Source organism: Lysobacter sp. Soil_N_23 (assembly GCF_057656135.1).
In genome coordinates this window covers 1-57,069 of sequence record NZ_JBDGKY010000019.1, presented here as the reverse complement: position 1 = coordinate 57,069, position 57,069 = coordinate 1, and the positions used below count along the sequence as shown (strand labels likewise).

General features: G+C 67.7%; 50 protein-coding genes and 1 tRNA gene (1 of these 51 only partly in view). 18 read left to right on the top strand and 33 right to left on the bottom strand.

The window, feature by feature from the left end:
- From mutS to AC3A3X_RS14050, 3 genes are all read left to right on the top strand, one after another.
- Positions 1-1,685, top strand: partial view of a DNA mismatch repair protein MutS gene (gene mutS, locus AC3A3X_RS14060; RefSeq protein WP_487583643.1) — the 3' portion only. 892 nt of this gene lie to the left of the window's left edge; 1,685 of the gene's 2,577 nt are visible here — the last part of the coding sequence; the start codon falls outside the window, past its left edge; the stop codon is at positions 1,683-1,685.
- Between the two features lie 202 nt (positions 1,686-1,887).
- The gene (locus tag AC3A3X_RS14055; RefSeq protein WP_487583642.1) at positions 1,888-3,393 is read left to right on the top strand and encodes a catalase; all 1,506 of its coding nucleotides are present in this window, start codon (positions 1,888-1,890) and stop codon (positions 3,391-3,393) included.
- A 231-nt stretch (positions 3,394-3,624) separates the two neighbouring features.
- Complete coding sequence (locus AC3A3X_RS14050; RefSeq protein ID WP_487583641.1) at positions 3,625-4,260, top strand: DUF937 domain-containing protein; 636 nt, start codon at positions 3,625-3,627, stop codon at positions 4,258-4,260.
- A gap of 73 nt (positions 4,261-4,333) precedes the next feature.
- Here the strand turns inward: AC3A3X_RS14050 and AC3A3X_RS14045 are convergent, their stop codons facing one another.
- Entirely contained in the window at positions 4,334-5,716 is a 1,383-nt protein-coding gene (locus AC3A3X_RS14045; RefSeq protein WP_487583640.1) for a DUF5692 family protein, read from the bottom strand.
- A gap of 328 nt (positions 5,717-6,044) precedes the next feature.
- Between AC3A3X_RS14045 and AC3A3X_RS14040 the strand changes: the two genes are divergently transcribed.
- Entirely contained in the window at positions 6,045-6,233 is a 189-nt protein-coding gene (locus tag AC3A3X_RS14040) for a hypothetical protein (protein WP_487583639.1), read from the top strand.
- 17 nt (positions 6,234-6,250) lie between these two features.
- On the opposite strand, the gene AC3A3X_RS14035 is transcribed toward AC3A3X_RS14040, so the two are convergent.
- Complete coding sequence (locus tag AC3A3X_RS14035) at positions 6,251-6,592, bottom strand: high-potential iron-sulfur protein (protein ID WP_487583638.1); 342 nt, start codon at positions 6,590-6,592, stop codon at positions 6,251-6,253.
- 104 nt (positions 6,593-6,696) lie between these two features.
- Between AC3A3X_RS14035 and AC3A3X_RS14030 the strand changes: the two genes are divergently transcribed.
- From AC3A3X_RS14030 to mtnC, 3 genes are all read left to right on the top strand, one after another.
- Positions 6,697-7,335, top strand: a complete 639-nt coding sequence (locus AC3A3X_RS14030; protein WP_487583637.1) for a methylthioribulose 1-phosphate dehydratase — start codon at positions 6,697-6,699, stop codon at positions 7,333-7,335.
- Positions 7,332-7,889, top strand: a complete 558-nt coding sequence (locus AC3A3X_RS14025) for a 1,2-dihydroxy-3-keto-5-methylthiopentene dioxygenase (RefSeq protein ID WP_487583636.1) — start codon at positions 7,332-7,334, stop codon at positions 7,887-7,889. Before AC3A3X_RS14030 ends, AC3A3X_RS14025 begins: the two co-directional genes overlap by 4 nt.
- A gap of 156 nt (positions 7,890-8,045) precedes the next feature.
- Complete coding sequence (gene mtnC / locus AC3A3X_RS14020; protein WP_487583635.1) at positions 8,046-8,744, top strand: acireductone synthase; 699 nt, start codon at positions 8,046-8,048, stop codon at positions 8,742-8,744.
- A gap of 220 nt (positions 8,745-8,964) precedes the next feature.
- Here the strand turns inward: mtnC and AC3A3X_RS14015 are convergent, their stop codons facing one another.
- The 11 genes from AC3A3X_RS14015 to AC3A3X_RS13965 form a co-directional block, all read right to left on the bottom strand.
- Complete coding sequence (locus AC3A3X_RS14015) at positions 8,965-9,549, bottom strand: YdeI/OmpD-associated family protein (RefSeq protein WP_487583634.1); 585 nt, start codon at positions 9,547-9,549, stop codon at positions 8,965-8,967.
- Positions 9,550-9,553: 4 nt separating this feature from the next.
- Positions 9,554-11,143, bottom strand: a complete 1,590-nt coding sequence (locus AC3A3X_RS14010) for a calcineurin-like phosphoesterase C-terminal domain-containing protein (RefSeq protein WP_487583633.1) — start codon at positions 11,141-11,143, stop codon at positions 9,554-9,556.
- A 194-nt stretch (positions 11,144-11,337) separates the two neighbouring features.
- Positions 11,338-11,967, bottom strand: coding sequence for a bifunctional phosphoribosyl-AMP cyclohydrolase/phosphoribosyl-ATP diphosphatase HisIE (hisIE, locus tag AC3A3X_RS14005; RefSeq protein ID WP_487583632.1), 630 nt, complete (start codon positions 11,965-11,967; stop codon positions 11,338-11,340).
- Complete coding sequence (gene hisF, locus AC3A3X_RS14000; RefSeq protein ID WP_487583631.1) at positions 11,957-12,733, bottom strand: imidazole glycerol phosphate synthase subunit HisF; 777 nt, start codon at positions 12,731-12,733, stop codon at positions 11,957-11,959. The genes hisIE and hisF overlap by 11 nt, the downstream gene beginning before the upstream one ends.
- A complete protein-coding gene (hisA, locus tag AC3A3X_RS13995; protein ID WP_487583661.1) occupies positions 12,727-13,473 on the bottom strand; it encodes a 1-(5-phosphoribosyl)-5-[(5-phosphoribosylamino)methylideneamino]imidazole-4-carboxamide isomerase in 747 nt (248 codons plus the stop codon). Before hisA ends, hisF begins: the two co-directional genes overlap by 7 nt.
- Positions 13,474-13,505: 32 nt before the next feature.
- Complete coding sequence (hisH, locus tag AC3A3X_RS13990) at positions 13,506-14,108, bottom strand: imidazole glycerol phosphate synthase subunit HisH (RefSeq protein WP_487583630.1); 603 nt, start codon at positions 14,106-14,108, stop codon at positions 13,506-13,508.
- A gap of 55 nt (positions 14,109-14,163) precedes the next feature.
- Entirely contained in the window at positions 14,164-15,243 is a 1,080-nt protein-coding gene (hisB, locus tag AC3A3X_RS13985; protein ID WP_487583629.1) for a bifunctional histidinol-phosphatase/imidazoleglycerol-phosphate dehydratase HisB, read from the bottom strand.
- On the bottom strand, positions 15,240-16,346 hold the full coding sequence (gene hisC / locus AC3A3X_RS13980) for a histidinol-phosphate transaminase (protein ID WP_487583628.1): 1,107 nt from the start codon (positions 16,344-16,346) through the stop codon (positions 15,240-15,242). The genes hisB and hisC overlap by 4 nt, the downstream gene beginning before the upstream one ends.
- Entirely contained in the window at positions 16,343-17,644 is a 1,302-nt protein-coding gene (hisD, locus tag AC3A3X_RS13975; RefSeq protein ID WP_487583660.1) for a histidinol dehydrogenase, read from the bottom strand. The genes hisC and hisD overlap by 4 nt, the downstream gene beginning before the upstream one ends.
- A gap of 23 nt (positions 17,645-17,667) precedes the next feature.
- A complete protein-coding gene (gene hisG / locus AC3A3X_RS13970) occupies positions 17,668-18,582 on the bottom strand; it encodes an ATP phosphoribosyltransferase (protein WP_487583627.1) in 915 nt (304 codons plus the stop codon).
- A gap of 14 nt (positions 18,583-18,596) precedes the next feature.
- Positions 18,597-18,962 carry a YerC/YecD family TrpR-related protein gene (locus AC3A3X_RS13965; protein ID WP_487583626.1) on the bottom strand — a complete coding sequence of 122 codons (366 nt, stop codon included), beginning with the start codon at positions 18,960-18,962 and terminating at the stop codon, positions 18,597-18,599.
- A 254-nt stretch (positions 18,963-19,216) separates the two neighbouring features.
- Here AC3A3X_RS13965 and AC3A3X_RS13960 point away from each other — a divergent pair, with 254 nt between their 5' ends.
- On the top strand, positions 19,217-21,061 hold the full coding sequence (locus tag AC3A3X_RS13960; RefSeq protein WP_487583625.1) for a sensor domain-containing diguanylate cyclase: 1,845 nt from the start codon (positions 19,217-19,219) through the stop codon (positions 21,059-21,061).
- 753 nt (positions 21,062-21,814) lie between these two features.
- On the opposite strand, the gene AC3A3X_RS13955 is transcribed toward AC3A3X_RS13960, so the two are convergent.
- Entirely contained in the window at positions 21,815-23,701 is a 1,887-nt protein-coding gene (locus AC3A3X_RS13955) for an HAL/PAL/TAL family ammonia-lyase (protein ID WP_487583624.1), read from the bottom strand.
- A gap of 120 nt (positions 23,702-23,821) precedes the next feature.
- On the bottom strand, positions 23,822-25,219 hold the full coding sequence (gene hisS, locus AC3A3X_RS13950; RefSeq protein ID WP_487583623.1) for a histidine--tRNA ligase: 1,398 nt from the start codon (positions 25,217-25,219) through the stop codon (positions 23,822-23,824).
- A 224-nt stretch (positions 25,220-25,443) separates the two neighbouring features.
- Between hisS and AC3A3X_RS13945 the strand changes: the two genes are divergently transcribed.
- Positions 25,444-25,520: transfer RNA gene (locus AC3A3X_RS13945), tRNA-Pro, on the top strand.
- Positions 25,521-25,549: 29 nt separating this feature from the next.
- A complete protein-coding gene (locus AC3A3X_RS13940) occupies positions 25,550-26,530 on the top strand; it encodes a D-hexose-6-phosphate mutarotase (RefSeq protein ID WP_487583622.1) in 981 nt (326 codons plus the stop codon).
- Between the two features lie 72 nt (positions 26,531-26,602).
- Here AC3A3X_RS13940 and AC3A3X_RS13935 read toward each other — a convergent pair whose 3' ends face one another.
- From AC3A3X_RS13935 to AC3A3X_RS13890, 10 genes are all read right to left on the bottom strand, one after another.
- Entirely contained in the window at positions 26,603-27,871 is a 1,269-nt protein-coding gene (locus AC3A3X_RS13935) for a glutamate-5-semialdehyde dehydrogenase (protein ID WP_487583621.1), read from the bottom strand.
- Entirely contained in the window at positions 27,868-29,067 is a 1,200-nt protein-coding gene (gene proB / locus AC3A3X_RS13930) for a glutamate 5-kinase (protein WP_487583620.1), read from the bottom strand. Before proB ends, AC3A3X_RS13935 begins: the two co-directional genes overlap by 4 nt.
- The gene (gene argH, locus AC3A3X_RS13925; RefSeq protein WP_487583619.1) at positions 29,064-30,353 is read right to left on the bottom strand and encodes an argininosuccinate lyase; all 1,290 of its coding nucleotides are present in this window, start codon (positions 30,351-30,353) and stop codon (positions 29,064-29,066) included. The genes proB and argH overlap by 4 nt, the downstream gene beginning before the upstream one ends.
- A 116-nt stretch (positions 30,354-30,469) precedes the next feature.
- A complete protein-coding gene (gene argC, locus AC3A3X_RS13920; RefSeq protein ID WP_487583618.1) occupies positions 30,470-31,417 on the bottom strand; it encodes an N-acetyl-gamma-glutamyl-phosphate reductase in 948 nt (315 codons plus the stop codon).
- Positions 31,410-32,030 carry a GNAT family N-acetyltransferase gene (locus tag AC3A3X_RS13915; protein WP_487583617.1) on the bottom strand — a complete coding sequence of 207 codons (621 nt, stop codon included), beginning with the start codon at positions 32,028-32,030 and terminating at the stop codon, positions 31,410-31,412. Before AC3A3X_RS13915 ends, argC begins: the two co-directional genes overlap by 8 nt.
- A gap of 9 nt (positions 32,031-32,039) precedes the next feature.
- Positions 32,040-33,362, bottom strand: a complete 1,323-nt coding sequence (locus tag AC3A3X_RS13910) for an acetylglutamate kinase (protein ID WP_487583616.1) — start codon at positions 33,360-33,362, stop codon at positions 32,040-32,042.
- 143 nt (positions 33,363-33,505) lie between these two features.
- Positions 33,506-34,594, bottom strand: coding sequence for an acetylornithine deacetylase (locus tag AC3A3X_RS13905; RefSeq protein WP_487583615.1), 1,089 nt, complete (start codon positions 34,592-34,594; stop codon positions 33,506-33,508).
- A gap of 58 nt (positions 34,595-34,652) precedes the next feature.
- The gene (locus AC3A3X_RS13900) at positions 34,653-35,846 is read right to left on the bottom strand and encodes an argininosuccinate synthase (RefSeq protein WP_487583614.1); all 1,194 of its coding nucleotides are present in this window, start codon (positions 35,844-35,846) and stop codon (positions 34,653-34,655) included.
- Between the two features lie 132 nt (positions 35,847-35,978).
- The gene (locus tag AC3A3X_RS13895) at positions 35,979-36,998 is read right to left on the bottom strand and encodes an N-acetylornithine carbamoyltransferase (protein WP_487583613.1); all 1,020 of its coding nucleotides are present in this window, start codon (positions 36,996-36,998) and stop codon (positions 35,979-35,981) included.
- A gap of 330 nt (positions 36,999-37,328) precedes the next feature.
- A complete protein-coding gene (locus tag AC3A3X_RS13890; RefSeq protein ID WP_487583612.1) occupies positions 37,329-37,748 on the bottom strand; it encodes a hypothetical protein in 420 nt (139 codons plus the stop codon).
- A 218-nt stretch (positions 37,749-37,966) separates the two neighbouring features.
- Here AC3A3X_RS13890 and cysS point away from each other — a divergent pair, with 218 nt between their 5' ends.
- From cysS to AC3A3X_RS13875, 3 genes are all read left to right on the top strand, one after another.
- Positions 37,967-39,340 carry a cysteine--tRNA ligase gene (gene cysS, locus AC3A3X_RS13885; RefSeq protein WP_487583611.1) on the top strand — a complete coding sequence of 458 codons (1,374 nt, stop codon included), beginning with the start codon at positions 37,967-37,969 and terminating at the stop codon, positions 39,338-39,340.
- 228 nt (positions 39,341-39,568) lie between these two features.
- Entirely contained in the window at positions 39,569-40,021 is a 453-nt protein-coding gene (locus AC3A3X_RS13880) for a SufE family protein (RefSeq protein ID WP_487583610.1), read from the top strand.
- Between the two features lie 54 nt (positions 40,022-40,075).
- Positions 40,076-41,341, top strand: coding sequence for an MFS transporter (locus AC3A3X_RS13875; protein ID WP_487583609.1), 1,266 nt, complete (start codon positions 40,076-40,078; stop codon positions 41,339-41,341).
- Between the two features lie 329 nt (positions 41,342-41,670).
- On the opposite strand, the gene dksA is transcribed toward AC3A3X_RS13875, so the two are convergent.
- Positions 41,671-42,801 carry an RNA polymerase-binding protein DksA gene (gene dksA / locus AC3A3X_RS13870; protein WP_487583608.1) on the bottom strand — a complete coding sequence of 377 codons (1,131 nt, stop codon included), beginning with the start codon at positions 42,799-42,801 and terminating at the stop codon, positions 41,671-41,673.
- Between the two features lie 306 nt (positions 42,802-43,107).
- Between dksA and yidD the strand changes: the two genes are divergently transcribed.
- The 3 genes from yidD to AC3A3X_RS13855 are packed head-to-tail and all read left to right on the top strand — an operon-like array spanning position 43,108 to position 45,532.
- Positions 43,108-43,329: a membrane protein insertion efficiency factor YidD gene (gene yidD / locus AC3A3X_RS13865; RefSeq protein ID WP_207527161.1), complete on the top strand. Its 222-nt coding sequence runs from the start codon at positions 43,108-43,110 to the stop codon at positions 43,327-43,329.
- A complete protein-coding gene (locus tag AC3A3X_RS13860; protein ID WP_487583607.1) occupies positions 43,317-44,660 on the top strand; it encodes a dihydroorotase in 1,344 nt (447 codons plus the stop codon). Before yidD ends, AC3A3X_RS13860 begins: the two co-directional genes overlap by 13 nt.
- Complete coding sequence (locus AC3A3X_RS13855; RefSeq protein WP_487583606.1) at positions 44,657-45,532, top strand: M23 family metallopeptidase; 876 nt, start codon at positions 44,657-44,659, stop codon at positions 45,530-45,532. Before AC3A3X_RS13860 ends, AC3A3X_RS13855 begins: the two co-directional genes overlap by 4 nt.
- A 120-nt stretch (positions 45,533-45,652) precedes the next feature.
- On the opposite strand, the gene AC3A3X_RS13850 is transcribed toward AC3A3X_RS13855, so the two are convergent.
- From AC3A3X_RS13850 to efp, 7 genes are all read right to left on the bottom strand, one after another.
- Entirely contained in the window at positions 45,653-47,284 is a 1,632-nt protein-coding gene (locus AC3A3X_RS13850; protein ID WP_487583659.1) for a diguanylate cyclase, read from the bottom strand.
- Between the two features lie 232 nt (positions 47,285-47,516).
- Positions 47,517-48,449, bottom strand: a complete 933-nt coding sequence (gene folE2, locus AC3A3X_RS13845; protein ID WP_487583605.1) for a GTP cyclohydrolase FolE2 — start codon at positions 48,447-48,449, stop codon at positions 47,517-47,519.
- A gap of 131 nt (positions 48,450-48,580) precedes the next feature.
- Positions 48,581-49,363 carry a phytoene/squalene synthase family protein gene (locus AC3A3X_RS13840; RefSeq protein WP_487583604.1) on the bottom strand — a complete coding sequence of 261 codons (783 nt, stop codon included), beginning with the start codon at positions 49,361-49,363 and terminating at the stop codon, positions 48,581-48,583.
- Positions 49,360-50,037: a phosphoglycolate phosphatase gene (locus AC3A3X_RS13835; protein ID WP_487583603.1), complete on the bottom strand. Its 678-nt coding sequence runs from the start codon at positions 50,035-50,037 to the stop codon at positions 49,360-49,362. The genes AC3A3X_RS13840 and AC3A3X_RS13835 overlap by 4 nt, the downstream gene beginning before the upstream one ends.
- A 3-nt stretch (positions 50,038-50,040) precedes the next feature.
- The gene (ubiG, locus tag AC3A3X_RS13830) at positions 50,041-50,760 is read right to left on the bottom strand and encodes a bifunctional 2-polyprenyl-6-hydroxyphenol methylase/3-demethylubiquinol 3-O-methyltransferase UbiG (RefSeq protein WP_487583602.1); all 720 of its coding nucleotides are present in this window, start codon (positions 50,758-50,760) and stop codon (positions 50,041-50,043) included.
- Positions 50,761-50,887: 127 nt separating this feature from the next.
- Positions 50,888-52,231, bottom strand: coding sequence for a TRZ/ATZ family hydrolase (locus AC3A3X_RS13825; RefSeq protein WP_487583601.1), 1,344 nt, complete (start codon positions 52,229-52,231; stop codon positions 50,888-50,890).
- A 325-nt stretch (positions 52,232-52,556) separates the two neighbouring features.
- Positions 52,557-53,123 carry an elongation factor P gene (gene efp, locus AC3A3X_RS13820; RefSeq protein ID WP_441814900.1) on the bottom strand — a complete coding sequence of 189 codons (567 nt, stop codon included), beginning with the start codon at positions 53,121-53,123 and terminating at the stop codon, positions 52,557-52,559.
- 123 nt (positions 53,124-53,246) lie between these two features.
- Between efp and epmB the strand changes: the two genes are divergently transcribed.
- Together epmB and AC3A3X_RS13810 are read left to right on the top strand one after the other, a co-directional pair.
- Positions 53,247-54,278 (top strand): EF-P beta-lysylation protein EpmB, encoded by a 1,032-nt coding sequence (epmB, locus tag AC3A3X_RS13815; RefSeq protein ID WP_487583600.1) that lies wholly within the window; start codon positions 53,247-53,249, stop codon positions 54,276-54,278.
- Positions 54,279-54,512: 234 nt separating this feature from the next.
- A complete protein-coding gene (locus tag AC3A3X_RS13810; protein ID WP_487583599.1) occupies positions 54,513-56,588 on the top strand; it encodes an EAL domain-containing response regulator in 2,076 nt (691 codons plus the stop codon).
- Positions 56,589-57,069: the final 481 nt, after the last annotated feature.

Here is a 57,069-nt window from a genome sequence, read left to right as displayed (position 1 = left end):
CCATCACGCCGATGGGCGGCCGCCTGTTGCGGCGCTGGCTGCATCGTCCGCTGCGTGAGCGCACGCCGCTGCGCCTGCGCCAGCAGGCCGTGGCGACACTGCTCGATTCGCGCGCCGGCGATGTCCTGCGCGAGCGTTTCCGCGCGCTCGGCGACCTCGAACGCATCCTCTCCCGCATCGCCCTGCGCAGCGCCCGCCCGCGCGATCTGTCGACGCTGCGCGACGGCCTGGGGATGCTGCCGGACGTCCGCGCCGAACTGGCCCCGCTGGATTCGCCGCACCTGGCCGCGCTGGCGGCGGAACTGGGCGAGCACGACGAGCACGCGCACCTGCTGCAGTCGGCGATCGTGACGCAGCCACCGGTGCTAGCCCGCGACGGCGGCGTGTTCGCCGAGGGCTACGACGCCGAGCTGGACGAACTGCGCACGCTGTCGACGCATGCCGACCAGTTCCTGATCGACCTCGAAGCACGCGAGCGCGCCAGCAGCGGCATCGCCACGCTCAAGGTCGGCTACAACCGCGTGCACGGTTACTACATCGAGATCAGCAAGGGCCAGGCCGACAAGGCGCCGACCCACTACACCCGCCGCCAGACCCTGACCGGCGCCGAGCGCTACATCACCGAAGAGCTCAAGCAGTTCGAGGACAAGGTACTGTCGGCGCGCGAGCGCTCGCTCAGTCGCGAGCGCCTGCTCTACGAACAGCTGCTCGACGTGCTGAACGAGCGACTGGAACCGCTCAAGCGCTGCGCCGGGGCGCTGGCCGAACTGGACGTTCTGTGCTGTTTCGCAGAACGCGCGCAGTCGCTCGACTGGATCGCACCGACCCTGGGTGACGAACCGGGGCTGCACATCGAGCGCGGCCGCCATCCCGTGGTCGAGGCCGTGCGCAGCGATCCGTTCGAGCCCAACGACCTGGTCCTGGGCGAAGACCGCCGCATGCTGGTCATCACCGGCCCGAACATGGGCGGTAAATCCACCTACATGCGTCAGAACGCGCTGATCGTGCTGCTCGCCCACACCGGCAGCTTCGTGCCTGCCTCGCGCGCGACCATCGGCCCGATCGACCGCATCCTCACCCGCATCGGCGCCGGCGATGACCTGGCGCGCGGGCAATCGACCTTCATGGTCGAGATGAGCGAGACCAGCTACATCCTCCACCACGCCACCGCGCAGTCGCTGGTACTGATGGACGAGATCGGACGCGGCACCTCGACCTACGACGGCCTGGCCCTGGCCGAGGCCTGCGCGCGGCACCTGGCGCACCACAATCGCGCCTACACGCTGTTCGCCACGCACTACTTCGAACTGACCACGCTGGCCGAGCCCGGCAGCGGCATCGCCAACGTCCACCTCGATGCGGTCGAGCACGGCGACCAGCTGGTGTTCATGCATGCGGTCAAGGATGGCCCGGCCGATCGCAGCTTCGGTCTGCAGGTGGCGGCGCTGGCCGGCCTGCCGAAGGCGGTCGTACAACAGGCGCGTGGACGACTGGCCGAACTGGAACAGCAAAGTCGCGACGCACCGATGCCCTCGCTGGCACCGGTCGCACTGGATGCACCGCAGCAGTTCGGCCTGTTCTCGCCCTCGTCGGCCGCACTCGATGCACTGGCATCACTGGAACCCGACGAGCTGACGCCGAAGCAGGCATTGGAAGCGCTGTACAGGCTCAAGTCGCTGTCCTGACCGCGCCGCGGGGCCGCGTCGTGTAGACGCGGCGTGAACGCCGGAACGTTTAAAACTGCCCGTAGCGACCGAGACGCGGACGACTGCGCGTCATGTGCTGACTGTCGATAGTCGCCCCCTATCGCGTCATTCGCCAGAAACGATTTTCATTGATCGTTACTCCTGCCTACCTTGTAGCCACACAGCCACGAAGGAACGCGTCATGAGCAACCCCTCCGACAAGCCCGAGAAGACCCCGCTGACCACCGCCTTTGGCGCACCGGTTGTCGACAACCAGAACAGCATGACTGCCGGCCCGCGCGGCCCGGTACTGATGCAGGACGTATGGCTGATCGAGAAGCTCGCCAACCTCAATCGCGAGATCATTCCCGAGCGCCGCATGCACGCCAAGGGCTCCGGCGCCTTCGGTACCTTCACCGTCACCGGCGACATCAGCAAGTACACGCGCGCGAAGATCTTCAGCGCCGTGGGCAAGAAGACCGAGATGTTCGCCCGCTTCACCACCGTGGCCGGCGAACGTGGCGCCGCCGACGCCGAGCGCGACATCCGCGGCTTCGCCCTGAAGTTCTATACCGAGGAAGGCAACTGGGACCTGGTCGGCAACAACACGCCGGTGTTCTTCGTGCGCGATCCGCGCAAGTTCCCCGACCTCAACAAGGCGGTCAAGCGCGACCCGAAGACCAATCTGCGCAGCGCGCGCAACAACTGGGACTTCTGGACCAGCCTGCCCGAGGCGCTGCACCAGGTCACCATCGTCATGAGCGACCGCGGCATTCCGGCCAGCTACCGCCACATGCACGGGTTCGGCTCGCACACCTACAGCTTCATCAATGCCGCCAACGAGCGCTGCTGGGTCAAGTTCCACTTCAAGACCCAGCAGGGCATCAAGAACCTGACCGATGCCGAAGCCGCGCTGCTCGTCGGCAGCGACCGCGAGAGCCACCAGCGTGACCTGTTCGATGCGATCGAACGCGGCGAGTTCCCGAAGTGGAAGCTGTATATCCAGGTCATGCCGGAATCGGATGCGGAGAAGGTGCCGTATCACCCCTTCGATCTGACCAAGGTCTGGCCGAAGAAGGACTACCCGCTGATCGAAGTGGGCGTGATGGAGCTCAACCGCAATCCGGAGAACTTCTTCGCCGACGTCGAGCAGAGCGCCTTCGCACCGAACAATCTGGTGCCTGGCATCAGCATCTCGCCGGACAAGATGCTGCAGGCGCGCCTGTTCGCCTACTCCGACGCGCAGCGCTACCGGCTCGGCGTCAACCACCACCAGATCCCGGTCAACGCCGCGCGTTGCCCCGTGCACAGCAACCACCGCGACGGCGCGATGCGCGTGGACGGCAACTACGGCGGCACCCTGCACTACGAGCCCAACAGCTACCAGCAGTGGCAGGAACAGCCCGAATATCGCGAGCCGCCGCTGAAGATCAACGGCAACGCCGACTTCTGGAATTTCCGCGAGGACGATGCCGACTACTACAAGCAGCCTGGCGACCTGTTCCGCCTGATGACCCGCGAACAGCAGCAGGTGTTGTTCGACAACACCGCGCGCGCCATGGGCGACGCGCCGGAGTTCATCAAGCTGCGCCACATCGGCAACTGCACGAAGGCCGACCCGGCCTACGGTGCCGGCGTGGCGAAAGCGCTGGGGCTGGAATCGGCGGCGGCCTCGCAGCGCAGCAACGAGCCGATGGAAGCGGGCTGAGGAACCACGCCATCCCCGTGAAGACGGATCCGGCGACATCACCGCGCAGAAGTCGCTGGGTTCCGGCCTTCGCGGGAATGACGGCCTGCCCCCCTCAACGTCATCCCCGCGAAGGCGGGGATCCAAGGACGTTGCGCTTGCCGCACCCACTGCACGCACCGAGAACAATTCATCACGGCCACTGAACGGCAAAACGCTAGCATCACAGTCCCCACCCAAAGGACTGCCGCAATGACCACTTCGTTGACCGATGATCTTCTCAACCAGCTGCAGGGACAGCCGCTGGCGCAGATCGGACAACAACTCGGCCTCTCACCGTCGCAGGCCAGCGGAGCAGTGTCCGCGGCCCTGCCGCTGCTGCTGGGTGCGCTCGGCCGCAATGCCGGGCAGCCGCAGGGTGCGCAGGCGCTGTACGGTGCGCTGGAACGCGATCACGCCAGCCTCGACCTCGGCAGCGTGCTCGGCTCGGTGATGGGCGGCGGAGGAGCCGGCGCAGGCGGCCAGATCCTCGGCCACATCTTCGGCGCCCGCCAGCAGGGCGCGGCGCAGGGCCTGGGTGCCGCGACCGGGCTGGGCAGCGGCCAGGCCGGCACGCTGCTGCAGGTGCTCGCCCCGATCGTGATGGCCTATCTCGCCAAGCAGGTGTTCTCCAGCGGCGGCAGCACGCTGGCGAGCCAGTTGCCGGCATCGCCGCAAGCGCTGGAACAGGCCCTGGGCCAGGAACAGCAGACGATCACCCAGCAGGGCGGCATCGGCGGCGGCCTGCTCGGCGCGGTGCTTGACCGCGATAACGATGGCGACACCGACTTCTCCGATCTGATCGGGCTGGCCGGCTCGATCATGGGCGGCAGCGAACCGCGGCGCTGATCGCCGCGTCGCACCTGCGCCTGGTTGAAGTCTGGCCGCATGTCGGCGGCCAGACTTCGTCGCACCACAATGGCTACCTGGCGGCGGACGTGGACACGTTCGCATCGTCCGCCTGCGCCTTGACGGGCGGATAGTCGGCCATCGCCGGGATCTTATCCAGGCCGACGTGGATCGAGTCGTACACGGCGTCGATGTGCTCGGCGTGGCGGTACTGGCCGAAGTTCAGCCACGCCGGTCCACGCTGGAACAACTTCCAGTTCCACACCAGCGCGCACAGCACCAGGTTGATCCCGAAGCTCGCGCTGGCGACGAGCAGCGCCGAGGTCTCGTTGATCGGAATCGGCACGAAGCCCTTCTCCATCACGAACACACTGAAGGTGAACAGGTACAGATAGAAGAACCCCAGCGTGGTGCCACGGGCAGCCACCCATACGCCGGGGATCCACAGCGCGATCAGCGTCGGCACCAGGTTCAGCGCCATGCTGTTGGAGGTGTACTCGTTGAAGTTGAGGTAGGAGAACGTCACGTTCCAGATGTCGTAGGCGATGATCCACAGCACGGCCTGGCCCGGCCACACCAGGTCGCGGACGTCGGTGCGGTTGGGCCCGATGGCGTTCCAGCGGGTGATTGCCAGGATGTTGAGGATGCCGGCTGCGCCGTTGAGCAGGTTGGGCATGTAGCCAGATTTGAAGTCGACTTCGACCGCCTCCAGGATGTTCACCGCCAGGATCGCGGCCACCAGGAAGCGCATCCACTTGTACTTGTGCAACGGTGTGTAGCGCACGAACCAGAAGAACCAGATCGACACCACCAGCGTGTAGAGCTTGACCCAGCGGAACACGGAGGTGACACCGGATTCGTTGATCCAGTAGAAGCTCATCACCACGATGCCCAGCCCGCACACGATCGGCGTGAACCACTTCCACTGGCGCCACATCATGAATGCCGCAGCGAGACCGGCGAAGATCAGCAACCAGTGGACATAGGGCCAGCCGATGCTGCGGTGGGTGAACGACAGGTTGTCGCCACCGCCCATGCCCGGAATGCTGGCAACCATGCGTCCGTCCGCGCCGAGCCTGAATGCCACGCCGTTGACCTGCGGTGCTTCAATCGCGCCGCGCAAGGTGACGACATCGCCGACCTGCGAGTAGGCGACCCGTTCGCGGGCGTAGTGCCCGGGCGTGACCCACAGCAGCTTCGCCGTGCTGTCCGCGCGGAACCGCAGCAGGTACCACGAGCTGGCGACCTTCTCGCCGTTTCTGCCGGCCCCCGTTGTGATGACGACCCATTCGCCGCCCATTCGTGAAATGGCGGGAGCCGGCGATGTCGCTTCCACGCCGATCCCGGGTACCTGGCCGATATCGACGCTGCGCCGCTCGCAGCCGGCCAGCAGCAACAGGGCCGACAGAACGAGCAGGCAGCCAGCGAGCGCGGAATTGAATCTTGTGGTTTGCATGTGGACCTCTGGTCACGGAGCGTTGCTCCAGGGAGGGTCCAGGTCCGGTGGTTCAGTCCTTGCGCAGCGCCACGATCGCGGCGGCGCGGCCCGATCATCGCCGGACGACTGGAGCCACCAGTGGAGCCGCTACGGCCCAAAGGCTCCATGAGAAATTTCTGAAATCCGAGACTCTTCGTGTGAGTCGACTGACACGTTTCGCGTGCCCCGACAGCAGGACCACAGGTCGACGCGCGACATATTCTCGAGCGAATTTGATCGAGCGCAGGAAAGCCGGCCCGCACGCTTGACACGCTGTCCAGGACTTCATCCACACGGACACAGTGTCATGATCCAGTTCACCGATGCCGACCTGATCGTTGGTGGCGACGTACGGGTAATCAACCCCCACCGCAATCAGTTCAACCAGATCGGCCAGGTCGTGGGCATCCATCCGGACACCACGCCAACCACCATCGAAGTGTGCTTCGACGGCGAGGCACACTTCTTCGAATGGTCGGATCTGGCACTGACCTGATCGATCAGCTGCGGCGTTCAGGCTTTCTTCGCCCAGGCCGAGCACCAGCCCTTCGCCGCGACGCTGTGCTGCGGGAACATCAGGCACGGGCCATGGGCCTGCCCGGGCGCCCCCTTGTAGAAGTTGCAGTTCGCGCAGTCGCTGCCCGGCTTGAATAACGGATGTTTCACAGCTGCCGCATTCGGGGTGTAGGCCAGGGCCTTGGCCTGCGGGTTGTCGAGCGGCAGCGGCGGAAGTGCGGCTGGCTGCGTGGCGGGCTTTGCGGCCTGCGCCAGCGCGGCCTGCGCGGTCAGGCTGGCCAGGACGAAAGCCGCGAAGCGGCCGAGGAATCCACGGCGTGAGGGATCGTGAGCGTTCATGGGCCACCTCCTCCGGCCCTCAGTATGCGCCAGTTGCCCCGGACCGGAACTTCCGCCTACCGCTGAAATACGGCGAGGCTCCCTGTTTCGCTACACTTTGCGCCATGAGCACCCCACTGCCCTACGACCCCCAGCGCCTGGCGCATTGCGCCGGGGAGATCATCGTCAACGTGCGCGAGCTGTCGGAGCTGGGCTGGACGCCTGCGACCAGCAGCAACTTCTCGCGCCGCATGGACGACCGGCACATCGCCATCACCGTCTCCGGACGCGACAAGGGCCGACTGACCGAGTCCGACATCATGGTCGTCGACCTCGACGGCAAGCCGGTCGCGACCAGCAACAAGTCCTCGGCCGAAACCCTGCTGCACACCCAGTTGTACAAGCGCTTCCCCGAAATCGGCTGCGTCCTGCACACGCATTCCAAGGTGCAGACGGTGGCTTCGCGCCTGTACTCCGGCCAGGGCCACGTGCACCTGGAGGGCTACGAGCTCTTGAAAGCCTTCAGCGGCAACACCACTCACGAGATGAGCGTCGAGCTGCCGGTACTGCCCAACAGCCAGGACATGCACACGCTGGCCGCCCAGGTCGACTGCCTGCTCGACCGCAAGGCGATGTGGGGTTACCTGATCGACGGCCATGGGCTGTATGCCTGGGGCAAGGACATGCCAGAGGCCCGACGCCACCTGGAAGCATTCGAATTCCTGCTCGGCTGCGAGCTTGAAATCAGGAGACTGCAGCGATGAGCCGCTTGCGCATTTTCAGCGAAACCGACACCACCACGCCGAGCCTGGCCACTACCGACCAGGCGCAGATCGCGCGCGAACTGCAGCGCATCGGCGTGGCCTTCGAGCAGTGGCAGGCCAGCGCGCCGGTCGCCCCGGGCGACGCGCCGGAAAAGATCATGGAGGCCTATCGCGCCGACATCGATCGCCTGGTCGGCGAGCGCGGCTTCAAGACCGTCGACGTGGTCAGCATCGCCCCGGACAATCCGCAGCGCGAGGTCATGCGCGCCAAGTTCCTCGACGAGCACTTCCACAAGGAAGACGAGGTGCGTTTCTTCGTCGCCGGCTCCGGACTGTTCACCCTGCATGTCGGCGAGCAGGTCTACGAGATCCGGTGCGAGCAGGGCGACCTGATCGCCGTGCCCGACAGCACCAGGCACTGGTTCGACATGGGTCCGGAGCCGAGCTTCATCGCGATCCGCTTCTTCACCGAGCCCGATGGCTGGGTCGGCCACTTCACCGGCACCGACATCGCCCAGCGCTTCCCGCGTTATGAGAAGGGGCAGGCGGGCTGAGGCGCAGCGCCTCCTGCCCGCCCCCCACGCCGTCATTCCCGCGCAGGCGGGAACCCAGTGTCGTTGCCTTCGGCGCGAACAACAAAGTCCCTGGGTCCCCGCCTTCGCGGGGATGACGGGCACACAGTTGGGCACACAACTGAAATCGGAACCGCCATGACCACCCGCGCCATCCTCACCGACATCGAGGGCACCACCAGCAGCATCTCCTTCGTCAAGGACGTGCTGTTCCCGTATGCCCGCCGTGCCCTGCCCCGCTTTGTCGTCGCGCGCGGCAAGGAGCCGGCGGTCCGCAAATGGCTCGATGCCGTCGCCACCGAGAATGGCGGCATGTGCGACGACGCCATGATCGTCGAGGTGCTGCAGGGATGGATCGACGAAGACCGCAAGCACACCGCGCTCAAGGCCCTGCAGGGCATGATCTGGGCCGACGGCTACAAGAGCGCCGATTTCACCGCGCACATCTACCCGGACGCCGCACCGGCACTGCGCGGCTGGCACGCTGACGGGCTGCCGCTGTTCGTGTACTCCTCGGGCAGCGTGCCGGCGCAGCGGCTGTTCTTTGGCCACAGCGACGCGGGCGACCTGACGGCGCTGTTCTCGGGCTGGTTCGACACCGAGATGGGCGGCAAGCGCGAGGCGCAGAGCTACCGCAACATCGTCGAGTCGATCGGCATCCCGGCTTGCGAGATCGTGTTCCTGTCCGACGTGGTCGAGGAGCTCGATGCCGCGCGCGAGGCCAGTCTGCAGACCGTGTTGATCGACCGTCGTGACGACTATCCGCAGCCGCGCCAGGGCGAGGCGGCGCACGGACATACGCGAGTCGAGCGCTTCGACCAGATCGAACTGGCCTGAGACCCCGTCATCCCGGCAAACGCCGGGCCCCAGGCCCGAAGCCCGTCCGCCTCATCACCGTCATCCCGGCGAAAGCCGGGATCCAGGCCCGTAGCCCGTCCGCCTCGTCACCGTCATCCCGGCGAAAGCCGGGATCCATGTTGACCTTCGGTTCGCCCGCAAGCACGGAGGCAACGAAAGGTGGGTCCCGGCTTTCGCCGGGACGACGTGGGCCGTAGCGCTAAGCGTGGATCTTCTCGCCCCTGGCCAGCATCTCGACGAACTTCGCAGCACGCGCAATGCGCGTTTCCGCCTTCTTCGCGGTATGCACGCGCCAGCAGAAGGCATAGCGGTTGGTACCGTCGAGTTGTTCGAAGAACCGGCGCGCCTTCGCGTTCTTCGCCAGCGCCGCCGCCAGCTCCGGCGGCACCTCCATGCCGCTGGCCGCGTGATACGCCGCCTGCCAGCGACCGTCGGCGCGTGCCGCCTCGACTTCGCGCAGTCCACCCGGCTGCATGCGCCCTTCGGCAATCAGCCGCTCGACCTTGCCGACGTTGATCTTCGACCACAGGCTCTTCGGCCGACGCGGCGTGAACCGCTGCAGGAAGTACTGGTCGTCGCAGGCGCGCTTGAGGCCGTCGATCCAACCGTGGCACAGCGCCACGTCGAGGGCCTCGGCATAGGTCACCGAGACCACGCCCTTGTCCTTCTTGGCGATCTTCAGCCACAGTCCGGGTGCGCTGGCGTGGGCCAGCAGCCACCTCTCCCAGGCCGCGGCATTGCCGAACAGCTGGATCGGCAAGTCGTTGGGCAGTGTCGCAACCATCGATCTACTCCTTGGCCTGGTCGAGACGGTAACTGGTCTGGTCGCTCAACTCGCCACGCCAGCGATCGAAGACCCGCACCTGGATCCGATGCTCGCCGGCGCCGACATCGGTCGGCAGGACACCGCGCCACAGGTGGGTCGAGGGCACGGCTTCCGGCGAACGGTCGTAACCACGCAACTGCTCGGCCTTGTCGTCGGCCAGGTTCTCCGCGGCCAGGGTCGGGTCCGGCTGCGACACGCGCCGCATCGGCTTCCACGCACCCTCGTCGATGCGGTACTCGACGCGGCTGTCGGCGTCGCCCATGAAGACGTTGGCATAGACGCCGTTGGCAGCCCACGCCCCCAGTCGCAGCACCTTCGGCGCGTAGAGCGCCATCGCGCGGTCGGCCGGCGCGCGCGCGACCTGGTAGCGCAGCGAGTACTCGCCGTCCGGCTTGAAGGTCAGCCAGGCGTAGCCGTTGGGCGTGCCGTCGCTCATGGTGGTGTCGGGAATGCCCTGCGCGTCCTTGACGCCCGACCAGAACGCGCCGCAGGTCGCGCCGACGTTGTACTCGTGCAGCGGCTGCGCACCGTGCCAGCCGGTCGCGGCATCGTGGCGGTAGTGGCGCTGGTTGTGCGTGTGCGCGCTCAGCAGCAGCACCTGGCTGTGGTCCTTGAGCATCGCGAACAGGCGATCGCGGTCGACGCGACGGAAGCTCTCCACGCCCGGATACGGCTCGAAGAACGGGATGTGCACCGAGATCACCACCCGCCGGTCCTTCGGCAACGTCGCCAGGTAGGCCTGCAGGAACGCGAACTGATCCTCGCGCAGTCCGCCGATGTAGGCAGGTTGCTGGCCCGGCAGGTAGACCACGTCGTCAAGCACGATGAAGCTCGCCTGCGGCTCTTCCCAGGCGTAGCTGTCGGGGCCGAACACGTTGCGGAACGACAGCAATGCGTCCTCGTCGCGGCCGGCATCGAAATCGAGGTCGTGATTGCCGGGCACATGCATCCACGGGACGCCGAGCTGCGAGGTGACACGGTTCAGCGCCGGGTACAGGCTGAGGTCGTCGTTGACGATGTCGCCCAGGCTCAGACCCAACCGCACGTCGTGCCTGCCGACCAGGGGAGCGACGATGTCGCGCTCGTAGTAGCCGACATCGGCCAGGCTCTTGGGCTGCGGATCACCGAACACCAGCATCTTCAGGTCTCCACCGACCCGGGGCTGCTTGCGCAAGGCGAAATCCAGCTCGGTCGCAGTGGTGGCAGGAATGCCGCCGTATCGCAGTTGCGGCGAACCGGCCGGGAAAACGTGATGCCAGAACAGCGGCAATCCGTTCGCGCCCGTGGCAGTGGCGTAGCCGGGAGGCTTGATCACGAACACCGTGCTGCCGTCGAGCGCAGGCAGCCGATAGCGACCCTGTGCATCGGTGACGGCCAGGTAACGGCCGTTGGACACCTTGATACCGGAGATCCCCCGCTCGGAGGCGTCGCGACGCTGGTTGCCGTTGCTGTCCTGGTAGACCGTGCCGGAGACCGGTGCCGGTTGCGCCTGTGCATGCGCCGCGGAGTTGAACATCAGGCACAGGGCAATGAGCAGATGGAATCGCGGCATGTGTCGGTACCGATGAAGCCTTGGGCTGAGGTGGCCATTTTGCCGCAAGCGCCGCCGGACCGCTCCAGCGTCGCGTAGGAGCGAGCTTGCTCGCGATCAGGCCTGTCGATGCCCCTTGCGCACGGTGGGTTTGCAGCGCCTGATCGCGAGCAAGCTCGCTCCTACATGGCCGCGAGGGAGCGGCGCCTGCGCTGTCAGGCGCGGTGGCGCGTTCTCAATAGCGCCTCCACTTCGCGCAGCCCCAGGCCGCGCGCGCGCAGCAGCACCATCAGGTGGTACAGCAGGTCGGCCGCTTCGCCGACCAGCTCCTCGTCCGGCTGCGCCACCGCCGCCAGCGCCGTTTCCACGCCCTCCTCGCCGACCTTCTGGGCGATGCGACGCATGCCGCCCTCGAACAACGAGGTGGTGTAGCTGCCGGCGGGACGCTCGCGCTCACGCGTGGCGATCAGCGCATCGAGTTCGCCCAGGAACGATACATACGCCGGCGCCTGCGGAAAGCAGCTCGTTCGGCCGAGGTGGCAAGTCGGGCCCAGCGGGTGCGCCAGCACCAGAAGGGTGTCGGCATCGCAGTCGGCCTCCACCGCCACCAGTTCAAGGAAATGGCCGGAGCTTTCGCCCTTGGTCCACAGACGATGACGGCTGCGGCTGAAGAAGGTCACATGGCCGCTGTCGAGCGTGGCCTTCAAGGCGTCGCGATCCATGTAGCCGAGCATCAGCACCGCCAGCGTGTCGGCGTCCTGCACCACCGCCGGCAGCAGGCCGCCCTGCTTGTCCCAGGCCAGCCCATCGAACGGGGCCGTGAGTGTGCTGGCTTCAACCGACATCGCGCACCTCGATGCCCTGCCCGCGCAGGTGCCGTTTGAGTTCGGGGATGGGAACCGCGCCGGAATGGAACACGCTGGCCGCCAGCGCCGCGTCGACGTCGGCCTGGCGAAACACTTCGGCGAAATGGGCGATCGTGCCGGCACCGCCGGAGGCTACCAGCGGCACCTGGCAGCGCTGGCGCACCGCCTGCAGCTGCTCGATGTCGTAGCCCTCGCGCACGCCATCGCTGCCCATGCAATTGAGCACGATCTCGCCGGCGCCGCGCTGCTGCGCTTCGTCGACCCAGTCGAGCGTGCGCTGCGGCAGTGCCCGCGTGCGCGACGGGTCGCCGCTGTACTGGCGCACCCGCCACTGTCCATCCTCGTCACGCAGGCTGTCGATGCCCACGACCACGCATTGCTGGCCGAAGGCGTCGGCGATCTCGCCGATCAGCTGCGGACGCTCCAGCGCCGGGGTATTGATCGAAACCTTGTCGGCACCGGCATGGAGCACAACGCGTGCGTCCTCGACCGAACGGATGCCGCCGGCGACGCAGAACGGGATGTCGATCTCGCGTGCCACGCGCTCGACCCAGGCGCGATCGACGCTGCGACCTTCGGGGCTGGCGGTGATGTCGTAGAAGACCAGTTCGTCGGCGCCTTCGTCGCGGTAGCGTAGCGCCAGCGCGACGATGTCGCCCATGTCGACATGATCGCGGAAGCGCACGCCCTTGACGACGCGGCCATCGCGGACGTCCAGGCAGGGAACGATGCGCCGGCTCAACATTGGCGTACCCTGTCGAGCGCTTCGTCGAGGGCGAAGCGCCCCTCGATCAACGCCTTGCCGAGCACCGCGCCGCTGCAGCCGGCGGCACGTGCGGCGAGGATGTCGGCGATGTCGCGGATGCCGCCCGATGCCTGCACGTAGAGCTCCGGTGCGAGCCTGACGATCAGCCGGTACAGGTCGAGGTTGGGGCCGCCGAGCGTGCCGTCGCGGGATATGTCGGTGCACAGCAGGTGCCGCACGCCGCCTTCGGCGAACCGCCGCACCAGCGTCTGCAGACTTGCCGAGCTGCTTTCGGTCCAGCCCGATACCGGCAACTGCCAGTCGCCGTTGCCGTCCTGACGCGCGTCGAGGGCGATGGTGATGCGCTCGGGCCCGAAGCGCTCGACCCAGCCCAGCACCCGCTCAGGTTCACGCACGGCGAGCGAGCCGACTACGACGCGGTCGGCGCCAGCTTCCAGGATGGCGGCCACATCCTCTTCGCCGCGCACGCCGCCGCCGGTCTGCACGCGCAGCCAGCTCGTGCGTGCCAGCACGCGCAGCAGCGGAAGCAAGGTGTAACCGCCGTGGCGGGCGGCATCCAGATCGACCAGGTGCAGCCAGCGCGCACCCTGCCGTGCGTGACGCATCGCCATTTCGACCGGCGGTTCCTCATAGCGGGTCTCGCGGTCGTAGTCGCCCTGGCGCAGTCGCACCATGCGGCCGTCGCGCACGTCGATGGCGGGGTACAGATCGAATTCCATGCCGGGCACCGGCGACAGCAATGGATCGGCGCTCATGCCGCCTCCATCGCCAGGAAGTTCGCCAGCAGCCGCTGGCCCACGGCTGCCGATCGCTCCGGGTGGAACTGCGCGCCGAAGCAGTTGCCGCGACCGGCCACCGCCGTGAATGCAGTGCCGTGTTCGCTGCTGGCCAGGGTCTCCCCGCTCAGCGGCGCCGTATAGCCGTGCACGAAATAGGCGTGCGCCCCGGCATCGATGCCATCGAGCAGCCCTGTCGCCTGCGACGGCTGCAACTGGTTCCAACCCATGTGCGGCACGCGTACTCCCGGTGCGGATGTCATGCGGACGATGCGGCCTGGCAACAACCCGAGGCATTCGACGTCGCCCTCCTCGGAGGACTCGTACAGCAGCTGCATGCCCAGGCAGATCCCGAGCAGCGGCTGCCGTAGCCGACGGATCGGCTCGACCAGCCCGAGCTCGCGCAGCCGCGCCATCGCCGGCGGCGCCGCGCCGACCCCGGGCAGGATCACGCGTTGCGCGGCCGTGATGGTGTCGGCGTCGGCACTGAGTACCGCGCGCGCTCCCAACCTCTCAAGCGCGTAACGCACCGAGCCGATGTTCCCCCCACCCCAGTCGATGAGTACGACCTGCGTCACTTGCGTTGCGCTCCGTTGTATTCCACTGCAATCACATTCATTCCTTGCCCGGGGCCTACAGGCTGCCCTTGGTGCTGGGCAGCTCATTGCCTTCGCGCCGGATCGCCTGGCGCAGCGAACGCGCGACCGCCTTGAAGCAGGCTTCGACCTTGTGATGGTCGTTGTCACCCCGCACGCGCAGGTTGAGATTCAGACCGGCACCCTCGCACAGGGAGCGGAAGAAGTGCGGCACCAGTTCGGTCGGCAGGCCGCCCACGCACTCGCGGCTGAACGCGCCGTCGAAAACGAAGTACGGGCGCCCGGAGAAATCCAGCGCGGCGCTGGCCAGGCTTTCGTCCATGGGCAGGGTGAAGCCGTAGCGGCCGATGCCGCGCTTGTCGCCGAGCGCCTCACGCAGCGCCTGGCCGAGCGCCAGCGCACTGTCCTCGACGGTGTGGTGCTCGTCGATGTGCAGGTCGCCGTCGCAACGCAGCTCCAGGGCAAAACCACCGTGCTTGCCGATCTGCTCGAGCATGTGGTCGAAGAAGCCCAGTCCGGTGCTGACCACCGGCTCGGCGCCACGATCGAGGTCCAGGCCGACTTCGATCCGGGTCTCGCGGGTCGTGCGGTTGACGCGCGCGGTACGTGGCGCATCGGCCAGGGCATGGGCAATGCCGCTCCAGTCCCATTCGCCGCCGAACTGCGCGGTGCGCAACTGGAACGCGCGGATGCCGAGATTGCGGGCAAACGCGTTGTCGGTCTCGCGGTCGCCGACCATCGCCGAGCGCGTCCAGTCGATGGTGCGGTCCTGCAGGAACGGCAGCGCCAGGCCGATCCCGGGCTTGCGCGTGGGTGCGTTGTCGGCCGGCAGGCTGGTGTCGATCAGCACGTCGCGGAAGGCGATTCCCTGGCTTTCGAACACCTGCATCATCAAGCCGTGCGGGCCATCGAAGTCCGCGCGCGGGAACGACGCGCTGCCGAGGCCGTCCTGGTTGGTGACCATCACGAACTGGTAGCCTGCATCGCGCAGGCGCAGCATCGCCGGGATCACGCCGGCGACGAAGCGCAGCTTGTCGAAGCGATCGATCTGGAAGTCGGACGGCTCTTCGATCAGGGTGCCGTCGCGGTCCACGAACAGGATGGGCGTGGCACTCATCGCAGGCCCTCGCTGAGCACCGCCAGCACCTGCCGGTTCTGTTCGGGTGTTCCCAGGCTGATGCGCAGCGCGTCGGCGAGCCCCGGCGCGGATCGCATGTCGCGGACCACCACACCGGCCGCCAGCAGGGCGTCGAACGCCGCCTGGGCATCGTCGAAGCGCGCGAGCACGAAGTTGGCGCGCGAGTCGTAGGCGCGGCGCACACCCGGCAAGGCGGCCAACGCCGAGCCCAGTTGTTCGCGCTCGCCGCGCACGGTGTCGATGTGCTCGCCGGTGACCGATCGCACCTGCGGTGCCAGTGCCTGCAATGCCTGCGCAGTGCAGGCGGCCGGCAATGGATACGGCGCCTGGCAGCGCCGCAGCAATTCGATCAGATCAGCATCGGCGATCACGCTGCCGATGCGCGCCGCAGCCAGTGCGTGTGCCTTGGACAGGGTCCGCAGCACGACCACGTTGCGCTGCGCCGGCAACAGGCTGATCGCCGAGGGGGCATCGGCAAACTCGACGTAGGCCTCGTCGACGACGACCAGCGCCTGGCCATCGAGGTCGCGCGCCAGTCGCGCAATGTCATCGAGCGGCAGCAGCGCTCCGGTCGGGTTGCCGGGCGAACACAGGAACACGAGCTTGACGCCATCACGCCGCACTGCCGCAGCGATCGCCGCGAAGTCGCACTGCCAGCCCCGTGCATCCTCCACCAGCGGCACGTCGACCACGCGCGTGCCGTGCAGACGCGCACTGACCGCGTACATGCCGAACGTGGGCGTGGTGACTAGCACCGCATCTTCGCCCGGCCGGCACACCGCCCGCACCAGCAGGTCGATGCCTTCGTCGCTGCCGCGCCCCGCCAGCAGCTGTTCGGGGGCACAGCCATACAGCCCGGCCAATGCTTCGCGCAACACCTGGGGTTGCGGATCCGGATATCGGCGCAGCGTTCCGTCGCCATCTGCGTCATTGCGCCACGGCGATTCGTTGGCATTGAGCCAGACGCTGCCCTGCAGGCGCTGGCTGCGCGCCGACTGATAACCGGCAAAGCCGCGCAGGTCTTCGCGCACCAGCAACAGCGGGCTGCTGGCGATGCTCAACGCATCGGCGGCCGCGCTCATGCCGCCACCGCCTGCAGGCGCAGCGCAACGGCCTGGAGGTGCGCGTCGAGCCCTTCGGCGCGCGCCAGCTCGACCGCGCAAGGACCGATCGCTTCGATCCCCTGCGGCTGCACTTCCTGCACGGTGATGGCGATCTGGAAACTGGCGACATTGAGGCCGCCGCTGAAGCGCGCCGCGCCACTGGTCGGCAACACGTGATTGGTGCCGCTGCAGTAGTCGCCCAGCGCCTCCGGTGCCCAGTCGCCGAGGAATACCGAGCCGGCTGCCTGCACCTGTGGCAGCCAGCGCCGCGCTTCGCGCACGGCCAGGATCAGGTGCTCGGGTGCGTATTGGTTGCTGACCTGCAGCGCCTGGTCGATCGTTTCGACCCGGATCGCGCACGAAGCCTCGAGCGCCTGGAGGGCGATGGCAATACGTGGCAAGGTTTCGACTTGCCGGGACAGTTCAATGGCGACCGCGTCGAGCAGTTCATCGCTGTCGCTGAGGAGCACCACCTGCGAATCCGGACCATGCTCGGCCTGCGACAGCAGGTCGGCGGCAACGAAGGCGGCATTGGCGCCGCCATCGGCGATCACCAGCACCTCCGAGGGGCCGGCCGGCATGTCGATGGCCGGGCCGTCCTGGCTCATCGCGACCTGGCGCTTGGCCTCGGTGACATAGGCGTTGCCGGGGCCGAAGAGCTTGTCGCAACGCGACACGCTGCCGGTTCCGAAGGCCATCGCGGCGATCGCCTGCGCGCCACCGACCTTGAAGATGCGATCGATGCCGCAACGCTGCGCCGCGTACAGCACCGCAGGGTCGGCACTGCCGTCCCGGCGTGGCGGTGTGCACAGCACCACCTCGGGGCATCCCGCCAGCTGTGCCGGCACGCCCAGCATCAACGCGGTCGACGGCAATGGCGCCGAGCCGGCCGGCACGTACAGGCCGACGCGACGGATGGGACGCAGCACGCGCTCGCAACGCACGCCCGGTGCGGTGTCGATGGCGTAGGCGCTGCTCATGCCCGCCTCGTGGAACAGCGCGATGCGCGCGGCCGCTTCGTCGATGGCCTGGCGCAATGCCGCAGGCAGGCAATCGACCGCCGCACGCAGTTCGTCGGCACCAACACGCAAGTCGCCCAATTCGACCCCATCGAAGCGGAGCGCGAAAGCGCGCAGAGCGGCATCGCCGTTGTCGCGGACCTCGTCGATGATCGCGGCGACGGCGGTGGTGGTCACGGCCGACGTGCGTTGAGCGGGGCGTCGAAGCAACTGCGCACGCTCGGCTGCATCGAGACGGTTCCAGTCGGCGCGGCGCATCAGCGGACCGGTGGCGATGGCGCTCATGCCAGCATGCCCTCCACCGGCAGCACCATCAGCCCGCGCGCCCCGGCACGCTTGAGTTCCTCCAGCCGCTGCCAGGTGACAGCGCCGTGGCACAGCGCCTGCAGTGCCAGGTCGTCGCCGTCGTCCAGGCGCATCACGGTCGGCGCCTCGGCATCCGGCAGCAGCGGCAGCAGGCTGGGCAGCAGGTTTCGCGGCGCCTGGAACATCAGCAGCTTGCTGTGGTGGATGCGCAGCGCACCATCGAGGCGTCGAAGCAGCAGGTCGGCGAGTTCGCCGCGGACCGGGTCGAACTCCGCCGACGGACCGGCCAGCACCGCTTCACTTTCCAGCAGTGTCATCACCGGCTTGAGCTGGTTGGCCAACAGCGTTGCGCCGCTGGAAACGAGGTCGCAGATCGCCTCCGCCTGTCCCAGGCGCGGGGCGATCTCCACCGAGCCCGACAGCAGCACGACGTCGGCGGCAATGCCCTGCGCTTCCAGCCAGCGCGAGAGCAGCGCCGGGTAGCTGGTGGCGATGCGCTTGCCGGTCAACTGCTCCGGTCCCTGCCAGTCCCAGGCATCGGGCACCGCCAGCGCCAGCCGGCAGCTGCCGAAGCCCAGCGCCCGCCACTCACGGAATGCCGATGGCTGGCCATTTCCGGAGCGGCCGCCGTCCTGCTCGAGCAGGACATTGCGACCGACGATGCCCAGGTCGCAGACGCCGTCGGCGATCAGCCCCGGAATGTCGTCGTCGCGCACCAGCAGCAGGTCGATCGGCAGGCTTTCGCCATAGCAGAACAGGCGATCGCGGCTCTCGCGCCAGCTCAGGCCGCACGAGGCCAGCAGCGCGCGCGCCGGCTCGGCCAGGCGGCCGGACTTCTGGATGGCGATGCGCAGGCGATCGCGCACCGGGGTGTTGGCTGGGGGACTCATGGACTGGAACTCGACTAGTCGCTGCTGCGGGCGGACGCCGGCCCGGTCTCGCCGGTCTCGGAAGTTTTTTTGTCGGCTTCGCCGACTTGGCGCTGGTAGGCGATGGCGTAGCCGCCGGCGCCGCGTTCGAGGCTGCGGGCCACGCGCCCGATGGTGGTGACGCTGACCTGGGTGCGGTCGTGGATCTCGCGATAGGGGACGTTGTCGATCAGCAGCGGCACCACCCGCCAGCGGTCGGTCATCGCCTCCAGCTCGGCCGGCGTGCACAGGTCCTCGAGGAAGGCCCGGACCTCCTGCGAACTCCGCAGCGCCAGCAGCGCCGAGGCAAGCCCGGCGAGGTCGTCGTCACCGCGATCGGGTTCTGGAGGGCGTCGCTTCATGGCTTTGTACTAATGTATTAACGTGCTAATACATTAATCTGTCATACTGACCCCTGTCAACCAGGCCTCGCCCGTGGCCCGACCCTCGTCGGAGGCCTGTTCACGGCATTCACGCCGTTTGCCTTTTGATACGGATATAGCTGCCATCCGGCCCCGAGGGGACGGATGGCGCAATCGATTGCAGCGCGCATAAGCTGCGCGCACGCCACCCCGTTGCCTCCGCGACGGGACCGGCGACCGGGCAAGGGGGAAACATGGGACGTGGCTCGAGGTGTTCGTGGTGGCTCTGGCTGACAGGCCTGTGCCTGCTTCTGGCTGCGCCAGCACAGGCCGCAATTACCGCTCAAGCGACCCTGCAACTGGGTGCCGACATCCAACAAGCGTCGCTGTCGCCCTATCTGGGCTACTACCACGACGTCGACGCCCGCGACGATGTCGACGCCGCCGCAACGCACCTGGCACAGGGCAAGTTCGCGCCATTGCCGGGCGGCCGCAGCGCGTTTGGTTTCCGCCCCGGCGCCTTCTGGTTCCACACGCGCATCGTCAACAACGGCAATCCCGAACAACGCTGGCTGCTGGTGCAGAGTTACGCGCTCAGCGACAGCATCGACGTGTACGCGCGCTATCCCGACGGGCACACCACGTTCCAGGCCGGTGGCGACCACCTGCCCTTCAGCGCGCGCAGCGTCCGCTACCGGCACCCGAACTTCTGGCTGAACCTGCCGCCCGGCCAGCCTGTCGACGTGTTCGTGCGCGTGCGCAGCGAAAGTTCGATGCAGGTGCCGCTCGACCTCTACACCACGGTCGCATTCGCCGAACTCTCGCGGGATTCGCAGCTGGTGATCGGGCTGTACTACGGCATCCTGCTGGCGCTGTTCTTCTACAACCTGGCGCTGTGGCTGAGCCTGCGCGATGCCAGCTACTTCTGGTACCTGTTCCACCTGTCGGCGTTCGGGCTGGTGCTGTTCACGCTCAACGGCTTCGGCTTCGAGTACCTGTGGCCGCAATCGTCATGGCTCAGCGACCGGATGGTGCCGTTGTCGATCTGCCTGGCGCAGATCGGCATGCAGCAGTTCGCCCGCATCTTCCTCGGCCTGCGCGGGCGCTGGCGCATCGGTGACCGGATCGGCCTGGGCCTGATCAGCTTCTTCGCCCTGCTCGGCATCGCATCGACGTGGTTGCCGTACCACATCTCCACGCCGATCGCGTCGGCGGCGGTGCTGGTCAGCATCGCCTGGATCGCGGTGGTGTCGATCGCGATCGTGCGCCGCGGCTATGCGCCGGCGCAGTTGTTCCTGCTGGCGTGGGCGATGTTCCTGCTCGGCACCGGCCTGTTCGTCGCCATCGCCTTCGGCATGATGCCCAAGACCTTCATCACCGAATACGGCGTGCAGATCGGCTCGGCGCTGGAGATGCTGCTGCTGTCGATCGCGCTGGGCCACCGCTATGCGGCGTTGCGCAACGAGAACGAGCGCATCGTCCGCGAGGCCAGGGACCAGCTCGAACACAAGGTCGAGCAGCGCACCGTCGAGTTGCGAAGTGCGCTGGGGCAACTCGAGGACGCGCATGCGCGGTTGCGCGAGAGCAGCCAGCGCGACGCCCTGACCGGTCTGCACAACCGCAGTCATTTCCGCGACCGTTTCGAGGCGTTGCTGCGGCAGACGCGCGAGCATCGTCGACCGCTGTCACTGCTGATGATCGACCTGGACAACTTCAAGCTGATAAACGATCAGCATGGCCATCTGATCGGCGACGATTGCCTGCGTTGGGCTGCGCGGACGCTCGGCCATGGGTTGCGCCCGCATCACGATGCACTGCTGGCACGATTCGGCGGCGAGGAGTTCGTGATCGTGCTGCCGGGTCTGAACCTGTCGGCCGCGAAGCAGGTCGCCGAGGACCTGCGCCAGCATCTGCGCGACCAGCCGTTCCACAGCGACGACAGCCATATCACCGTCACCGCCAGCATCGGCGTGCATGCGATCGAGACGGTCTCCTTCGGCGGCATCGACCCGCTGCTGCAACTGGCCGACCAGGCGCTGTACCGGGCCAAGGCGGACGGGCGCGACTGCGTGCGGACGTCACAGGTGGAGACGGTCTAGGCCTGTCGTCCCAAACACCACTGTCGTCCCGAACGAAGTGAGGGACCTGCTGGTGCTGGTGCGTATTGGGCTTGCGTCTGCGGAATGGCGCCGTCCGCCGGGCCGGGGATTGCTCCGCCCCTTCGTCGGACATCCTGTCCGAAGGCGGGGCGTGGGCCATCCATGGCCCACTGCTGCGCAATCCCCGGCCCGGCGGACGACGCTTCGGTGCTTTGTTGCACGGTCTTCGGCGGCCCTCACCCCAACCCCTCTCCCGCAAGCGGGAGAGGGGCTTTATGTCGTCATCCCCGAAGGCGGGGACCCAGCGTCGTTGCTTTCATGACCGTCATTCCCGCGTAGGCGGGAACCCATGGACGTTGCTTCGCAAACAAGCGTCAGCAACATCGGCGTACGCACCCAAGCGGGTTTGAAACCACGTGATCCTTTCGCGGGCGTCCGGGACCGAGCTCCCGACCGAGCGAGGGCACGGACACCGCCCCCTAACGGCACAGCCCGAGTCCCGCCCTTGCTGCCATGTCATGCGGGCAGCGCATGGAGCCAATACGCGAAGTCAATGAAACAACTGCAGCGTCGGGAAGGAGGGGGTGGGGTGTATTGCGCGAACAATCACGGAGCGAAGCGGAGGTTCGCGGAATACACCCCACCTCCTCCCCCCGCTGACCACGAACGCAAAAGAGAACGGAAGGCATACCGCCCCGTTTGACCTCACCCCAACCCCTCTCCCGCAAGCGGGAGAGGGGCTCTGCAAGGCCTTCAGGCGCGTGCGGCCGCCAGCACGGTGCCTTCCTTCACCAGCCGCACGGCGGTGGCGACTTCACCGTCCATGGCGCGGTCGCGATCCAGGAACGGAATCGCCGCGCGGATCGCCGCATGCGCCGCAGCGACTGCGCGTCCGGGGTGGAACTCCTCGGCCGCAGCCAGTTCGGCGCGCAAGCCCTCGACTTCGGCCAGGAAGGCCTCGTATTCGGGACTGTCGACCGCCGGTGCGCCCTGCACCTTCGCCGCCAGTGCGCGCGCGTCGGCACGATCGGCCAGGTCGCGCGCGGCGTTGATCATGTCGCGGCGCAGGTCCAGTGCCTGCGCGGCGGTGTAGAGCTCCAGCGCCAGCACCTTGCCCAGGTCGTCGGCCATCGCCAGCACGTGGCGCGCCTCGTTGGCGCCCATCGAGACGTGGTCTTCGGCATTGGCGCTGGTCGGGATCGAATAGACCGATGCCGGGTGCGCGCGGCTGGCCAGGTCGTTGACGATGGCCGCGGCGGTGTACTGCACGATCATGTGGCCGGACTCGGTCGAGTCCTCGTTGCCGATCAGGAAGCCCGGCAGGCCGTCGTTGGTTGCCGGATCGACCAGCTTGTTGAGGCGGCGCTCGGAAATGCTCGCCAGCACCGGGATGGCGGCTTTGACGTAACTCATCGCCAGCGCCAGCGGCATGCCGTGGAAATGGCCGGCGGAAATCACCTGCTGCTCGACGAACTCGGCCTTGGCATCGGGGAACACGATCGGATTGTCGGTCAGCGCATTGAGCTCGACCTCGAGCACGCGCGCGGCCTGGGCGACGGCGTCGCGCACGGCGCCGTGCACCTGCGGGATGCAGCGCAACGAATAGCTGTCCTGCGGCTGGTGCTTCTTGCCACCACGGAACGGGCGGAAGCGCAGGTAGAACTTCTCGCGACCGTGGCGCTGGCTGAACGGTACCCAGTCCCAGCCGATGTCGAAACGCAGCGCCTGCGATTCCGGCGTGTCCCAACTGCGCGGCTGCCAGGCGCGGAACTTCGGCACCAGGTGGTACGGGATGTCGGCCAGCGTGGAGCCGCCGAGCAGGTCGCGCAGGTGGGCGGCGCTGTGCACCTGGCCCGGGTGCGGACGCAGCGCGTGCACTTCCTCGGCGAACGCGCCAAGGCGGCCGGCGAAGGCATCGATGGTCATCGCGGCGGCGAGGTCGGCGGTGTCGAGCAGATCCTCAAGCTGCGCCAGCGCGAGCACGCCACAGGCGAGCATCTGCGCGGTGCCATTGTTCAACGCCAGGCCTTCCTTGTACGACAGCGTCACCGGCGACAGGCCGGCGCGCTTGAGCGCTTCGCCACCCGGGACGCGCTCGCCTTCGAAGAAGGCTTCGCCACCGCCGAGCAGCACGATCGCCAGGTGCGACAGCGGTGCCAGGTCGCCGCTGGCGCCAACCGAACCCAGCTGCGGCACCACCGGCACGATGCCGGCGTTGAGCATCGCAGTCAGTGCCTGCAGGGTCTCGACGCGGATGCCGGAGTGGCCGCGCATCAGCGTATTGATGCGGATGCACAGCATCGCGCGGACGATCTCCGGCGCGAACGCTTCACCGACGCAGACGGCGTGGGTGACGATGAGGTTGCGCTGCAGTTCCTCGTGCAGGGTGATGTCCGAGCGCGCGGCGCCAGGCAATTCGTCGCGCAGGTGGTGATTGCCGAGCAGGCGGTCGGCATTGCTGCCGAAGCCGGTCGACACACCGTAGATGGGTTCCTCGCGGCGGACCTGTTCGGCCAGGAACTCGGCCGCGCGCGCCACCGCCGGCAGTTGCTCCGGCGCCAGCTGCACGTGCGCGCCGTAGGCCACGTCCACCAGCTGCGCGCGGGTCAGCGAGCGGCCATCGAGTCGGATCGGTTTCATCGTTTCACCTTGCAGCTGACTGCCACCTGCGCCGGCCTCGCGTCTTCGCGCGCCGGCGTCCCCTGTCCTGAACGACACGGGCGGACCTGATCGTCCACCCGGCCTGCGCTTGCCTTGGCCCTAGCGGCCGGCGAGTGCGCGGTACTGTTCCAGCTCCACGCGCAGCGTGCTCGCCAGTTCCTCCAGCGGCACTTCGAACTGCTCCTCGCGCAGCAGGTCCTTGACCGCGACCACGCCGCGCGCCTTCTCGTCGTCACCGGCAAGGGCGACGAAGCGGATGCCGGCGCGCGAGGCGTACTGGAACTGCTTGCCGATCTTGCGCGCTTCCATCTGCACTTCGGTGTTGATGCCGGCCGCACGCAGGCGACGGGCGATCTCCAGCGCATCGGTCAGCGACTGGCCGTCCATCAACGCGACCATCGCCTGCACGGTGCTGCCGGAGGCGTTGCCGAGCAGGCCGGCTTCGCGCAGCTGCCAGAACAGGCGGGTCAGGCCGATCGAGATGCCCACGCCGGGCAGCTTCGACTTGGTGTAGTGGCTGGCGAGGTTCTCGTAGCGGCCGCCCGAGCAGATCGAGCCGATCTGCGGGTAGTCGTTGAGCGTGGTCTCGTAGACCGTGCCGGTGTAGTAATCGAGGCCGCGCGCGATCGAGAAGTTCAGCGCGTAGGCGCTTTCCGGCACGCCCAGGGCGCGCACGAGCTCCAGCACCTCGCGCAGTTCGGCGACGCCTTCGCGCAGCGCGTCGTTGCCCTCGCCCAGCGCGTCGAGCTTGGCCAGCGCATCGGCGTGCGACGTCGAGCGCACCTTGACGAACTCGAGGATGCGCGCGACCGCTTCGGCGGACAGATCGAAGCCTTCACCGGTCAGGGTCTCGCGGACATGATCCTCGCCGCGCTTGTCGAGTTTGTCGACCTCGCGCAGCACCAGCGCCTGCAGCTCGCCGTCGGCGATGCCCTGGGCCTCGAAGAAGCCGCGCATCAGCTTGCGGTTGTTGAGCTGGATGGTGAAGGCGCCGATATCGAGCTCGGAGAACACGGCGTGGATCACCGCCGGCAGTTCGGCGTCGAATCGCACGCTGAGCGCGTCCTTGCCGATCACGTCGATGTCGCATTGGTAGAACTCGCGGAAGCGGCCGCGCTGGGCGCGCTCGCCGCGATAGACGCGCTGCATCTGGTAGCGGCGGAACGGGAACGCCAGCTCGTGCTCGTGCTCGGCGACGTAGCGCGCCAGCGGCACGGTCAGGTCGAAGCGCAGTGCCAGCTCGGGCATGCCCTCGCCGGCCGCACCCTCGGAGGCCTTGCCCAGCGCGCCGGTCGACTGGACGAAGTACACCTGCCGCTCGGTCTCGCCACCGGACTTGGTCAGCAGCACTTCCGACAGTTCCATGACCGGCGTTTCCACCGGCAGGAAGCCGAATCGTTCGAAATTGCGGCGGATCGTGTCCAGCATGCGCTGGAAGGCGATCTGGTCAGGGGGCAGCAGCTCCATGACCCCGGGCGGGGTGCGCGGCTTGATCAAGCAAGGCTCCAGTGACGACAGGCCGCGGACGCGGCCCGGTACCGTACAGGCTTGGCGGGCACGCGGTGGATTCGCGGTGTAGAGGGGGAATTCGCCAACAGTTTAGCCGTTGCGACCGCTTTTCCCCCAACGGCCACCCACGGATTGGCATCGGATTGAAGGAATTTGCATCCAACCCCTTGCCTCGACCCCGGCCAACTGACTAGAATTTGCGGCTCAGCAGTCGGGGTGTAGCTCAGCCTGGTAGAGCGCTACGTTCGGGACGTAGAAGTCGCAGGTTCAAATCCTGTCTCCCCGACCAACTCCGCATCATGATGTGTGCACCATGATGTGAAGCACGCTGAAAAGACGAACGCCGGCCCTGCCGGCGTTTTTCGTTTGCGCCGTCCATGGCGGTCGAATCGAGCATGTTGCGGCCGGCGGCGCCGCGCCGCGATGATGCCGGGTCGCTTTTGCATTGATGGCCCGATGGATCTCTCCTGCACACCTTTCCAGCGCGATGGCAGCGCCTGCCTGCGCCTGGACGCCGCTGACGGCGCCGTCGCCGAGATCAGCCTGCATGGCGCCCACGTGCTGTCCTGGCAGCCGTCGGCCGGCCGCGAGTGCCTCTACCTGAGCCCGCGCGCCAGTTTTGCCGATGGTTCGGCCATCCGCGGCGGCATCCCCGTGATCTTCCCGCAGTTCGGCGGGCGCGGGTCGATGGTCAAGCATGGCTTCGCGCGGCTGCTCGATTGGCGCTACGTGGGGATCGAGGCCGACGCCGGGGCACCGGGGGCCGTGCTGGAGCTCGTCGACAACGCGGACACCCGGCGCCTGTGGCCAGCAAGTTTCCGCGCGCGGCTGCATGTGGCGCTGGCCCCTGCCGCGCTGACGGTGCGGCTCGCGATCCGCAACCAGGGCGAGGCGCCCTTCAGCTTCACTGCGGCGCTGCACACGTATCTGCGCGTGAACGACCTGGACGCGACGACGCTGCGGGGGCTGGAAGCAGCCGGTTTCGAAGACTCGCGCGATGGCCGCTCCAGCGCGGCCGAAGGAGAACCGGTGCGTTTCCAGTCCGAGGTCGACCGGCTCTATCCCGATTGCGCCCACGCCCTGCTGCTTGCGCAGGGCGATGATGCGATGCGCATCAGCGCAGATGGCTTCCGTGACACGGTCGTGTGGAATCCCGGCGCGGCGCTGGCGGAGGTGATCGCCGACCTTGGCGTCGGTGAGCACCGGCACTTTGTATGCGTCGAGTCGGGCACGATCGCAGCACCGGTGACGTTGGCGCCAGGCGAAGAATGGAGCGGCACGCAACGCCTGCAGGCGTAGGAGCGAGCTTGCTCGCGATCGCCTTCGGGCAGGCCTGATCGCGAGCAAGCTCGCTCCTACATGAGGCTGGCGTCAAGGGTTGCGCGATTCCTCGTGCCGTACCTGCCCTTCCCCGCGCACCACGAAGCGTTCGATGGTCAGCGACTCCGCGCCCATCGGCCCATAGGCATGCAGGCGCGTGGTCGAGATGCCGATCTCGGCGCCAAGACCCAGCTGGCCGCCATCGTTGAAGCGCGACGAGGCGTTGACCATCACCGCCGAGCTGCGCGTGCCGTGCACGAACGCCTCGGCCGCCGCGGCATCGTCGGTGGCGATTACTTCGGTATGGTCCGAGCCGTAACGGGCGATGTGCGCCAACGCATCGTCGATGCCGTCGACAACCCGCACCGTCAGGATCAGGTCCAGGTACTCGGCGGCATAGTCGGCGTCCTCGGCCTGCCCCACCTGGTCGGAGAACGCGCGCGTGCGTTCGCAGCCGCGAACCTCGACCTGGCGCGCCGCCAGCCGTTCCAACGCCGCGGGCAGGAATGCCGTGGCGATATCGCGATGGACCAGCAACGTCTCCAGCGCATTGCACACGCCGGGGCGCGAGGCCTTGCCGTCGACCAGCAGGTCCAGCGCCTTGCCGACGTCAGCGGCACGGTCGACGTAGAGATGACATACGCCCTTGTAGTGCTTGATCACCGGTACGCGGGCGTGCTCGGCGACGAAGCGGATCAGGCTCTCGCCGCCGCGCGGGATGGCAAGATCGATCAGGTCCGACAGCTGCAGCAGCTCCATCACATGCTCGCGCGCAGGATCGGCCACCAGCGACACGGCCGCTTCCGGCAGGCCCTCCTCGCGCAGCGCCTGGTGCAGGCAGGCGGCGATCGCGGCATTGCTGGCGCGCGCCTCCGAACCGCCGCGCAGCAGCACCGCATTGCCGGCCTTCAGGCACAGCGCCGCGGCATCGGCGGTCACGTTGGGGCGGGCTTCGTAGATCATGGCGATCAACCCCAGCGGCACGCGCTGGCGCTCGATCACGATACCGTTTGGGCGGACCTCGCTGCGTGTCACCTGCCCCAGCGGATCGGCTTGCGCGGCCACTTCCCGAACGCCCGCAGCCATCGCCGCGATGCGCGCCTCATCCAGCTTCAGCCGGTCGAGCAGCGCCGCGCCGAGGCCGGCGGCGCGACCGCGCTCCATGTCCTCGGCGTTGGCCGCCAGCAACGCCGCACCGTGATGCTCCAGCAACCGCGCCATGCGCTCGATCAGTCGCCGGCGTGCTTCGCCATCCAGCGCCGCCAGCACCAGGGATGCTTCGCGCGCGCGCTCGGCGAGGTTGCGTACGTAACCGCTCATGCCTTCACCTCGGGGTCGCTGACCAGCAGCACCAGATCGTCGCGATGAATCACCGATTCGCCATAACGGAAGCCGAGCACGGCCTCGATGTCGTTGCTGTGCCTGCGCGCGATCCGGCCGATTTCCATTGCGCTGTACTGGGCCAGGCCACGCGCGAACGGCTCTGCGCCTGCCGTGGTGGACACCACTTCGATCACGTCGCCGCGGCGAAAGTCCCCTTCGACTCCGGCCACGCCGCCGGGCAGCAGCGAGGCGCCCTGGCGATGCAGCGCCGCGACCGCGCCGTCGTCGACCAGCAGCCGCCCCGACGAAGGCGCATGCCGCAGCCATTGCTTGCGTGCGCGCAAGCGGTCGCCCTGTGCGAGCACCAGCGTGCCGTGCAACTGGCCCTCACCCAGGGCCCGTACCACCGCATCGTCGCGACCGCAGAACAGTGCCGTGGGAATGCCGGCCGCGGTCGCCTTGGCCGCCGCTTCCAGCTTGGTGCGCATGCCGCCGGTGCCGAGCTTGCCGGCACCGCCGCTGGCGGCCAGTAGCAGTTCGGGCGTGATCCGCTCGACGCGGTTGATTGCGCGCGCAGTGGGGTCGCGCTGCGGGTGGGCGCTGTAGAGCCCACCGATGTCGGTGGCGATCAGCAGCAGGTCGGCATCGACCAGTGAGGCCACGGCCGCGGCAAGGTTGTCGTTGTCGCCGAGCTTGAGTTCGTCGACGGCGACGGCATCGTTCTCGTTGATGATCGGCAGCGCGCCCAGCCGCAACAGCTCGCGCAGCGTGGCACGGGCATTGAGGTAACGCCGGCGGTTGCGCAGGTCGTCGTGGGTCAGCAGGACCTGGGCCACAGGCCGGTCCGACAACTGCTGCCAGAAGCCCATCAGCGATGCCTGGCCGAGCGAGGCCAGGGCCTGCCGCAACACCAGGCTGTCGCCACCGGTATCGATGCGCCCGCGCCCGGCGGCCACCGCGCCGGACGATACCAGCACCACTTGGCGCTGCTGCGCGCGGGCCTGCGCGATGAAGCGCGCCAGGCCAGCGGCGTAGCGCGGATCGAGCCCTTGATGTACTGCCGCGTCAGGTTGATCGGCGAAGCCCGCCAGCAGGCTGCTGCCGACCTTGAGTACGGCGCGCTGCCACCGTGGCAGCGGTTGTGCCTGGAAGTCCCGGACAGCGGTGTCGGCGGTACTTCCAGGCGTGCTCATCGCAATGCTTCCAGTCGGCTTCGCAGCTCGCCCAGCCGCAGTTGGGGACCCGCGCCGGGCGACACCCGCGCCGCCAGGCTCGCCTCGGGATCGCCCTGCTCCCAGCGCGCCGGATCGGCGGCCTGCTTGTAAGCCTCGCGGAACGGCAGGCCCTGCCGCGCCAGATCGACGGCCAGGTCGGTGGCGTACATCGAAGGATCGAGCGCCTCGCGCATGCGCTCGGTCTTCCATTCCAGGTTGCGCAGCAGGTCGGGCAACAGTTCCAGTGCACCCAGGCCGCGGCCGAAGGCGTGGAAGATCGCACCCTTGGAAAACTGCAGGTCGCGGTGGTAACCCGAAGGCAGCGACAACAGCTGTTCGATCTCGGTACGCGCGGCGGCGGCAGCCGAATAGCTCGCCCGCATCAGCTCGATGACGTCGGGGTTGCGCTTGTTGGGCATGATCGAACTGCCGGTGGTGTACTGCGACGGCAGCGCAACGAAGCCAAACTCGGCACTGGTGAACAGGCTCAGGTCCCAGGCCAGGCGGCGCAGGTCGAGCAGCGCCGAGGACAGCGCCTCGATCGCGGCCATCTCGAACTTGCCGCGCGAGATCTGCGCGTAGGTTGCCGCGACCTGCATGCGACCGAAGCCAAGCGCGGCCGTGGTGTGGTCACGCGCCAGTGGCAGGTTGACACCGTAGCCGGCCGCGCTGCCGAGCGGATTGGCATCCACCCACTGCAGCGTCTGCATGGTGCGCTGCGCGTTGTCGATGAAGCCCTCGGCCCAGGCCGCCCACCACATGCCCAGCGACGACACCATGGCGCGCTGCAGGTGGGTGTAGCCCGGCAGCGGCACGCCCTGCTCGGCCTCGGCGCGGGCGAGCGCCACTTCGGCGCTTTCCCGGCAGGTCGCCGCCACGCGCGCCAGGCGGTCCTTCAGCCACAGGCGCGTGGCCACCAGGATCTGGTCGTTGCGGCTGCGGCCGGTGTGGATCTTCTTGCCGGCATCGCCGAGGCGTTCGACCAGGCGGGACTCGATCGCCGAATGGCAGTCTTCGAAGCGCTCGTCGAGGATGAAGCGGCCAGCGCGGAAGTCCTCGGCCAGTGCTTCCAGCTCGCGCTTCAGCCCGGCAAGTTCATCCGTATCGAGGATGCCGATCTGCTGCAGGCCTTCGGCGTGCGCGCGACTGGCCTGGATATCGAACAGGAAGAACTCACGATCCAGGATCACGTCCTCGCCGGCGAGGAACTGCTGGATGCGCGCGTCGACCTTGACGCCGGGTTTTTGCCACAACAGATCGGACATCGTCGAGTTCCTTGGTAGGTACCGCTTACCGCTTACGTAGGAGCGAGCTTGCTCGCGACCTGGCCTTGCCGCGAAGGTGACGTCTGGTCGCGAGCAAGCTCGCTCCTACAGCTTCATTACCGGTGCGGGATGCCGGTCATCTCGTCCAGGTCAAAGGCCAGGTTGAGATTCTGCAACGCCTGCGTCGCCGCGCCCTTGAGCAGGTTGTCCTCGGTGGCGACCACCACCAGGCGCCTGCCATCGGGTGTCAGGGTGAAACCGCCGAGTTCGACGTGGTGGCGCCCGGCGATCGCGCTGACCCAGGGGGCCTCCTCGCCGACCTCGACCAGCGGTTCGCCGGCATAGCGGTCAACATACCGCGACACCACCTCGTCGCGTGCGAAGGGCCTGGCCAGCGGCAGGTTGGCGGTGATGGTCAGGCCGCGGAAGTGCGGCGCCACGTGCGGCAGGAACTGCACCTCGTGGCCGAGCTGGCGCGTGACTTCGCGCTCGTGCACGTGGTTGGTCAGCGCATACGGCATCAGGTTGTCGCGCAGCTTGTCGGGGTCGTTCTTGTCCGACGGCGACGTTCCGGCGCCGGAATAGCCCGAAACGCCGAAGCACTGCACCGGACCTGCCAGTGCGTCGAGCATCGGCGCGACCGCCAGTTGCATCGCCGTGGCGTAGCAGCCGGGATTGCTGATGCGGCGCTGGCCGCTGTACTGCGCGCGGGTCAGTTCCGGCAGGCCGTAGTACCAGCCGTCGTCGAAACGGTAATCGGCGGACAGATCGACGATAACCGGGTCGGCGCCCACCACATCGAACGCGGCCACGCAGGCCGCGGCCTTGCCGTTGGGCAGCGCCAGCACCACCGCGTCGGCGCCCAGCGCCGGCAGCTCTTCGTGCGAGGGCGAGTTGTAGCGAAGCTCGCCCTGGTATTCGGCAATGTGGTCCGCGACGCGCTGCCCGGCCAGCTCGCGCGAGGACACGAACGCAAGCTCGAAATCCGGGTGCGCGGCGATCAGGCGGATGAGTTCGGCGCCGACGTAACCGCGCGCGCCGACGATGCCAACGGACTTAGTCACGCCCGGATGCTCCATGGTTGTGCAACCTGTGAATCAAATTTTGCTTCACCGCCTGCCATTCCGATTCGATGATCGAGAAGGCCACGGTGTCGCGCACGCTGCCGTCGGCGTGGCGCTTGTGGCTGCGCAGCACGCCGTCCTGCTTGGCGCCGAGGCGGGCGATGGCGGCGCGCGAGGCGAGGTTGAACCAGCTGGTCTCGAAGCCGACGCAGATGCTGCCCATGGCCTCGAAGGCATGGCCGAGCAGGAGCAGCTTGGCCTCGGTGTTGAGACCGGTGCGCTGCACCTTCGCGGCGTACCAGGTGTAGCCGATCTGCACGCGCGGAACGGATTGATCGAGGTCGTAATAGCGGGTGCTGCCGACGATGTCGCCGCCGGCGTTGCGCACCACGAACGGCATGGCCTTGCCCTGCGCCTGCATGTCCAGCGCAGCCGAAACGTACGACTCGACCTGCTCCGGCGCCGGCACGTTGGTGTACCACAGGCGCGACAGCTCGCCGCCGCCAAGTGCGGCGCGCAGGCCGTCGCCGTGCGCCATCTGCAGCGGCTCCAGCGTGACGTGCTGGCCGCGCAGAGTCGGGGTGGTGCTCCAGTTGGCTGTCGCTTCGGCCATTGCAGCAACTCAGTCCTTCAACGTCGCCGTCCGCCCCGAGCAGTGCTCGACGCAGCGCTCGATCTCGCCGAACCCGTCCATGCCGTACCAGAACACCTTCCACTTCTCCTGCTTGTAGCAGCCGTCGGACTCGGCGTAGTAGAACGGGTTGACCGGATTGCCGTGGCGCGAACGCCAGAACAGGCGCGGATTCTGCTCGCGCATTACATGCCATACCGCGCGACCGAGGCCTTCGCCCTGCGCCTCGTCGAGCACGGCGAACTTGTCGAGGTAGATGCCGGCGTCTTCCTGCGTGAGGATCACCGCGGCGCGGTAGTTCTCGCTGACGTAGGCGCGATGCAGCGTGGTCCGCTCGAAGTAGTCCGGCATCAGGCGACGGCCGAACGCCGACTCGATCAGGCCGCGCAGGCGCTCCAGGTCGAGCTCGTCCCAGCCGGTGACCTGCAGCACGCGTTCGCCACGGCGAACCAGCGTGCCCGAACCCTTGTGGGTGAACAGTTCCTTGGCCAGCTCCGCCGGCTTGGTGATCGACACCGACGAGGTCAGCGGCAGCTTGTCGAGCAGGTCCTTGATCTGTTCGATCTTGACCCGCATGCCGCCGTTGATCCACGGCTGCGACATCAGGTGCTCGTACTCGGTCGACAGGTTGATCGAGTCGATGACCTTGCCGGCGTCGTCGAGCAGGCCGCCGGTGCCGGTCAGGAACACGATCTTGTACGGCTGCAGCTTCTGCACCAGCTCGTTGGCGGCGAAGTCGGCGTTGACGTTGAGGATCTGGCCGCCGGCGGTCTCGCCGAGGCTGGCGATGACCGGGATCGAGCCGGCACGCAGGCTGGCCTCGATCGGCGCCAGGTTGACGCGCTTGACCTCGCCGACCAGGCCGTAGGTATCGCGGTCCAGGTACTCGGACTCGAACACGCCGGAAACAATCGAGGTCGCCCGCGCGTCGAATGCCTGCAGCGCCTCGACCAGCTTGAGGTTCTGCGACTGGAACACGCGCCGCACGATTGCCAGTGCCTCCGGCGAGGTCACGCGCAGGCCGTTGACGGTCTGCTTGACGATGCCGGCAGCGGCCATCTCGTCGTCGAGCTGCGGGCCGGCGCCATGGATCACGATCGGGGTCAGGCCGACGTCCTGCAGGAAGGCCAGCGAGGACGTCAGCGCTTCCAGGTCGTCGCGCAGCACGGCGCCGCCGACCTTGACCACGGCGAAGCGCTTGGCATCGAGCTGGGAGAAACGCTTGAGGTACTGCGAGATCTCCTTCGCGCTGGCCATGCTCGAAAGCAGGCGCACGATGGTCTGGCGCGTTTGAATGTCGCGGGTGTCGTTCATCTTTAAACGTTCTATATGCCTTTAATACATCGGCTTCGGGTCGACGGGCACCGCTTCGCGATGCCCTCAGGGTCTAGCGCCACATCCCCGCCTCACCGCTTCGCGGCGAGGCCGCCCCCTTGACTCAAGGGGGCTCCAACAGCTCATGTCGTTTCGAGGATGCGGATGATGGAGTCCGTGTAGCGCTGCAACTGCTCCAGCGCCACCCATTCGTCGGCGGTGTGGGCCTGGGCGATGTCGCCCGGGCCATAGACAAGTGCGGTCATGCCGGCGTTGGAGAACAGCGAGGCCTCGGTCCAGAAGTCGACCGCATTGCCGATCGGCAGCTGCAACGCGTCGGCCAGGTCGCGTGCCTCCAGCCGGCGCTGCTCGGCATCGGCGACGTCTCCCGACGGCAACGACGGACCGCGGAAGGTCTCCTCATAGCGTTCGATCGCACCGGCTTCGACCAGCGTGCCGAAGCGCTCGTGCAGCCCGTCGATCGACATCGACGGCAGCGGACGGAAGCCGAAGCGCAGCTCCGCGCTGGGCGCGATCATGTTGGCCTTGATCCCGCCCTCGACGCGACCGATGTTGAAGCGCAGCCCGGTCAGGCCACCGAAGCGCTGGTGCGCCTCGCTCTCGACGTAGTCCAGCGCGTGCCCGCCCCAGCGGATGGCCTGGTGCAAGGCACTGGCCTGCATCGCATTCGCACCCGACGCGTGGCCGGCAACACCGCGGAAGCGCAGCAGCACCGAGCTGATGCCGCGATGGGCAAGTACCGCCTCGCACTGCGTCGGCTCGGCAACGACCACCTCGTTGAACCCGTGCAGGCCGCCCAGGAACGCGGCAATGCAGCGCGCGTCGTTGGCCTCTTCATCGGTGGAGAACAGGAACGCGGCATCGCCCTGCGTCACCGAGGCGGCAGTCACCAGACCGGCCGCGGCGCCCTTGATGTCGCAGGCGCCCAGTCCGATCGCGCGGTCGGCAGTGACGCGTAGCTTGTGCGGGTCGGCGCTCCACGCTTCCGACGACGGCACCGTGTCCAGGTGCACGTTGAACAGCCGCGTGGGATTGCCGCGCACGGCCAGCATCGACACCGCGCCGTCGCCGTGATCGGTGACCTCGATGCGGAAACCGGTCAGCTGCGAACGCAGGTAATCGAAGATGCCGCCGGTGCCGATGTCCCGCGGTGGATTGCGGGTGTCGTACGACACCAGGGCTTCGAGGTGCTTGAGGGTTTTTGCGAGCATGGCCTGTTCTTGGTGGAGGTGTTCCCCCTCTCCCGCCAGCGGGAGAGGGGCTTGCAGATTACTTGCGGTTGATTTCAGCCCACAGCGTGCTGCTCATGCCGAACAGCTTGATGAAGCCCTCGGCCTCGGCCACGCCCCAGTCCGCCGCCTGCGCATAGGTCGCGCCCTTGGCATTGAGGATGTGCTTCGACTCGATCGCCACCGCGCTGACCAGGCCACCCTGCGTTTCCAGTACGACGTCGCCGTTGACGGTCGACTGGCTCGATTGCAGGAAAGCCTCCAGGTCGGACTTGAGCGGATCGTGGAAGAAGCCTTCGTACACCAGCTCCACCCACTTGCGCGCCACGTCCGGCTTGAAACGGTTCTGCTGCTTGCTCAGCACCGCCTCTTCCAGCGCGCGGTGCGCGGTCAGCAGCGCGGTCAGGCCCGGCGCCTCGAAAATGATGCGGCCCTTCAGGCCGATGGTGGTGTCGCCGGTGTACAGGCCACGGCCCACGCCGTACTGCGCGAACAGCCCATTGAGCTTGGCCAGCATTTTGTGGCCTTCCATCTTCTCGCCGTCGAGCGCGACCGCTTCGCCGTTGACGAAGCTGACCTTCACCCGCAGCGGCTGTGCCGGCCACTCGCTGCGCGGCTTGCACCAGCCCACTGCGCCTTCGCCCGGCGCCTGCCAGCGATCGATCTCGCCGCCGGACATGGTCAGGCCGAGCAGGTTCTCGTTGATGGTGTAGGCCTTCTGCTTGGCGCGCACGCCGAAGCCGCGCTCCTCCAGGTACTTCTGCTCGTAGGCGCGGACCTCGGTGTGCTCCTTCTGGATCTCGCGGATCGGCGCCACGATCTCGTAGTCGCCCAGCGCTTTCACCGCCAGGTCGAAACGCACCTGGTCGTTGCCCATGCCGGTGCAGCCGTGCGCGATCGCCTTGGTGCCCAGCTCCTCGCAGCGCTTGAGCGCGGCTTCGACGATCAGGTAGCGATCGGAGACCAGCAGCGGGTACTGGCCCTGGTAGCCCTCGCCGGCCCAGACGAACGGCTTGACGAAGCCTTCCCAGATCGCCGGGCCGCCGTCGACGGTGACGTGCGAGGCGACGCCCAATTCGGTCGCACGTTCTTCGATGAAGGCGCGCTCCTCGGCATCGACGCCGCCGGTGTCGGCGAACACGGTGTGCACGTTCCAGCCGCGCTCCTTCAGGTAGGGCACGCAGAAGCTGGTGTCGAGGCCGCCGGAGAAGGCGAGGACGATGTCTTTGCTCATGTTCTTGTCTCGTTGGTGATCTGCCCCCTCCCCCGCTTGCGGGGGAGGGTTGGGGTGGGGGCAACGGGGCGTGGCAGCGTCGGGCTGCCCTCACCCCAACCCCTCTCCCGCATGCGGGAGAGGGGCTTGGTGCTATCGGCCGATGAGCGCCGCCATGATCGCCTTCTGCACGTGCAGGCGGTTCTCGGCCTCGTCGATGGCGATGCACTGCGGCGAGTCCATCACCGCATCGGTGGCCTTCACGTTGCGGCGCAGCGGCAGGCAGTGGCTGAAGACGCCGTTGTTGGTCAGCGCCATCTTCGCCTCGTCGACGATGAAGTGCTGGTACTGGTCGCGAATGGGCTTTTCCGGGCCCCAGTTGCCGAAAAACGGCAACGCGCCCCAGCTCTTGGCGTAGACCACGTCGGCGCCGCTGTAGGCGCTTTCGATGTCATGGCTGATGGCGAGCGACCCGCCGCTCTCGGCGACGTTCTGCGCGGCCCAGTCCATGTAGCGCGGGTCGAGGATGTAGTCCGGCGTCGGGCACAGCAGGGTCACATCCATGCCCATGCGCGTGGCGATCGTCAGCGCCGAATTGGCCACCGCCGTGTTGAGCGGCTTGGGGTGGTAGGTCCAGGTCAGCACGTACTTCTTGCCGCGCAGGTCGGTGGTGCCGAAGTGCTCCTGCAGCGCGAGGATGTGCGCCAGCTCCTGGCACGGATGGGTGATCGTCTCCATGTTGATCACCGGCACCGGCGAGTACTTGGCGAAGCTCTTGAGGACGATGTCCTCGCGGTCGTACTGCCAGTCGACGAACTTCGGGAACGCGCGCACGCCGATCAGGTCGACGTAGCGGCCCAACACCTTGGCCACTTCGGCGATGTGCTCCTCGGTATCGCCGTCCATGACCGTGCCGAGGTTGAACTCGATCGGCCACGCGTCCTTGCCCGGCTGCAGTACCACGGCATGGCCGCCGAGCTGGAACGCGCCCAGCTCGAAGCTGGTGCGGGTGCGCATCGACGGATTGAAGAACACCAGGGCGATCGACTTGCCCTTGAGCTGCTCGCCGGCCTTGCTGCGCTTGAACGCGGCGGCCTGCGCCAGCAGCGCGTCGAGGTCGGCACGCGACCAGTCCTGGGTGTTGAGGAAGTGCCTGTTGCCAAGAGCGGTCATCGAGTGCGGTTCCGGTGATCGTATGGGGAGGAAGGTGGGATGCTGCGCGGGCCCTGAAGCAAACCCTGAAAGCAAAAAAGCCCAGCGCGTAGGCTGGGCTTTTCGTGTGTCACTTCGTCTGTTGCAAGACGCGCTAGTGACCGTTACCCAGCTGGATGGCAGGTATGCGGTCGGCGAGCGCGCGAGGTCATCCCCGCCGCCATGTAGGCGGAGGTCAGGACGTCGGCGTCGGCGTAGTGGGCGTTCATTGAGGCGCGCATGCTCGCATGCACCCGCTGCGGGTGCAAGCATCGGGGCCCGGGCTGTGCCCGACCCTGCCCCGATTGGCGCTCAGCGCTCGCCAGCGGGCGCCACGACCGGCGTCACCGACACCCGGATGCGCAGGCGGTTGCCCGGATCCTCGGGAAGGCGCGAGCGGAACTTGGCGCCCTTGTAGGTGTAATCGACGTCGTAGGCGATCGGCCGGCGGTACTCGCGCTCGACCGTGACCGGCTTGCACTTGTCCTGCTGCTCTTTCTCTTCGCGGGTCAGTGCTTCCTTGACCGCACCGACCACCCGCGACAGGCGCGAGTCGCTTTCGCACTTCTGCTCGACCGTGTTGGCCTTGAGCGTCTGGTAGACCGGCGTCACCCGCAACACCTGGGCGTAGTCGAAGCGGACGTTCTCGGCCTGGATGACCGTGTTCTGCGCCCTCGCCTCCGTGCCGGGCCAGGCAGCCAGCACCAGTCCCAGCAGGACAGTCCAGGTCATGGCAGCAGGAAGCGGAACTGGACGGTCCATCACACTCGCGGAGTCATAATTGTTTAGAAATTGTAAGCGCAGACCGGGGGCGAGGTCTGAACCCCGCCTTTAGACTACCGGCCGGAACAGCAAGGTGGACCACTCGGCCATCGAAGCCCGGACGCCTGGCACGGAGCAGGCACCCTCGATCAGCCGCTAGAATGACCGCAACTCCGGCGGTAACCCCCATGAGCCTGCAACTTTTCAACAGCCTGACGCGACGGGTCGAGCCGTTCGTGCCCCTCGACCCCACCCGCCCGACCATGTACGTGTGCGGGCCCACGGTCTACAACTTCGTTCACATCGGCAATGCCCGCGGCCCGGTCGTCTTCGGGGTGCTGGCCGAGTTGCTGCGCCGCCGATTCGGCGCGCTGGCCTACGCCCGCAACATCACCGACGTCGACGACAAGATCAACAACGCCGCCCGCGAGCAGGGTGTGCCGATCTCGGCGATCACCAGCCGGTTCGCCGCTGCCTACCGCGAGGACATGGCCGCGCTGGGCGTGAAGGCACCGGACCTGGAGCCGGAAGCCACCGCCCACATCGGCCAGATCATCGCCATGATCGAGCGCCTGATCGAGGTCGGCCATGCCTATGCCGCCGAAGGCCATGCGCTGTTCTCGGTCGCCAGCTACCCCGATTACGGCAAGCTTTCGCGCCGCGACCCGGAAGAGATGCTCGCCGGCGCCCGCGTCGACGTCGCCCCCTACAAGCGCGACCCGGGCGACTTCGTGTTGTGGAAGCCGTCCACCGATGACCTCCCCGGCTGGGACTCGCCCTGGGGCCGTGGTCGTCCGGGCTGGCACATCGAGTGCTCGGCGATGGCCGCCGCCCACCTGGGCGAGACCATCGACATCCACGCCGGCGGCGTCGACCTGCAGTTCCCGCACCACGAGAACGAGATCGCCCAGAGCGAGTGCGCGCACGGCGGCAGGATCTTCGCCCGTCATTGGCTGCACAACGGCATGCTCAACTTCGGCGGCGCCAAGATGGCCAAGTCGGTGGGCAACATCCAGCGCGTGCACGACCTCGTCCGCGAATACCCGCCGGAAGCCCTGCGCCTGGCGCTGCTCTCGGCCCACTACCGGCAGCCGCTGGAGTGGTCGGATGCGTTGATCGAGCAGAGCGTGCGCACGCTCGACCGGCTTTACGGCACTTTGCGTGATCTGGCCGATTGCACGGTGGCAACGCCGCTGGCGATCCCGGCCGGTATCGAGGCCGCACTCGACGACGACCTCAACACCCCGCAGGTGCTGGCCGAGATCGCCCGCATTGCCGGCGATGCGCGCAAGGCCGAGTCGGCAGACGAACGCGCCCGCCTCAAGGGCGAACTGCTCGGCGCCGGTCTCGGCCTGGGACTGCTGCAGCAGGACCCGGCGCAGTGGTTCTCGCGCGGCGCCGGCAACGAGGACGACGGCCGCATCCAGGCGTTGATCGACGAGCGCATCGCGGCCAAGAAGGCGCGCGATTTCGCCCGTGCCGACGCCATCCGCGACCAGCTCGCGGGCGAAGGGGTCCTGCTGGAGGACACGGCGCAGGGCGTGCGCTGGAAGCGGGCCTAGACGCCCCTGCTTCAGTCATTCCCGCCCTGAATCCGTCATCCCCGCGAAGGCGGGGACCCAGCGACTTTGAGGCTTTGTCGGGGCGGGTAGCTGCAAGACACTGGGTTCCCGCCTTCGCGGGAATGACGATCTCTACTTCGCTGACGATCTCTACTTCGCAGGCGATCTCTACTTGGCAGACGATCTCTTCGCACGGCCAGCGCCAGCAAGAGCGTAAAATTCCCCGTAATGAACGCCATTGCCGCCCCCGCCAGCCCCTTCCCGATCGAAGCCTCGCCCACGCAGGCGCAGGAAGCGATCCGCGACGAGTTCGCCTTCTTCGGCGACTGGTCCGAGCGCTACCAGTACCTGATCGACCTGGGCCGCAAGTTGCCCGACCTGCCGGGCGACTGGAAAACCGAGGAGCATCGCCTGCACGGTTGCCAGTCGATGGTATGGATTGTCGCCGAGGGCGACGCCGATCGCCTCGACTTCCATGCCATCAGCGACTCGGCCATCGTCTCGGGCCTGATCTACCTGGCCCTGCGCGTGTACTCCGGTCGCAGCGCCGCCGAGATCGCCGCCACCGATGCCGACTACATCGCCGACATCGGGCTTGCCAAGCACCTCTCGCCCACGCGCAGCAACGGCCTGACCGCGCTGCTCGGCTTCATCCGCGACCAGGCACGGTCGCGGCTGTGATCGCCTGTCGTCCCGAGCGCCGCGAGGGACCTGCCGCGGCACGGTTGATGCGCAATGACGGCTGACGCCGACGCCCTACCCGTCGCGGGCGTCTCGGAGTTGCTGCACAACCGCGGCTTCACCGGCCTGCTCACCTATCGCCTGCTGGCGATGCTATCCTACCAGATCGTCGCGGTGACGGTCGGCTGGCACGTCTACGAACTCACGCGCGATGCTTTTGCCCTGGGCCTGATCGGCCTGGCCGAGGTGATTCCGTATTTCTGTTTCGCCCTGTTCGCCGGCTACGCGGTCGACCACCTGCCGCGACGCAAGCTCGGCATGGCCGCCTGCCTGGGGTTGCTGGTCACGACGCTGACGCTGGCCGCCGTCGCCGCCGGCGTGCTTCCGGCCGGCATCTCCGGTTTCGGCACGCTCACGATCTATGCGGCCATCGCCGTCAACGGCGTGGTTCGCGCGTTCCTGGCACCGGTCTACATGTCGCTGTTCGCGCGCGTGCTCAAGCGTGAGCAGTTCGCGCGCGGCGCCGGTGTCAGCAGCGTGGTGATGCAGACGGGCCTGGTGATGGGCCCGGCCATGGGTGGCCTGCTGGTCGCCTGGGGTGGCAAGACTTCGGCCTATCTCGTCGCCGCCGGTTTTGCGCTCGCAGCAGCGATCGCCGTGATTGCCGTGCGCGTGACCGAGCCGCCGATGCCGGCAGAACGCGCGCCGGTGTTCAAGAGCATCGGCGAGGGCCTGCGCTTCGTCTTCAAGACCCAGGTCGTTCTCGGCGCGCAGGCGCTGGACATGTTCTCGGTGCTGTTTGGCGGGGCGGTGGCGCTGCTGCCGGCGTTCATCAACGAAATCCTTCACTACGGGCCGGAGGCGCTGGGCTTGTTGCGCGCGTCGCCGGCGGCCGGTGCGGTGCTGGTGGGCATCTATCTGGCTCGACGACCGCTGCAACGCCATGCCGGTCGTGTGCTGCTGGTGGCGGTGGCCGGTTTCGGCTTGTGCATCATCGGTTTCGCGCTGTCGCGCCATCTGTGGCTGTCGGCGTTGATGCTCATGCTGTCGGGCATGTGCGATGGCGTGTCGGTGGTGGTGCGTTCGACCATCCTGCAATTGGCCACGCCCGATCACATGCGTGGCCGGGTGTCGTCGATCAACGGCATCTTCATCGGTTCGTCGAACGAGTTGGGCGCGTTCGAATCCGGCGTGGCCGCACGCTTGCTCGGGCTGGTGCCTTCGGTGATCTTCGGCGGTTGCATGACGCTGGCGGTGGTCGGCATGACGGCGAAACTGGCGCCGAAGCTGCGCCGCCTCGATCTGCGCGACCTGCACTGAGCTCAACGTCCATGGGTCCCCGCCCTTCGCGGGGATGACGGTCTTCCAATGACGGTGGAAGCCCCTCTCCCGTTTACGGGAGAGGGGTTGGGGTGAGGGCAAACGAGCGAAAGTCGCTGGGTCCCCGCCTTCGCGGGGATGACGGGTTCCAGAGTTTTTCTCGTTTTCCGGCGCCACCGAAGACCATGCAACGAATCCCCGGCCCGGCGGACGACGCCGTTTCGAAGCAAAGGCGACGTCAAGATGGATCCCGGCGTTCGCCGGGATGACGTTGATAGCAAAAAAGCCCCGCCGAAGCGGGGCTTTTTCGTCAGGTCGATGAGCCAGGCTCAGTCGCCCATCTGCTTCTGCATGTGCTCCCAGCGCTCCTGCGCATCGATCGTGCGCTCGGCGGTGAGGCGCGCCTCCAGGCGCTCCAGGCCGATTTCCTCGCCGGTGTCGACGCAGTAACCGTAGTCGCCGGAATCAACACGCTTGAGCGTGCTGTCGATCTTGCTGATCAGCTTCCGGTAACGATCGCGGGTGCGCAGCTCCAGCGAGTTCTCGGTCTCACGCGTGGCGCGCTCGGCCTCATCGCCGACATCGCGGACTTCGTCCTTGAGGTTCTCGATGGTCTGCTTGGACTCCTCGACCAGATCCGTGCGCCAACGCAACAGGCGCTGACGGAAATACTCGAGCTGGAGCGGATTCATGTACTCCTCGTCGATCGCCGGGCGATAGCCCGTCGGGACGATGGGGCGTCCGCTGGATTCATCGGTGGTGTACGGCACGACCTTGACCTTGCCTTTCGGCGCGGGGGCCTGCGGCTTGGCGACGACGGCGACGGCTACCTTGCCGGTCGGACGTGGAGCGGTTTTGGTCGCTGGGATACTGGCGGCCGCCGCTTTCGCAGGCGCCTTGTTGGATGCGGATTGCGTCACTGGATTCTTGGCAACTTGAGGCTTGCTTACGGCCGGTTCCACCGATGCAGACTTGATGGCCGGACGCGGTGCGGGTTTCTTGACGACGACGGGCTTGCTCTCCGGCTTGGCGGCGGGCTTGCCCTCGTTACGGGGGAGGGCCTTGCTCGGCGCGGGCTTGGCCAGTGCGGCCTGCTTCGCGGGAGCTTGCTTTACTACTGCCGTCTTGACGGCTGCCGGCTTGGCGGCCGGCTTCACGGGCGTCGCCTTCCTGGCGACCGGCTTCTTGGCCGGTACCGCCTTCCTGGCGACGGGTTTCTTGGCCACGGCCGCCTTCTTGACCGGCGCCTTCTTGGCGACCACGGCCTTCTTGGCGACAGGCTTTTTGGCCGGAGCCGCCTTTTTGGCGACCGGCTTCTTGCTGGCGACCTTCTTGGCGGCCGGCTTCTTGGCGACCGCCTTCTTCGCTGCGGGTTTGCTGGACACGGCCTTCTTCGCGGCCGGCTTGACGGTCTTCTTGACGGCCTTGGCGGCCTTCTTCGCGGTTTTTTTCACTGCCACGAGCGACTTGTCCTTCTGTTCCCCTGAGGACCTCCGAACCGGGGTTCGAAGGCTGAATTAAGGCCAGCGTGCATAGGCCACAGCATGCCCGACTTTGCATCACGGCGTACAAGTGCCGGAATGCCGGTGCGGAGCCATACATCGTGCCGGTTCCGCACGGTTCAAGCGAGCCTGTGCGGATCGTTCGAACCTGAAGCCTTGTGACGGGAAAGCGCGCTGTTATACCCTGCCCCGGCACCTGCGGCAACCGCACATTCAAGTGCTTGACCGCATTAAGGAATCGTGATCGACCGCCTCCTCATCGCCATGCTCCGCGGCTACAAGCGCTGGATCAGTCCACTGCTTGGGCCGCGTTGTCGTTTCCATCCCACCTGCTCGGAATACGCCATGCAGGCGGTCGCCCGTTTTGGCGCCCTCAAGGGCAGCTGGCTGGCCGTCCGGCGGATCCTGCGCTGCCATCCCCTGCACCCCGGCGGGCACGATCCGGTGCCTGAGCCCCTCCACGGAAAGCACACATGTCGACACTGATCGTCAACGCCCGCCTGGTCAACGAAGGTCGCGAATTCGACGGCGACCTGCGCATCGAAGCCGGCCGCATCGCCCAGATCGGTAGCGGACTGTCCGCCCGCGACGGCGAAACGGTGGTCGACGCCGGCGGACGCCGCCTGCTGCCTGGCATGATCGATGACCAGGTGCACTTCCGCGAGCCGGGCCTGGAGTACAAGGCCGACATCGCGACCGAGTCGGCCGCGGCCGTGGCCGGCGGCCTGACCTCCTTCATGGACATGCCCAACACCAACCCGCCCACGCTCGATGCGGCGGCGCTGGAGAACAAGTACCAGCGCGCCACCGGCCGCGCATGGGGCAACTTCGGCTTCTACATGGGCGCCAGCAACGACAACCTCGCCGCGATCCAGTCGCTGGACCCGCGCACCGCACCGGGCATCAAGGTGTTCATGGGCGCCTCCACCGGCAACATGCTGGTCGACAACCCGGACATCCTCGACGGCATCTTCCGCGACGCGCCGACGCCGATCATCACGCACTGCGAAGACACGCCGATGATCGACGCCGAAATGGCCCGCTACAAGGCCAAGTACGGCGACGACATCCCCGCGGCCTGCCATCCCGACATCCGCTCGCGCGAAGCGTGCATCAAGTCGACGCAACTGGCGCTGTCGCTGGCGAAGAAGCACAACTCGCGCCTGCACGTGCTGCACATCAGCACCGCAGACGAACTGGCGCTGTTCGAGCGTGGTCCGCTGCTGCGCGGCGACGGCACTCGCAAGCGGATCACCGCCGAGACCTGCGTCCATTTCCTGCGCTTCGACCGCGCCGATTACGAACGCCTGGGCAATTTGATCAAGTGCAACCCGGCGATCAAGGACGCCGGCGACCGCGAAGCGCTGATCCAGGCGTTGGCCAACGATGTCATCGACGTGCTCGCCACCGACCATGCTCCGCACACGCTGGAGGAGAAGGCGCGCCCCTACGCCTCCGCGCCGAGCGGCCTGCCGCTGGTGCAGTACGCGCTCAATGCCGCGCTGGAACTGGTCCACGAGGGCCGCCTGAGCACCGCCCAGGTCGTGCAGAAGTTCGCCCACGCGCCGGCGCAGCTGTTCGACGTCCAGGGCCGCGGCTTCCTGCGCGAAGGCTACGCCGCCGACCTGGTGCTGATCGACGACACGCCGTTCACGGTGCAGCGCGAGGACGTGCTGTCGAAGTGCGGCTGGTCGCCGTTCGAGGGCACCACCTTCCATTCGCGCATCGCCTCGACCTGGGTCAATGGCGAGCTGGCCTGGGACGGCCGGCGCCTGATCGGCACGCCGCAGGGCCAGCGCCTGGCCTTCGATCGATGAGATTGCGCATCGCGGCGGTGCTGGCGCTTCAGTTCCTGGCGCTGTCCGGTGCGGCGATGGCGCAGCAGGCGACTTCATCGCAAACCCAGGATCAGCGGTTCCATGCCGCGTTCCTTCCGACCAGCGTGCCGCAGGGTTCGCTGGTGATCGGCCTCGCCGCGCCCGACGCCATCGTCGAGTACGACGGTCGGCGACTGCGCGTTTCGCACGATGGCACCTTCGCGTTCGGTGTCGGCCGAGATGCCAAGGGTCCGCTCACGGTGAAGATCACCGATGGCAACGGCGACACGGCGGTCAACACCATCGCCGTTTCCGCGCGCGACTGGCCAGTGGAGAACATCAACGGCGTACCGCCCAAGACCGTCGATCCGCCACCGGAGATCGCCGCGCGCATCGAGCGCGAGCAGGCGCTGGTCACCGCCGCGCGCGTGCGCGACGACGACCGCGACGACTACGCGCAGTCATTCATCTGGCCGCTGCAGGGCCGCATCAGCGGGCGCTTTGGCAACCAGCGCGTCTACAACGGCACACCCAAGTCGCCGCACTCTGGCATGGACATCGCCGCGCCGACCGGCACGCCGATCAAGGCACCCGCCGCCGGTGTGGTGACGTTCGCCGCGCCGGACCTGTACCTCACCGGCGGGACGCTGCTGATCGACCACGGCCATGGCGTCAGTTCGAACTTCCTGCACCTGTCGCGGATCGATGTGAAGGTCGGCGACCGCGTGCAGCAGGGCCAGGTGATCGGCAAGGTCGGCGCCACCGGTCGCGCCACCGGGCCGCATCTGCACTGGGGCATGAACTGGTTCGACGTGCGCATGGATCCACTGCTGGTGCTCGAGCACGGCAACGGATCGACACCCCAGCGGTAGGAGCGAGCTTGCTCGCGATGGGCCTGCCCGCCGCTGTTACGTCAATCGCGAGCAAGCTCGCTCCTACAGGGGGCGCTGGATGGGTGCGCCGATCGCGAGCAAGTTCGCTCCTACCGGGCGTCAGACCGTCTCCGCGGTCGCGCGCAGGCGCGAGGCGGTGTAGCCGGTGACGCGATCACGGCCCATCTCCTTGCTCGCATACAGCGCCGCGTCGGCGCGCTCGAGCAGTTTCTCCATGCTCTCGCCGTGATGCAGTTCGGCGACGCCGAGGCTGAGCGTGGCCGGGAACAGGCGACCGTCTATCGACAGTGGCCGGCAATTGACCGAGACACGAAGGTTCTCCGCCACGCCCAGCGCTTCGCGCAGTTGCGTGTCGGGCAGCACCACCAGGATCTCGTCGCCGCCAAAGCGGCCGAACAGGTCGTAGGTGCGCAGGCGGTTGCGGGTGCGCAGGGCGATGATGCGCAAGGTCTGGTCGCCGATGCGGTGACCGTGTTCGTCGTTGATGCGCTTGAAATGGTCGACGTCGAAGAACACCACCGACAGCGGCCGGCGCCCGCGTTGCGCCGACTCGACCAGCGTTTCCAGTCGTTCCTCGATCGCCGAGCGGGTCAGCGCGCCGGTCAGCACGTCGTAGGTGGCCAGACGGCTGGCGTGATCGCGGTCGCGGCGCAGCTGGTGCATGTGGTCGGTCAGGCCGATCGTCAGCACCAGCCCGCCCAGCGCAAATCCAATCGGCAGTGCGTACTCCAGCCACTCCGGATTGCGCCAGCCGCCGAGCAGCTCGCCCAGCCGCAGGATCACCAGCACCACCATCGGCGACCACGACAGCAGCATGAAGTAGGCCTCGCGCTGGCGCTGGAAGCTGCCGACGACGCTGGCCACGAACATGATCGCCGCCGATACCAGCAGCACCAGGTTGCCGGTCAGCTCGATCACGCTGGCAGCACTGCCGACCGTGGCGAGCATCAGGACCAGCAGCAGTGCATTGCAGCCATGCAGGACCTTCATCAGGCGCGGCTGCCGTTCCGGCAGGCCCAGGTAGAAGGCCAGGAAGCTGTTGCTGGCCAGCACCGTCAGCATGCCGAACATGCGGCCCACGCGCGGGTCGTAGCCGATCAGGTCGGCCAGCCACGGCAGTATCCGAAGTTCGCCGCCGATGCAGGCCTGGTACAGCGCCTGGGCGAACATCGCCATGAACAGATAGACGTAGCTGCGCTCGCCGATGCCGATCCAGAAACCGAAGGCGAGCATTGCCAGCACCAGCAACGTGCCCAGCACCAGCGTGCGCAGGGCGACGTGGCGCAGGTCGTGGCGATGCACCTCCTCCAGCGGTTCGACCGCCACCGGCATCGGCGACGGGCTGAGCATGTGCACGCGCAGGTAGATCTGCTCGCCGGTGGCCAGACCCTGCGGCAAGGGCACCACCAGCGCCCGCGTCGAGAAGGAGCGGTCGGCGACGTCGCCGATCAGCCCCCGGCGTACGGGCATGGCTTCGCCGGGTCGCCAGACCTCGACCTGGTTGAGGTGCGGGAAGCGTAGGACCAGATGGGGCGCATCGGCCGGCGCCACCGCCTCGCGTGCGGTCAGTCGCCACCAGCGCGGTTGCGACGAAGTCTCGAAGACCGACTGGCCTTCGACCTGGGCGAATTCGCCGTCAAGTTCGCCGGCCAGCACCTGCACCGGGAGCGGATCGCCGTCGAGGCGGGCCACGTCGAAAAGCTGCGCCGACACTGAAGTCGCCACCAGCATTGCGAACACGGCAACTGTTGCCTGCCACCACCGACGCGCGGGTTTCCCCATGATCCGGACCGGCCCCCTGGTTACGCGTCGAGCATATCCCAAGTGAGACGGCCGTCGCGAAACCGCCCGGCGGATCGGGCGTGCCTACGGTCGAATAAAGGGTTGCCGGGCCGTGCGGTGCCAGGGCCGCAAGCGGGCCGTGTGCTTCCAGGGCCGCAAGCGGCCCTTCAGCGCGGCAAGTTCAGGCCGGGGCGCCCTGACCGCTGACGCGGGCCACGGCATCGTGCGCGTGCAGGCTCTCGAAATGCGCCACTTCGGCGTCGAAGCGCTCGATGCGCGGATCGGCCGACAAGGCGGCGGCGACACGACGGGCGGCGTCCTCGCAGAACATCAGGTTCTCGGCGTTGAGGCGGGCGAAGGCCTGTTCATCCTCGCGCTTGACCGCGGTCTGCACCGGCGTGCCCAGCGCCTGCTCCAGCGCATCGATCAGCGCAGCCAGCGGCAGTTCGTCGAAGGCCGGGCGCAGCTCGACCCGGACGTCGGCGCGGCTGCGCTGCGCATGCGGGGTCGCGGCCAGGCCACGCTCCGATGCCAGCCACTCACCGACGACCGCGTTCGACAGCGGTCGCGCAGCGGCGAAGTCCTCGGCGAACCGCTCGGCATTGAGCTGACGCGAGAGTGCCGCCGAGGCCGGGCACGTGCTGGAGTACTCGACCGCGAAGCGCAGCGCCAGGTGCAGGTGGCCTTCGCGCAGGCTGGCGTCGATCTCGACCGGGTAGCGCTTCCAGCCGGCGTTGTCGCTGGCCAGGGCCTGGCGCAACAGCAGTTGTTCGTAGCGGACCACCAGGCGCGCGGCGCTGGAGATGCCGCCCTGGTTGTCGATCAGTGTCTGCAGGACGCGGCGCAGGCCGGCCGGGGTGACCGTCTCGCTGGCAAAGGCGTTCTGCAACTGCAGGTACATGCGCGACATGTGGATGCCGCGGGCGTTGGCGTCCTTGAGGTCGACGGACACGTCGACCGAAGCGGCGACCGTCATCGTGTCGCCATCGGCCGATGCCACGCGCAGCGGCAGGGCGATGTTGGACATGCCGACCCAGTCGAGCGTCCGCGCCGCGGCGGCGGCGTCGAAGGCGACATCGGGGAGACGGCGCGGGGTTTGCGAGGTCGTGGTCACGGGCAAGGGTATGGGGGTTGGCGCGGGGGAGCGCAAGCCGGGCCATTGTAGCGGGCGGCCGCGACCGCCTCGCTGGCGTGGCCTGCAACAGTCAGTTGCGAGGTCGCCGCTGGGATGGACCGCCGCCGGCCTCAGCTGCGGGCACCGCGCCAGGCACCCAGGAGGGCGCTCCACGGCGGCAACGGCAACGGCAACGCCGCGTCGCCACGGCGCAGGCGCTGGCGGGCAAGCGCCGACCACACCCTGCGCGGCCGCGTGGCAGCCCCTGCCGGGGGCCAGCCCTGCAGCAGTTCGGCCGCCCACGCGCTGGCCACCGGCTGGCTGCCGGCACGGGCCAGCGTCGTCAGTGGTGCGGCGGCCTCGCCAACGTGCGCCAGGCGCGAGTACAGCAGGCCTGCGGCGACGGTCAGTTCGGCCTGCTCATCCTGGCCGGAAGACTCGCGTGAGGGTTCCGTCCCGGCAAACAGCGCCGACTCGATGACGGCGACGGCGTGCGCGAACGGGCGCAGCGAAGCATAGGCGTCGTCGCGATCGCGCGGGCGCTCACGACTTTCGCGCAGATACGGCAGCGCGGTGGCCAACGTCAGCCACGGCGCCGGCAATTTCTGCAGGGCGATGCCGAGCGGATGGCGCCTGGCGCCCAGGGTCCAGCCGCGCAGCTCTTCGGCCCACCACGCCAGCTTGGCCTCGCCGGGACGCGGATCGCTGCCGCCCCACGCCGCGTCGGTCAGTTCCTGCAGCAGCGTCGCCCAGGCCAGGGCGACTTCGCGCTGTGCCTGCGGCACGAACACCTGCACCACGGCCCACTCGGGCCAGCGCGCGCGGAACTTGTCGAGGAAACTGTCGAGCGCGTCGCCGCTGCCGCCGTCACCAGCTCCGTCACCTGGTAAGGGCGAGGGCAACGGCTCGCTCATCGCGGCACCGGCCATGTCGCCGCGTCGATCAGCTCGCCCGCCGTTTCGATCATGACATCGCCCTGCCACGCCACCGGATCGTCACCGTCGAGGCGATAACCCCACAGCGCGACCACCGACGGCATGCCGGCGGCGCGTGCGGCCTGGATGTCGCGCTCGTCGTCACCGACATAGATGCACTGCGACGGTTCGATGCCGATGCGCTCGGCGGCAACGGTCAGCGGCAACGGGTCGGGCTTGCGCCGCGCCAGCGTGTCGCCACCGATCAGCACCGCGCAGCGCTGCTCCCAGCCCAGCACGGGCATCAGCTGGCGGGCCAGGTACTCGGGCTTGTTGGTGACGATGCCCCAGGTGCTGCCGGCCGCTTCCAGCGCCGCCAGCATCGCCTCGACACCGTCGAACAGCCGGCCGTGGCGACCAAGCTCGCGCTCGTAGTGGCCGAGGAACTCCGGGATCCAGCTTTCGCGCTGCGGCTCGTCGACCTGCGGGAATGCCGCCGCGACCATCGCCCGCGCGCCCTTGGACACATGCGGGCGCAGTTCGTCGAGGGGCATCGGAGACTGCCCGCGCGCGGCGCGCATGGCATCGATTGCCGCGACCATGTCCGGCGCGCTGTCGAGCAGGGTGCCGTCGAGATCGAACAGGACGGCGCGGGGGAACGCGTGTGCCGGCATGGCTCAGGCGTCCGGCTTGCGCGCGCAGGCAAGGTAGTTGACGTCGGTGCGCTCGATCACACGTGCGCTGTTGCGCCAGGGTTCGTACATCAGGCCGCTGACGTCTTCCAGCTGCATGCCGGCCTCACGCAGCCACGCCCCCAGTTCCGACGGCTTGATGAAGTCGCGGTACTGGTGGGTGCCGCGCGGCAGCACGCGGGCGACGTACTCGGCGCCGACGATGGCCAGGGCGAAGGCCGCCGGCGTGCGGTTGAGCGTGGACAGGAACAGGCGTCCACCCGGACGCAGCAGCGCCGTGCAGGCGCGGATGATCGAACCGGGGTCGGGCACGTGCTCCAGCATCTCCATGCAGGTGATCGCATCGAACTGGCCCGGCATTTCCTCGGCCAGCGACTCGACCGACTGCAGCCGGTAATCGACCTTCACGCCGGTCTCCAGGCCGTGCAGGCGCGCCACCTTGACCAGCTCCGGGGCCAGGTCGAGTGCGGTGACCTGGGCGCCCTCGCCCGCCATCGCCTCGCTGAGCAGGCCAGCGCCGCAGCCGACGTCGAGCACGCGCACGCCTTGCAGCGAAGTGCGCTGGACGACGTAGCCCAGGCGGGCCGGATTGAGCGCGTGCAGTGCCTTCTGCGGACCCTGCGGGTCCCACCAGCGCTGGGCGAGCGCGCCGAACTTGTCGAGCTCGGCCTGGTTGAAGTTGCTGTCGTTGGGAGCGGTATTCATGCGGAGTCTCTATCTGATCGTCATTCCCGCGAAGGCGGGAACCCAGCGACTTTGTACGTTGCGGCCCGGGCAAGTCGCTGGGTCCCCGCCTTCGCGGGGATGACGGCAATGGGGGACGGCGGAATCGTCACGACAGTCTGATCGCCGCGATCCGCGTACGCCACTGCTTGGCATTGGCGACCAGCGCCCGCTCGTCGATGTCGACCAGCACGCGCCCGCGCAGTTTCGCCTGCCCGGCGATCCAGACATCGCTCACCTGCTGGCGGCCGGTCGCATAGATCAGCTGCGAGATCACGTGGTGCAGCGGCTGGGTCTCGATCTGGTCCAGGTCGATGCAGACCAGGTCGGCCTGCTTGCCGACCTCGATCGAACCGACTTTCGCTTCAAAGCCCAGCGCGCGTGCGCTGCCCAGCGTCGCGGCGTGCAATGCGCTGGCCGCATCGAGCGCCGAGGCATCGGACGCGACCGCCTTGGCCAGCAGCGCAGCGGTGCGGGTCTCGCCGAACATGTCCAGGTCGTTGTTGCTGGCGCAGCCGTCGGTGCCGATGGCGATGTTGACGCCCGCCTTCTGCAGCTTGCCGACCGGACAGAACCCGGAGGCCAGCTTGAGATTGGACTCGGGGCAATGGGCGACGCTGACGCCCCGCTGCGCGCACAGCTCGATTTCGGCGTCGGTCAGCTGGGTCATGTGCACCGCGATCAGGCGATCGTTGACCAGGCCGAGCCGGTCCAGCCGCGCCAGCGGGCGCTGGCCGTGCTTTTCGTGCGACTCGGCCACTTCGTGCGCAGTCTCGTGCGTGTGCAGGTGCACCGGCACGTCGAGCTGGTCGGACAGCATGCGGATGCGTTCGAAGTTCGCGTCCGACACGGTGTACGGCGCGTGCGGTGCGAAGGTGGTGCTGACCAGGGCATCGTCGCGCCACTGGTCGTGCACTTCGCCGGCGCGGTCGAAGTATTCGTCGGAGGACTTGGCCCATGCGGTCGGGAAGTCGATCACCGGCAATCCGACGCGGGCGCGGAAACCGTGGCGCTTGTAGACCGCGGCCTGCACGTCGGGGAAGAAGTAGTTTTCGTTGGCGCAGGTGGTGCCGCCGCGGAGCATCTCGGCGATGGCCAGGGCGATGCCGTCGGCGACGAACTCCGGCCCGATCACCGCGCCTTCCACCGGCCAGATGTGGCCTTGCAGCCATTCCATCAGCGGCAGGTCGTCGGCGATGCCGCGCAGCAGCGTCATCGGGTTGTGGGTGTGGGCGTTGATCAGGCCGGGAATCAGTGCCGCATCCGGGCGCGACACGGTCTCGGCGGCGATGAAGCGCGTGCGCGCTTCGCGGGTCGGCAACAGCGCGACGATGGCGCCATCGCGGACGGCGACCGCATGGTCCTCCAGGACCACGCCGTGCGGCTCGACCGGCACCACCCATCCGGCTTCGATCAACAGGTCGCAGGCTTCGGGTCGGGTGTCGGGATGCATGGGTGTCCTTTTGTTTCGGCGTTCCCGCGAAGGCGATGGTTCGTCGTTTCTGCGGAGGCGGGAACCCGCCGTCTTCGCATCTCGTCATTCCCGCGAAGGAACCCAGTGTCCTCGAGTTCCGTCATTCCCGCGAAGGCGGGAACCCAGTGTCTTCGTGCTCTGTGACAGCAAGGCATAAGTCACTGGGTCCCCGCCTTCGCGGGGATGACGGGCCACTACTGCGACGGGCAACTGCACGCCCGCTCCGCGGGCGCCTGGATCCCGGCTTTCGCCGGGATGACGATTTGGCGAAGCCGTGGCCGCGATGCGGCCACGGGCCAAATCGTCACTTGACTCGGCTGACGTACTCGCCCGAGCGGGTGTCGACCTTGATGATCTCGTCCTGGCCGACGAACAGCGGCACGCGCACCACGGCGCCGGTTTCCAGCGTGGCCGGCTTGCCGCCGCCGCCGGAGGTATCGCCACGCACGCCCGGGTCGGTCTCGACGATCTTGAGCTCGACGAAGTTCGGCGGCTGCACCGCGATCGGGGTACCGTTCCACAGCGTCACCACGCAGGCTTCCTCGCCCTTGAGGTACTTCTCGGCGCCGCCCATGCCGGCCTTGTCGGCCTGGACCTGCTCGAACGACTCCTGGTTCATGAAGTGCCAGTACTCGCCGTCGGAGTACAGGTACTGCATGTCGGTGTCGACGACGTCGGCCTGCTCCACGTTGTCGGTCGCCTTCATGGTCATTTCGACCACGCGGCCCGACTTGATGCTGCGGTACTTCACGCGGGTGAAGGCCTGGCCCTTGCCCGGCTTGACGTACTCGGTGTCGGTGATGATGCACGGGTCGTTGTTGACCAGGATCTTCTGGCCGTTCTTGACGTCGTTCATGCCCAAACTGGCCATGGGTGCAACTCCTGCTAGATGAATAAGTGTCTTGGCGCCGGCCCGTCGCAATCGCGGCGGAGGCTAGAATGGCGGGTTGTTGCGCCCGGCCCGAAGCCACGGCGCAAGGAAAACCGGTCCGCCATGATACCCGCAGCCCCCATCGCAGTGCAGCCTGCCACCCTTCCGCACACGCCCGTCGCACAACGCTGGCAGCAGCTGTGGCGTGAGGCCGTGCGTGATCCGCGCGAGCTGCTGGCGCTGCTGGGCCTGGAGGGCGCCGGCCTGGGCATCTCCGAGGAGGCCGCCGCCCAGTTCCCGCTGCGGGTCCCACGCGGATTCATCGCCCGCATGCGCCACGGCGACCCGAACGATCCGCTGCTCCGCCAGGTCCTGCCACTGGATGCGGAAATGCAGCCGATGCCGGGATTCAGCCTGGACGCAGTCGGCGACGCCGCGGCCAAGGCCGGGCATGGCGTGATCCGCAAGTACCGCGGCCGCGCCCTGCTGGTCACCACCGGCAGCTGCGCGATCCACTGCCGCTACTGCTTCCGTCGCCATTTCCCCTACGCCGAGGAAACCGCGGCGGCGGCCGGCTGGCGCGAGGCGGTTGCGCTGATCGCGGGCGACAGCGGTATCGACGAGGTCATCCTCTCCGGCGGCGACCCCTGGTCGCTCGCCACTCCCAAGCTGGCCGAGCTGACCGACGCCCTTGCCGGCATCCCTCACCTCAAGCGGCTGCGTGTGCACACGCGGCTGCCGGTGGTGTTGCCCGAACGGGTCGACGAGGCCCTGCTGGCCTGGCTGCGCGCCCTGCCCTGGCCGGTCACGGTGGTACTGCATGCCAACCACGCCAATGAATTCGATGCCGACGTCGACGAAGCCCTGGCGCGTCTGCGGAGCGCCGGCGCGACTTTGCTCAATCAGGCGGTCCTGCTGCGGGGCGTGAACGACTCCGTCGATGCCCTGGCTGCGCTGAGCGAACGCGGGCTCGCCGCCGGTGTCCTGCCCTACTACCTGCACCAGCTCGACCGCGTCCAGGGCTCGGCCCACTTCGAGGTCAGCGACGAGACCGCGCTGCGCCTGCACCGCCAACTGGCGGCACGCCTGTCGGGGTACCTGGTACCGCGGCTCGTGCGCGAAGTCGCCGGCGACCCGGGCAAGCGTCCGCTGTAACGCGGCGGTCTCGTGCCGGCCGCAAGCTGCCGGTCGCTGCCCGGCGTCGATGCGCCGCTGACGTCGACGGATCGCGCCCCCGGACGTCGCTGCGCGTTCCGTTCGAATGCCCACCGGACTTGCCCCCACTGATGACCCCGCCAGCAAAACCCCGTCGCCAATCCCGATTCCGTCGCTGCCGCGTGGACTCATCTCCCGGTTCGTGTCATAAAACCGGCTTGGGGAGGTGACGCAATGCAATTCGGCAAAGATACGGCGCTGCGCCTGCTGATCGTCGACGACAGTGTCGAGGCAGCCGAGGCCATCGTCAGCGGGCTGCGCAACAGCGGAATCGCGGTGCGCCCGTCACGACCAGAAAACGAGGCCGAACTGGCCAGCATGATCGGCCAGCACCCGCTGCCGGACATCGTGCTGGCCGCCCGCGAAGCGCGCGCGGTGCCGATCACCAAGGTGATGCACGCGGTCGACGCCAGCGGCAAGGACCTGCCCGTGTTGATGCTGATCGACAGCATCGACGACACGCGCCTGCTCGAGATGTTCACCCTCGGCGCCCGCGGCGTGATCCTGCGCGGCCACGCCGACCACATCCAGAGCCGGGTCCGTCGCGAATGGGCCGACCTGGAGGCGCGCCGTGCGCTGCGCCGGCTGGAAGCCCAGGTGCGCGAGACCGAGCGCCGCTGCGATGCGCTGATCGACTCCTCGCGCGAGCCGATCGCCTACATCCACGAAGGCATGCACATCCGCGCCAATCCGGCGTACCTGGAAATCTTCGGCTTCGAGACCTTTGAAGACATCGAAGGCATGTCGCTGCTGGACCTGATCGCGCCGGCGCGGGTCGACGGGTTCAAGCAGTTGCTCAAGCAGATCGGCAAGGGCGATGCCCCGCCCCGGCACGAGACCGAAGCGCGCGCACTCGACGGCAGCAATTTCGCGGCGGTGATGGAGTTCACCCAGGCCAGCTACGAGGGCGAAGCCTGCCTGCAGGTGATCCTGCGCCGACAGGAAATCGACCCCGAGCTTGCCCGCGAGGTCGAGGCGCTGCGCCAGCGCGACCAGGTCACCGGCCTGCTCAATCGCGCCACGTTCCTGCGTGCGCTCGAGGACGCCGTCGCCGACGCCGCGCAGAACGCCACCCACCACGGCCTGCTGCTGATCGAGCCGGACCACTTCAACCGCCTGCTCCAGGACATCGGCCTGGATGCGGCCGACTCGCTGATCGCGGCGATGGCCGAGCGCCTGCGTGCGGCACTGGGCCCGGACGACGTCGCGGCGCGCTTCGGCGAGCACCAGTTCGCCGTGCTCACCAACAACAGCGACCACAAGCGCAGCATGGGCCTGGCCGAAAGCCTGCGCACTGCCTTCGCCGACCACGTGCTCGAGACCGCCGACCGTTCGCTCAGCACCACCGTCAGCATCGGTGGCGTGCTCATCGGCGAGAAGATCGCCAGCGTCACCGCCGTGCTCGGCAAGGCCAGCCAGTGCGTGCAGTCGGCCAGCGGCGTCGGCGGCAACCGCACCGATCTGTTCGATCCGGGCGCAGCCGACCGCGCCGAGGAAGAGCGCGTGGAGGCCTGGGTCACGCGCATCCGCGATGCGCTCGACGCCGATCGTTTCGTCATGGACTACCAGCCGTTGATCGGCCTGCATGGCGAGCCGATCGAGATGTACGAGGCGTATCTGCGCCTGCGCGGCGAGCACGGCGAGCTGGTTCCGCCTCTGACCTTCCTGCAGATTGCCGAGGAACATGGGCTGCTGTGGGAGATCGACCGCTGGGTGGTGGGCAAGGCGATCGCGGTGATCGGCGAGCGGATGCGCGCCGGCAAGCAGACCACGATGCTGGTCAAGATCACGCAGGCTTCGCTGCAGGACAACACGTTGCAGCAGTTCATCCAGGAGCAGTTGGCCCGCCACGGCGCCGACGGCCGGATGCTGGTGCTGCAGCTGCCGGAGTCGAAGGTGTTCACGCACCTGCGCGCGGCCCAGGAGTTCCAGGCCACGGTCGCCCGGTACGGGGTGCGGGTGGGGCTGGAGCAGTTTGGCGTGGGCCTCAACTCGTTCCAGCTGCTGACCCACTTCGACGCGGCGCTGTTGAAGATCGACCGCAGCTACATGGAAGACCTGACCGGCAATCCCGACCACCAGCAGCGGGTGCGTGAGATCGCCGACAAGGCGCGCGAGCTGGGCAAGGTCACCATCGCCGAGTTCGTCCAGGATGCCGGCAGCATGAGCATCCTGTTCGGCGCGGGCATCGACTACGCGCAGGGCAACTTCCTGGCGCCGCCGGGGCCGACGATGGACTACGAGTTCTGACGCTTCAAGCCCCTCTCCCACTTGCGGGAGAGGGGTTGGGGTGAGGGCAAGCGGGCCGCGATGCGGCCCGTTTTCTTTTGCGTGCGTGGCGTGCGGGGGGGAGGGGGGGTGTATTCCGCGAACCTCCGCTTCGCTCCGTTAACTGTTCGCGAAATACACCCCACCCCCTCCTTGCCAACGCTGCAGTTGTTTCATTGACTTCGTGTGTTGGCTCCATGCGCTGCCCGCATGACATGGCTGCAAGGGCGGGACTCGGGCTGTGCCGTTACGGGGCGGTGTCCGTGCCCTCGCTCGGTCGGGAGCTCGGGCCCGGACGCCCGCTGGAGGGTGAGGTGGTTTCAAACCCGCCCGAGCAGAGTCACTGGGTTCCCGCCTTCGCGGGAATGACGGGCATCAGGAGCAATGTCGCTGGGTCCCCGCCTTCGCGGGGATGACGGTCTTCTTTAGCCCCTCTCCCGCTTGCGGGAGAGGGGTTGGGGTG

Coding starts and splice junctions, on each gene's coding strand:
- AC3A3X_RS14010 (WP_487583633.1), bottom strand. CDS start 11,143: ATGCCGCGATTCCATCTGCTCATTGCCCTGTGCCTGATGTTCAACTCC.
- AC3A3X_RS14040 (WP_487583639.1), top strand. CDS start 6,045: ATGATCCAGTTCACCGATGCCGACCTGATCGTTGGTGGCGACGTACGG.
- AC3A3X_RS13955 (WP_487583624.1), bottom strand. CDS start 23,701: ATGAAACCGATCCGACTCGATGGCCGCTCGCTGACCCGCGCGCAGCTG.
- efp (WP_441814900.1), bottom strand. CDS start 53,123: ATGGCCAGTTTGGGCATGAACGACGTCAAGAACGGCCAGAAGATCCTG.
- AC3A3X_RS13855 (WP_487583606.1), top strand. CDS start 44,657: ATGAGATTGCGCATCGCGGCGGTGCTGGCGCTTCAGTTCCTGGCGCTG.
- AC3A3X_RS13935 (WP_487583621.1), bottom strand. CDS start 27,871: ATGAGCGGTTACGTACGCAACCTCGCCGAGCGCGCGCGCGAAGCATCC.
- AC3A3X_RS14015 (WP_487583634.1), bottom strand. CDS start 9,549: ATGGTTGCGACACTGCCCAACGACTTGCCGATCCAGCTGTTCGGCAAT.
- hisIE (WP_487583632.1), bottom strand. CDS start 11,967: ATGTCGGTTGAAGCCAGCACACTCACGGCCCCGTTCGATGGGCTGGCC.
- AC3A3X_RS13915 (WP_487583617.1), bottom strand. CDS start 32,030: ATGGCCGAAGCGACAGCCAACTGGAGCACCACCCCGACTCTGCGCGGC.
- proB (WP_487583620.1), bottom strand. CDS start 29,067: ATGAGCACGCCTGGAAGTACCGCCGACACCGCTGTCCGGGACTTCCAG.
- AC3A3X_RS13910 (WP_487583616.1), bottom strand. CDS start 33,362: ATGAACGACACCCGCGACATTCAAACGCGCCAGACCATCGTGCGCCTG.
- epmB (WP_487583600.1), top strand. CDS start 53,247: ATGATACCCGCAGCCCCCATCGCAGTGCAGCCTGCCACCCTTCCGCAC.
- AC3A3X_RS13860 (WP_487583607.1), top strand. CDS start 43,317: ATGTCGACACTGATCGTCAACGCCCGCCTGGTCAACGAAGGTCGCGAA.
- AC3A3X_RS13840 (WP_487583604.1), bottom strand. CDS start 49,363: ATGAGCGAGCCGTTGCCCTCGCCCTTACCAGGTGACGGAGCTGGTGAC.
- AC3A3X_RS13960 (WP_487583625.1), top strand. CDS start 19,217: ATGGGACGTGGCTCGAGGTGTTCGTGGTGGCTCTGGCTGACAGGCCTG.
- hisB (WP_487583629.1), bottom strand. CDS start 15,243: ATGAGTGCCACGCCCATCCTGTTCGTGGACCGCGACGGCACCCTGATC.
- hisF (WP_487583631.1), bottom strand. CDS start 12,733: ATGTTGAGCCGGCGCATCGTTCCCTGCCTGGACGTCCGCGATGGCCGC.
- AC3A3X_RS14055 (WP_487583642.1), top strand. CDS start 1,888: ATGAGCAACCCCTCCGACAAGCCCGAGAAGACCCCGCTGACCACCGCC.
- AC3A3X_RS14030 (WP_487583637.1), top strand. CDS start 6,697: ATGAGCACCCCACTGCCCTACGACCCCCAGCGCCTGGCGCATTGCGCC.
- AC3A3X_RS13880 (WP_487583610.1), top strand. CDS start 39,569: ATGAACGCCATTGCCGCCCCCGCCAGCCCCTTCCCGATCGAAGCCTCG.
- AC3A3X_RS13875 (WP_487583609.1), top strand. CDS start 40,076: ATGACGGCTGACGCCGACGCCCTACCCGTCGCGGGCGTCTCGGAGTTG.
- ubiG (WP_487583602.1), bottom strand. CDS start 50,760: ATGAATACCGCTCCCAACGACAGCAACTTCAACCAGGCCGAGCTCGAC.
- hisG (WP_487583627.1), bottom strand. CDS start 18,582: ATGAGTCCCCCAGCCAACACCCCGGTGCGCGATCGCCTGCGCATCGCC.
- cysS (WP_487583611.1), top strand. CDS start 37,967: ATGAGCCTGCAACTTTTCAACAGCCTGACGCGACGGGTCGAGCCGTTC.
- AC3A3X_RS13850 (WP_487583659.1), bottom strand. CDS start 47,284: ATGCTGGTGGCGACTTCAGTGTCGGCGCAGCTTTTCGACGTGGCCCGC.
- hisC (WP_487583628.1), bottom strand. CDS start 16,346: ATGAGCGCGGCCGCCGATGCGTTGAGCATCGCCAGCAGCCCGCTGTTG.
- yidD (WP_207527161.1), top strand. CDS start 43,108: ATGCTCCGCGGCTACAAGCGCTGGATCAGTCCACTGCTTGGGCCGCGT.
- AC3A3X_RS14045 (WP_487583640.1), bottom strand. CDS start 5,716: ATGCAAACCACAAGATTCAATTCCGCGCTCGCTGGCTGCCTGCTCGTT.
- AC3A3X_RS14050 (WP_487583641.1), top strand. CDS start 3,625: ATGACCACTTCGTTGACCGATGATCTTCTCAACCAGCTGCAGGGACAG.
- AC3A3X_RS13835 (WP_487583603.1), bottom strand. CDS start 50,037: ATGCCGGCACACGCGTTCCCCCGCGCCGTCCTGTTCGATCTCGACGGC.
- AC3A3X_RS13810 (WP_487583599.1), top strand. CDS start 54,513: ATGCAATTCGGCAAAGATACGGCGCTGCGCCTGCTGATCGTCGACGAC.
- AC3A3X_RS13905 (WP_487583615.1), bottom strand. CDS start 34,594: ATGCTCGCAAAAACCCTCAAGCACCTCGAAGCCCTGGTGTCGTACGAC.
- AC3A3X_RS14025 (WP_487583636.1), top strand. CDS start 7,332: ATGAGCCGCTTGCGCATTTTCAGCGAAACCGACACCACCACGCCGAGC.
- AC3A3X_RS13825 (WP_487583601.1), bottom strand. CDS start 52,231: ATGCATCCCGACACCCGACCCGAAGCCTGCGACCTGTTGATCGAAGCC.
- AC3A3X_RS13900 (WP_487583614.1), bottom strand. CDS start 35,846: ATGAGCAAAGACATCGTCCTCGCCTTCTCCGGCGGCCTCGACACCAGC.
- mtnC (WP_487583635.1), top strand. CDS start 8,046: ATGACCACCCGCGCCATCCTCACCGACATCGAGGGCACCACCAGCAGC.
- hisA (WP_487583661.1), bottom strand. CDS start 13,473: ATGGAATTCGATCTGTACCCCGCCATCGACGTGCGCGACGGCCGCATG.
- AC3A3X_RS13895 (WP_487583613.1), bottom strand. CDS start 36,998: ATGACCGCTCTTGGCAACAGGCACTTCCTCAACACCCAGGACTGGTCG.
- hisD (WP_487583660.1), bottom strand. CDS start 17,644: ATGCGCCGCGCCGACTGGAACCGTCTCGATGCAGCCGAGCGTGCGCAG.
- AC3A3X_RS13965 (WP_487583626.1), bottom strand. CDS start 18,962: ATGAAGCGACGCCCTCCAGAACCCGATCGCGGTGACGACGACCTCGCC.
- AC3A3X_RS13890 (WP_487583612.1), bottom strand. CDS start 37,748: ATGACCTGGACTGTCCTGCTGGGACTGGTGCTGGCTGCCTGGCCCGGC.
- argH (WP_487583619.1), bottom strand. CDS start 30,353: ATGTCCGATCTGTTGTGGCAAAAACCCGGCGTCAAGGTCGACGCGCGC.
- AC3A3X_RS14035 (WP_487583638.1), bottom strand. CDS start 6,592: ATGAACGCTCACGATCCCTCACGCCGTGGATTCCTCGGCCGCTTCGCG.